We start from the raw sequence: 57061 nt of genomic DNA, 5'->3' as shown, positions 1-57061 counted from the left end.
CTCGTGGCTGTCAGAGATGTGGCGGTAGTGCTTCTGGAAAATCGGCACAAAGTCCTGCAGAAAGCGCTGCCGTGCCTGCGCCAGCTCCTCGCCCAGTGGCACCAGCTGCTCGTTCAGGATCTGCAGGTAGTCGCGGTCGTAGTAGTTGCGCTCGGCAAACTGCTTTAAAAGCGAGTTGCGCTGCTTGAGGATGTAGTTATACTGAATGAGCTGCTCCAGGTACACGTGGTCGAACTGCGACATGAGGCTGTCGAAGTACTTGCGGCGCTCCTCGCTGCCCTCCCGGATCAGGTCGGTGTCGTAAGGCGAGATAAGCACCACCGGGAAGCGCCCGATGTGGTCGCTGATCTTCTCATAAACGGCCTTGTTGCGCGTTACAGTCTTCTTCTGCCCCTGTTTCAGGCTCACCTGCACCGTTTGCTTCTCCCCTGCAATATCGAAGCGGCCCTTCACCATAAAGAAGTCCTCGCCCTGCTTTATACTTTGCACATCGGTGCCAGGGAAGGCGCTCTTGGTCATGGAGAGGTAGTGGATGGCGTCGAGCAGGTTGGTCTTGCCGCTGCCGTTGTCGCCGATAAAGCAGTTAATATGCTCCGAAAAACTGAGGGCAGCGTCGTCGTAGTTTTTGAAAAACAGCAAACTGAGGTTTTCGAGGAGCATTAAATTTCCAATTGATATCTTTTATCCTTAATTTCGCGTGACAAACCGTTTAAGGCTTATATTTGCCCCAGTTTTAGGCTTTTAAGCAAAGTATAAACGGACATCTTTAACGTACTATAGACTATTACTCATGGCTGATACGAAAGAAAAGGCAAAAGCGAAGTCGGCAAAAGCAAAGGTACAGGCTGAGCCAAAGTTTTCAAAGGAAACATACATGTGGTGGTTTGAGAAGATGAAGCTCATGCGCCGCTTTGAGGAAAAATCCGGCCAGCTGTATGGCCAGCAGAAAATCAAAGGCTTCTGCCACCTCTACATCGGTCAGGAGGCTTGTGCGGCCGGTGCCGCCAGTGCCCTGCGTAAAGATGACAAGTGGATTACCGCCTACCGCGACCACGCACACCCATTGGCATTGGGCACCAGCCCTAACGCGATCATGGCCGAGATGTTTGCCAAGATTACCGGTTGCTCCAAGGGCAAGGGCGGTTCGATGCACATCTTCGACAAGGAGGTGAACTTCATGGGCGGCCACGGCATTGTGGGCGCACAGGTGCCGCTTGGCGCGGGTATTGCCTTCGCCGAGAAGTATAACAATACGGGCAACGTGTGCATCACGTACATGGGCGATGGTGCGGTGCGCCAAGGTGCCTTCCACGAGGCCCTGAACATGGCCATGACCTGGAAGCTGCCAGTAATCTTCGTTATCGAGAACAACGGTTACGCCATGGGTACTTCCGTGCAGCGTACGTCTAACGTAACGGAGCTTTATACTTTGGGCGAGAGCTACGACATGCCTTCTGAGCCAGTAGACGCGATGTCTGTGGAGGCTGTGCACGAGGCGGTGGCCAGAGCTGCTGAGCGCGCCCGCGCCGGCGAGGGACCAACCCTGCTCGAGTTCAGAACTTACCGCTACAAAGGCCACTCCATGTCTGACCCTGCCAAGTATAGAACCAAGGAGGAGCTGGAGGACTACAAAGGCCGCGACTCGATAGAGTCTGTGAAGGCTACCATCCTGAAAAACGGCTGGGCGACAGAAGAGGAACTGGAAGCCATCGACGACAAGGTGAAGCAGCAGGTGGCAGAGTCTGTGAAGTTTGCCGAGGAGTCTCCTTATCCGGAGCCGGAAGAACTGTACACCGACATCTACATCGAGCCGAACTATCCATTCATCATGGACTAAGGCACATTATAGACCAAAGCAGGAATTAAAAAGTATAAATTTGGTGTTTAGAAACTGAAAGTATTGATTCTAATTACTTTTAATTCATACTTTTGAAGTTATAATACATTAACACACGGATGGCAAAAGAAACAGTTAAGAACCACAGCGAATTTGAGGAGCTGGTTGAGAACCCTGATGCACTGGCGCAACGCCTATATGGCTCAGAGGACTTTGTGAAGAAAAACAAATCGAAGCTGCTGGGGGTATTCATCGCTATCGCTGCTGTTATTGTAGGCGGTTTCCTGTACTTTAACTACCGTAGCACCCAGAATGTGGAGGCGCAAAACTCCATGTTCCAGGCCGTTTACTACTTCGAGGCTGACTCGTTGAGCAAGGCGCTGAACGGAGACGGCCAGAACCCGGGTCTGCTGGAGATAGCAGACGAGTATAGCAGCACAGACGCCGGTAACCTGGCAAATTTCTATGCTGGTGTGGCGCTGTTAAAGCAAGGTCAGTTTGCAGAGGCGGAGGCGCGCCTTAAGAAGTTTGAGTCTGATGATTACCTGCTGCAGGCCCGTGCCTATAACTTAACCGGCGACGCGCTGCTGGAGCAAGGCAAGCACGGCGAAGCGGCTGACATGTACAAGAAAGCTGCCAGCCACAACGCTAACGAGTTCTTCTCGCCGCAGTATCTGCTAAAAGCAGGCTTTGCGTATGAGGCTGGCAACAACTACAGCGCTGCTGTGGGGGTGTATGATCAAATCATCAAAGACTATGTGGCTTCTGCGGAAGTTACGGATGCTAAAAAGTTTAAGGCACGTGCCGAGGAACTGGCAGGCGGTAAGCAAGCAGAGTAGTAAACTTATACTTGAATAACACAAGAAGCGCTTCTGTTTAGGCAGAAGCGCTTTTTTATTGGTATTTTGGCAGCTGCAAAGTATAAAGTGCTCCGGCAGCAGGTATAAAAGTATAAAATCGCGGATGCGCCGGGGATGACCTTTAAACTGCGAATCACGAATAACTAACATCGAGCAACGAATAACCAGAACGAAGTATGGCCACAGCATTAAAGAACCTGAGCGATTACAACCAGAATAAATTTACCGACATCTCCCAGAAGACCTTTGGCATTGTAGTGGCAGAGTGGCACGACGATATAACGAGCGTGTTATGCCAGGGCGCCGTGGATACCCTGCTGAAGCATGGTGCTAAAAAAGAGAATATCTACATCAACACGGTGCCAGGCAGCTTCGAGCTAACCTTGGGGGCACAGTTTCTGGCCTTGCAAGAGGAGATAGACGCCGTGATTTGTATCGGTGTGGTTATAAAGGGAGATACCAAGCACGACGATTACATCAATAATGCCGTAGCAAACGGGCTCACCAACGTCGCCCTGAAGTTCAACAAGCCGGTTTCGTTTGGGCTTGTCACCACCAATACCCTGGAGCAGGCCCTGGAAAGAGCCGGAGGCAAGCACGGCAACAAAGGAGTAGAAGCCGCAGCAGCTGCCATTGGCATGCTGAGCTTTTAAGCACGAGCTTAAACTTTTACCATTGCCAGGCGCAAGCACCTCTGCCCCTCAGAGCTGCGCTCGCTACCTTCGAACTCGCGTTCTTGGTAGTCTAAGGAGGGGAGTCTGTGATTACTAAAGCTGAAGTATAAGTTTTATAGTCTCAGTTATCGCGCGGACAGGTCACGACCTGTCCCTACAAGTATAATCTCCCCTCCGGAGAGAGGAATTTATACTTCATACTTCTCCTGTCATCTCGAGCTGCGCGAGAGATCTTTCCGGAATTCTAATCAGATCTCTCCCAAAGGTCGAGATGACAGCAGGGCAGCGGCTAAAGGCATAAGCGGACGCTTGCGCCAAAGAAAGTATAAATTGGCAAGTATAAAAGTATACCCAAAGTATAAAGGGGGCAACGCAAGTATAGATCAAAGTATAAATGGCTCTGCAGCCCAGCCGAGGCACAGACTCTACACCATAATTAAGACTCAAGTATAAATACTTGCGCCATGCGAGAAGGAAATACAGCTGTCGCTGCTAAACCCAAGAGAAAACAAAAGTCCCGCTTTAGAAACTAAAGCGGGACTTTTGCATAAACATAGTCTAGAAACTATAGCCGACTGTAAGCCCCGGCCTGAAGCGGACACCACTGCCCACCAGGTTCAGGAAACCAAGGTCAAAGTCATCCTTCGTTCCGGACTTCACCTTCAGGCTACCGCCATTCACACCTAAGCCCATAAACAAATCAACTGCAATGCCGCTGTTAAAAATCCACTGGTTACCGATAGCCACGCCGGCTCCTAGGGGTTTATAAGAAGCCTCGTAAGTTTTGCCTTCTTCCTCATCGTCTACTGTAAGCTTGTAGTCCAGGATGCGCCCGTAACCGGCTACATAGGCACCCCTCGGGGCCTCTTTGGTTTCGGAGAGGTAGTAGCGCACCTCCGGGGTAAAGCCATGTCCGCTAAACTTCACATCCTTGTAAGAAGCCCCGGTGGTGAACGCGCCCAGCTGGGCACTCATGTGCGGGGCAAAGGCCACTTCCACAAAACCAGAGGCCGTCAGCACGAAGGGGCTGAGCACGTTAGCCTTCAGCACAACCGTGCGGGAGGGCTCTGCCTGTGTGCGGCGCACCTGTGCAGAGGCAGAAGACAAAGCTGACACAAAAAGAATGGCAGCGAGCAGGAAAGTAAATCTCTTCATAAAGCAGTCATTTTAGCAGCCTAAAGGCCGTAGCAGCGCCTCCGCAACTATCGTTCCAGAGGTGAGCGGCTGAAATTAAAGTGATTATCAATAATAAAAAAAGGTTAAATAGTTGACGTCAATAGTAAAGTATTGAGAATACTCTTATTTTTGCAGCAATTTTAGCACACCCTAGGTCTCAAAAATGGATCTTGGCTAAGATTTTGTAAGAGTTTAGCAAGTTAAACTATAACTGTGCGTCTGGTGTTATGGACGCATACGCCAAATTTAGTTTATAATTACTAACAGGGGTTAGTAGTCTAAGGGGTAAAACTATTTCACAGTTAACGCAATGAATACAAACGAAGAAAGACAGCGCTATTCAAGAGAAGAGCTTGCTGAGTTTGAAGAGATCATCCTGGAGAAGCTAGCCAACGCTCGTAAAGAGGTAGCCTTTATTAAGGAGACCCTGAGCCGTCGCAATGACTCTGGCACTGATAACACAGCCTCTCCGTCTAAGATGCTCGAGGATGGTGCGGATACAGCGGAGAAGGAAAGCCTGAACCAGTTGGCTTCCCGCCAGATGAAGTTTATCCAGCAGCTGGAGAACGCGCTGATAAGGATTAAGAACGGCACGTACGGCGTTTGCATCGTAACGGGCAAGCTGATCCCTAAGGAAAGGCTGCGCGCGGTACCGCACACCCAGCACTCTATCGAGGCCAAGCTTCAGCGTAACGATTAGTAGCTAATTTCCTTTGGATATACTGCAACACCATATTCAGGCACTTGTTTTCTGTGCCCAGTCGCCCATCAGCATTGAGGAGATTCAGCGCTGCCTGCAGGAGGCGCTGGGGATGGAAGAGGTGCTGGTAAGCGATGTGCTGGAAGCCGTGGAAGCCATAAACGAGCGGCTGAAGGAGCAGGGCTTTGCCTTCCAGATCTACGCGATTGGGGGCGGCTACCAGTTCCTGACCAAGCCCGAGTACCAGGATACGGTCAGCACTTATCTGAAACACAAATCGAAGAAGAAATTGTCAGCGTCTGCTTTGGAGACGCTGGCTATCATTGCCTATAAACAACCCATCACCAGAAGCCAGATGGAGCAGATACGCGGCGTAGGCTGCGACTATGCCGTCCAAAGGCTGCTGGAGAAAGAACTGATCGAGATAAAGGGCAAAGCCGACACCATCGGACGCCCTGTGCTTTACGGCACCTCGCAGAAGTTCATGGACTATTTCGGAATCAACCACATCAAAGACCTTCCGCAGCTAAAAGATTTCGCCACCGAAGAAAACACCATTGGCGAATCAGCCGATTAGTCCTGAAAGTACAAGCATTTGTATTGAACTATAGCTTACCCAATTCCATTATTACTGCACAACCAAAGGTACAGTAGCGATACTGCATCACTAAATAAATAGCAATGGCAAAATTTAACGAAAGACCTGGCCGCGACAACGCCGGCGAAGGCAGAAGAGGAACTGACAGAAACCGTTCTGACAGACCAAATAACGACCGCGAAGGCAAGAAAATCTTTAACAGAAGAGATAAATACGAAAGATCTGGCGACGAAGGGGAAGGACGCGGAGAGCGCCGCTCGTTCGGAGACAGACAAGACAGAAGAGATAACGACCGCAAGCCGTTCAATACTGACCGCCGCGAGGGGGGTGAAAGACGCTCTTACGGCGATAGGAGAGAAGGCGGGGAGCGACGTTCCTTTAACGCTGACAGAAGAGAAGGGGGCGAGCGCCGCAGCTACAACGACAGGCGCGAGGGAGGCGAGAGACGCAGCTTCGGCAGCGACCGGCCAAACCGCGAAGGCGGCGAGCGCAGACCCTACGGCGACAGAAGAGAGGGAGGAGATCGCGGAGAACGCCGCTCGTTCAACTCTGACAGGCCGGAAAGACGCGACAACGACAGAAAAAGCTTTAACTCGGACAGACGTGATGACCGCCGTGGCGGAGAGCGCCGCGAAGGAGGCGAGAGACGTTCTTACGGTGATAAAAGAGAAGGCGGGGAACGCCGTTCCTTCAATTCTGACAGAAGAGAGGGTGGCGAACGCCGTTCTTTCAACAGTGACCGCCCAAGACGCGAGGATGGCGAACGCCGTAGCTTTAACTCCGACCGCCGCGATGAGCGCAGAGGTGGGGAAGAGCGTGGCGAGCGTCGCTTTAACCGCGATGGCAAGCCTTCCTTTGGCGAGAAGCGCAGCTTCCGCGAAGACAAGGGCGAGCGCGAGGTACGCAGCTTTAGCTCTTCCAGAGGCCGCTCTAATGACCGTTCCAACAGAAACGAGGAGCCGCAGCAGGCGCCAGACTATAACCTGAGCCGCTACAAGAACAACCCGCGCATCAAGAAAAGCAACCGCGAGGAAGAGGAGAATGACGGAACTATCCGCCTGAACCGCTACATCGCCAATGCAGGGGTGTGTTCCCGCCGCGAAGCGGATGTGCTTATCGAGTCGGGAGAAATCCGGGTGAACGGTGAGGTGATTACGGAAATGGGCTATAAAGTACAGCCTACCGATAATGTGCACTATGGCAAGCAGCTCCTGAGCCGTGAGAAGATGGTATACGTGCTGCTGAATAAGCCAAAGGATTTCCTGACGACTACGGACGATCCGGAAGGCCGCAAGACGGTGATGAGCCTGGTGGGCAATGCCTCCAAGGAGCGCATCTTCCCGGTAGGCCGCCTTGACCGCAACACCACCGGCCTCCTGCTGTTCACCAACGATGGAGAGCTGGCGCAGAAGCTGACGCACCCATCCAATAACATCAAAAAAATCTACCAGGTAGAGCTGGACAAGCCCATCACCAAAGCCGACTTTGTGAAAGTAGCCGAAGGCGTGGAGCTGGAGGATGGCAAAGCTGAAGTGGACGACGTGGCGCTGCTGGGAGAGTCTAACAAGTTCCTAGGGTTGGAGATACACATCGGCCGTAACCGCATTGTGCGCCGTATTTTCGAGCACCTGGGCTACGACGTAGTGTCGCTGGACCGCGTGCAGTATGCCGGCCTGACCAAAAAAGACCTGCCGCGCGGCGACTGGCGCTACCTTACCGAGAAAGAAGTGATCCAGCTAAAGTATTTCATGTAAGCTGCATGCGCGACCTGGCCATTGATATAGGGAACACCGGCACCAAGTATGGCATCTTCGAGGAGGGCGCCCTGGTGGAGCAGGGCTATTTTGAAGGACAGGACCAACTGCCGCCCGCGCTGCAATCCCAGACATTTGAAAGTGCCATTGTTGCCTCGGTGGGTGCAGGCGCAGAAAGTATAAAAGCAAGGCTGTCTGTTGCGGGTAAGCTATTGGAGCTAACCCCACAGGCAGCCTTGCCTGTTATTAACCGCTACAAAACCCCGCAAACGCTGGGCGCCGATAGGATTGCCGCCGCCGTGGGGGCCAATTACCTGTTCCCGGGGCGCAACTGCCTGGTGTTTGACGCGGGCACCTGCATTACGCATGATTTTGTGGACGCGCAGGGGCAATACCAGGGCGGGGGGATAGCGCCCGGGCTCCGGATGAAATTCAGGGCCCTGCATACTTTTACAGAGCGGCTGCCGTTAGTACAGCAAATCGACGAAAATTTTCCGCTGACGGGGCAAAGTACCCAGGAGTCCATTCTGAGCGGTGTTTTGGCCGGCAGCGTGGCCGAGCTCAATGGTTTTATCCAAGCCTATACCGAAAGAGCTGCCGATTTAGTGGTTATACTTTGCGGGGGCGATGCAGGATTTTTTGAAAAAAAGTTAAAAGGACGCATCTTTGTAATTCCTGAACTGGTCTTGATCGGGCTTCACAGAATATTGACATATAATGCATAAGACACTCCGAGTACTGATAGGCTTCGCGGCACTATGCCTGACGCAGGTGGCCCAGGCGCAGCTTATCGGCAATACGCCCTACTCACGCTACGGCATGGGCGAGGTCAATGAGATTTACGGCAGCATTCGCGGGGCTGGTATGGCCGGGGCAGGCATTAGTGCGGGAAACAGCTTTCAGCCGAACACGGCTAACCCGGCTTTGCTATACTATAACAGCATCACCAACTTCGATTTCAGTGGGGCAGGGCAGTTTAAAACCGTAAAGAGCCAGTACGCTTCGCAGCGCGACGGTAACGCCAACCTGTATAATCTTTCGCTGGCCATCCCTATCTCCAGGCGCTGGACTACGGCTGTCGGGCTGCGTCCTTTCACTACAATCAACTACGAGATTAACTCTTCCTCTGAGGTGGAGGGCAACCCGCAGGCCAGCATTTTGCGCAAGTACTCCGGCGAGGGCGGCCTTTCGGAGGCATACTTTGCTCACGGCATCCGGCTGTTCGGCGGGCTGACCATCGGCGGTAGCGCCTCTTACCTGTTCGGCAACACCATCACCGAAACTGGAACCAACGTGCAGGACCCGGAGCAGGCAAGCGCCAGCATCGTGAACATCACGCGCGTGGATCGCACTACCTACAGCGACTTCATCTTCCGGGCGGGCATCAACTACAGGCAAAAGCTCAAAGACAAGCTGAACATGAGCGTGGGCGGCGTCTATACTTTTGCCGCGGACCTGGAGGCTGAGCGCGATGTGTCGCTAGAGCGCCGCGGGCCGGATGGCAGCCTTCTGCCCGACCAGTCGGGGGCGGGCCTGATTACGTACGAGGACACGCTTAGCAGCTCCATCCACCTGCCAGCCAACTGGCGCGCCGGCATCAGCATCGACAACGGCAGCAACCTGACGGTGGCGGCAGACTTCAGCACCTACGAGTGGTCAAAGTATAAATCCTTTGAGGGCGGCAACGACAACCTGAAGGACAGCTACAGAATGGCCCTGGGAGCAGAGTATACGCCTAACGCCAACGCCATCGACAGCTACTTTAAGCGCATCACCTACCGCGGAGGCCTCTACTACAACGACACGCAGTACCGCCTGAACGGAGAGGATATCAAGGACATGGGCGTAACGGCTGGCTTCACATTCCCGCTGGGCCGTGGCACTATTTACGACCTGTATCTGTTAAACCTATCGTTGGGGTACGGCCAGCGCGGCACCACCGACAGCGGCCTGATAAAAGAGGATTACCTGCAGTTCGGCCTCGGCTTTACGGTAAACAGCCGCTGGTTCCTGAAACGCCGCATCGAGTAGTAGTCAAGCATAGCTATAAAGTATAAAGGCCGTTCTTGGAGCGGCTTTTTTTATGGCAGGCGGTTACCCCATCAGATAAAGTATAAAAATTACTACCTTCACAGAAACCGAAGTATAAAACATCAATGCGAAAAGCATTTTTAGTGGTGCTGGCTGTTGTGCTCACCGTGGCAGGCTTTGGCTGCAAGCGGGAAACCAAAAACCCCGACGAGGAAGAGCGCTACACCGGCCCGACCATCGAGAACCATGACGTGACCACGCTCTACAGCGACTCGGCCAAGCTGCTCATCAAGCTGCAGGCGCCTGTGCAGCAGGAGTTCGAGAACGGCGACGGCGTTTTCCCGGACGGCTTCTATGTGGAGTTCTACGACGAGGACGGCACCCTGGAGTCGACGCTGCGGGGCAACTACGGCAAGCAGGACCCGCGCAAGAGCCTGTACTACGCCCGGGGAAACGTGGTGGTGGACAACCTGAAGAAACAGGAGAAGCTGGAGACAGAGGAACTGTACTGGGACCGCAACAAGGCACAGATCTATACCGACAAGTTCGTGAAAATCACCACCCCGGAAGAGATACTGACCGGCAAAGGCCTTACGGCAAAGCAGGACATGTCGCGCTACTCCATTAAGCAGGTGACGGGTAAATTTAATTTTAGTGAACAATGAACCGAAGGCTCCTTTACGTGATTTTGCTATCGCTGTCTTTTGTGACGATGGTGATAGGCGCGCACCGCAGCATAGTGGAAGACGACTTTGCAGGCAACTACTGGATCTTCATGATCGGCCTGGTGCTGTTTATCCTCTACAACTATGCAAAAAAGAAGGACAGCGGCGCCTAAGTATGTTTGAGCTCCATAACCCATGATAGACCCCAATCAGATCATACTGCTATGCGTGGCGTTGCTGTTCTCGGCCTTTTTCTCCGGTATGGAGATGGCGTTTATGGCGGCCAACAGGATACAGATAGAGCTGAGCGATAAAAACGGCGTCTTCTCAGGCCGCATCCTGTGGCACCTGCTGCAGCGCCCCACCCGCCTGATGGGCACCACTCTGATCGGCAACACCCTGGCCCTGGTGCTCTATGGCTTCAGCATCGCCAGCGTGCTGCACCAGCTGCTCTACGCCTACCTGCCCGACCCGCTGCAAAACAGCTTGCTCATACTTATACTTCAGATACTTATCGCCTCGGTGGTGGTGCTGCTCACTGCGGAGTTTTTACCCCGCAGCCTGGCGGCCATCAACCCGAACAAGCTGCTGCAGGTGCTGGCCATACCCTTTGTGGTGCTGTACTACCTGCTGTCGCCGGTGGTGGTGCTGATTGTGGGGCTGAGCAAGTGGGTGGCCGAGAAAGTATTTAAAATTGAGTTTTCGGAGGAGAAGCCGGTGTTTGGCTTTACCGACCTCAACGCCTTTATCAAAAACCGCCTCTACCACCCCGAGCAGGAACATGCCCCGGACATAGACCAGGAGATTTTCCATAACGCCCTGGAGTTTAAGACCGTGAAGGTGCGCGAGTGCATGGTGCCCCGCACCGAGATTGAGGCCGTGGAGGTAAACGACCCGCTGCAGGCACTGCGCGAAGCCTTTATTGAGACCGGCCACTCCAAGATTCTGGTGTATGAAGACAGCATCGACAACATCATCGGGTACTGCCACCAACTGGACATGTTCCGCCAGCCGCAAAGTATACGGGAGGTGCTGGCGCCGGTAAGTATGGTGCCCGAGAGCATGCTGGCCAGCGAGCTGTTTGTGAAGTTTGTGGCCGAGCACCGCAGCGTGGCCGTGGTGGTGGATGAGTTTGGCGGCACCTCGGGCATCGTCACCGTGGAGGACGTGATAGAGGAAATCTTCGGCGAGATTGAAGATGAGTTCGACAGGAACGAAGGGCTGCTGGAACAGGTTATACCGGATAAGGGCATGTACATCCTGAGCGCGCGCCATGAGATAGACTACCTGAACGAGAAGTATGAGCTGGACCTGCCGGAGGGAGATTACGAGACGCTTGGCGGGCTGTTTTTCTCGGCTTTCGGGGAGATACCCATGCCGGGCGATAAAGTTACAGTGCAGTCTTTCACCATCACCGTGCTGACGATGGACGAGAACCGCATCGATGCCGTGAAGCTGGTAAAAAACACAGATTTTCAGGCAGATGCCAGAAGTTAAACAGCAGGATAAAAATTTTGAATTTTAGGCTGATTAACCTTATTTTGCACAATCCTTTTATAAGTAACATAAAGAATGGCATTAATTAACAAGATTAGAGAGAAGTCTGGTTGGGCTGTAGGCGCCATTGCCATCGGGCTTGGTGTGTTCGTGGTAGGCGGCGACCTGCTGGGGCCAAACTCGAGGCTGCTGGGCGGCAACGCAAACATAGTAGGTGAGATAGCCGGTGAGGAGATTGACTACCAGGAGTTTGACAACATACTACAGCAGGTAAAGGCTGACTACGAAGGCCGCGTGGGCCGTACTGCCACAGAAGGCGAAATGGCCATGCTGCGCGAGCAAGCCTGGAATCAGCTGATCTTTAAGATTGTGCTGGAAAAGGAATATGACCGACTGGGCCTGGAGGTGACAGACGAGGAACTGGCCGACATGGTACAGGGCAACAACATACACCCTGCCGTAATGCAGGCTTTCGCTAACCCGCAGACAGGCGAGTTTGACCGTAACCAGGTGCTCCAGTACCTGCAGAACCTGGACCAGACCGGTACACGCTCCATGTGGGTTAACTTTGAGCAGAGCATTGCCGAAGACCGCCTGCAGAGCAAGTACGCCAACCTGTTCAGCAAAACAGCCTACGTAACTGGCGCGGAGGCAAAGAGCTTCTACCAGGCGCAAAACTCCGCCGCCACCCTGAAAGTGTTGTTTGTGCCCTACGGCTCTATCTCTGACTCTGCCGTTTCGGTTACAGATGCCCAACTAAAGGATTACTACCAGCGCAACAAAGAGCTTTACAAGGTAGAAGAAGGCCGCACCATTGAGTTTGTAACGATACCTGTTGCCGTTTCGGCAGAGGATAGCACGTACTACAACCAGGAGATTGCTGAAATCTCCAAGCAGTTTGCGAGCACCACCAACGACTCTGCCTTCGTTAACGCTAACTCTGACATGCCTTTCAGCGGAGCTTACGTGAACCCAGGCGAGTTGCCAGAGGAGCTGCTGAAGCAACTGCCGCTGGAGAAGGGCAAAGTATACGGCCCTTATACTACCAGCAGCAATGTAACGCTCTACAAAGTAAGCGACATCAAAACAGCAGATAAGAACGCAGTAAGAGCCAGCCACATCCTGATTCGTCCGGAAAGCGATACCCCGGAGGACAAGGCTGCTGCCAAGGTGAAAGCGCAGGATGTGCTGACGCAGCTTAAAAACGGTGCTGACTTTGCACAGATGGCCGCACAGCACGGCTCAGACGGTACTGCCTCCCGCGGTGGCGACCTGGGCTGGTTCCCGGAAGGGCAAATGGTGCCGGCGTTCGAGAAAGCCGTATTTGGCTTTAGCGGTACAGGCCTACTGCCAAACCTGGTGGAGACAGAGTATGGCTACCACATTGTGAAGGTGACAGAGCCTAAGACAAAGCAATCCTATAAGATAGCTGCCATTACGCGCAGCCTTGAGCCAAGCGAGACAACCCGCGACGCAGCCTATGCCGTTGCTGACGAGCTGGCCGGCACAAGCGGTAACACAGAGGAGTTCAGGAAGAACGTAGAAGCAAACAAGTCGCTGGTAAAAGAAGAGGCCGCCCACATTGGCAAGAACCAGGTACTGGTAAATAACCTCACCAGTGCACGTGAGCTTGTTCGTTGGGCTTATGCCAAAGATACCGACATCGGTGACGTATCCCCTGTATATGAAATCAACGACCAGTTCGTAGTGGCTACCTTAACAGGCAAGCGCGACAAAGGGTATGCCTCTGTTGAGGATGTGCGCGAGGAGCTGACCGCAGCCGTTCGTGACGAGCTGAAGGCAAAGCAGATACTGGACAAGCTGAAAGGCCAGCAAGGCTCTGTTGATCAGATGGCCGCTGCCTATGGTCCGGATGCCATCGTGCGAACTGCCGACAACGTAACGCTTGCTTCTAACTCTATCCCGGGCATTGGCGTGGAGCCAGTAGCAGTAGGCAAGGCCTTCGGCCTGAAGCCAGGTAGCCGCACGACCCCGTTTGAGGGCGAGGCCGGCGTGCTGGTGGTAGAGCTGACAAGCCTGAACCCAGCTCCGGAGATCGATGATTTCTCTAACGTGAAGCAGCAAATTCTGACAACCCGCGCAGGCCGTGCCGAGACGCGTGCGTTTGAGGCTCTGAGAGAAAAAGCCGACATAAAAGACAACCGCGTACGCTTCTTCTAAGCCAACCGGTTATACTTTATACAGAGAGCCACTCCCCCACAAAGGAGTGGCTCTTTTTTATACTTTAAAGTGTGGCTATACTTTAGGCAGGCCAAAACCAAACCGATTGTGTATCTTCATAGTTAAGAGAAAAGAGACGTATAGGTAGGGGCAGGCTTTTCGTTTTAAGATAACTATGCACAAGAACATCCTTTATACTTTGCTGATAGCACTGGCGGTGCTGCTGGCGGTTCCGGTGGCGGTAGCCCAGCAGCAACAGGACCTGGAGCTGGCGCGGCAGTACTTCAGCCAGGGCGACTACGCCAAGGCGGAGGAGTTGTATGGCAAGCTGATCGACAACGATCGGCTGTTCCATGCCGTGTACCCCGACTACCTGAAGACCTTGCTGGCCCAGCGCAACTATAAGGAGGCTGAGAAACTGGTGAAGCGAACCGCGAAGCGTTTCCCCGATAACCCGGGTTATGAGGTGGACCTGGGGCGGGTGTACCAGGCGGCAGGAGACAAGTCCGCGGCAGAAAAGCAGTTCGACAAGCTGCTGGCAAGTATGAAACCCGAGGCAGCGGTGGTGGTGGCCAATGCCTTTATGCAGCACGAGATGTTCGATCATGCCGAAAAAGCCTACCTACGCGGGCGCCAGATCAGCAACGATAAGGCGGCTTTTACCCGTCCGCTCATCGCGCTGTACGCCTACCGCCAGCAAACAGAAAAGCTGATGCCCGAGGTGCTGAACCTGCTGGAGGAGAATGAGAGCGAGCTGGGGTATGTGCAGAGCCGCCTTCAGGGCAGCCTGCAGGAGGAAAAGAACTTCGACGTGCTGGAGAAAGAGCTCATCATGCGGGTGCAGCAGAACCCGGACAAGCTTGCCTATAGCGAAATGCTGATCTGGCTCTACATCCAGCGGAAGGATTTTTATAGCGCGCTGATGCAGGCCCGCGCCGTGGACAAACGCACGCGAAGCGGCGGTACCCGCGTTATGGAGCTGGGGACCATCAGCTTAAGGAACCAGGATTACGAGGGGGCGATTGAGGCATTCCAGTACATGGTAGAGGAGTACCCGGACGGACCGTACTACCTGATGGCGCGCCAGCGGCTGATAAACGCCCGCGAGGAGCAGGTGGAGAATACCTTTCCGGTAGACAAGGAAAAGATACTGGCGCTGATTACAGACTATGATGCGCTGCTGAGCGAGGTGGGCCGCCGCCCCGAGACAGTGGAAGTGCTGCAGCACATGGCCGGCCTCTATGCCTTCCACCTGGATGAGAAGGAGAAAGCGATCGCGCTGCTGCAGGAAGCCATCGGCATGCCCCGTGCCAACCCGGCCCTGGTGGCAGACAGCAAGCTGACGCTGGGGGATATTTACCTGCTGAAGGGAGAGCCCTGGGAAAGCACGCTGCTATACTCGCAGGTGGAGAAGTCGCACAAGGAGACACCGGTAGGCCATGAGGCCAAGCTTCGGAATGCCCGCCTGAGCTACTACAGGGGCGATTTTGAGCTGGCGCAGGCGCACCTCGACATCCTGAAAATGGCCACCAGCCGCGAGATTGCCAACGACGCCATGGACCTGAGCCTGCTCATCACCGACAACACCGGCCTGGACACCTCTACCGTGGCGATGAAAGAGTACGCCGCCATCGACCTGCTCATCTTCCAGAACAAGCTGCAGGAGGCCTTAACCGCCCTGGATGGCATGCTGCAGAAGTACCCCGGCCATAGCCTGACTGATGAAATATACTTTCAGAAAGCGACTATATTTGAGCGGATGGGCCAGTTCAGCCAGGCGGTGGAGAGCCTGCAGAAGATCGTAAGCAACCCGCAGTACGATATCCTGAGCGACGACGCCCTGTACCGCATGGCCTATATCTACGAAGAGAACCTGAACGACAAGGAGAAGGCGCAGCAGCTGTACAACGAGCTGCTGGTGAAGCACCAGGGCAGCGTGTACGCGGCAGAGGCACGCAAGCGCTTCCGCAACCTGCGCGGCGATAAGCTGAACTGATCTCTGTTAAGAGAAGAAAATAAAGAGGATAAGTATAAAAACCAGGAAGAACCCATACATGATCAGGTCCAAAGAGTAGTTTTTATACTTTTCGTAAGTTTCTCTGAATCGTTTCACCACTATTCCTGTTAAGGTTGCAAAAGTAGCAAAATAAAGCGTGAAGGGAAATCAGACCAAGCAGGTGCAGGTTAAATTAACTACCTTTGCGACAGAACAAGTATAGTGCAGCAAGAGTTTATGGAGAAAAGGTGGGTTATTAGCCCGGAGGCACCGGCAGAGGTAGTGCAGCGGCTTGCAGAGGAGCTAAAAATAAGTGCCACATTGGCTTCTGTACTTTGCCAGCGCGGCATCTGCACCTTCGACGAGGCCCGGCACTTTTTCCGCCCCTCCCTGCAGGACCTCCACGACCCCTTCCTGATGAAGGACATGGACCGCGCCGTGAACCGCCTGAACGAGGCCCTGCACCGCAACGAGCGCATCCTGGTTTATGGCGATTACGACGTGGACGGTACCACCTCCGTGGCCCTTATGTACGGCTTCCTGCGCAACTATACTTCCAGCATCGATTTTTACATTCCCGACAGGTATAAGGAAGGCTACGGCGTATCAAGCCAGGGCATTGACTGGGCGGCCGAGCATGGCTTCACACTCATCATCAGCCTCGACTGCGGCATAAAGTCCGCCGACAAGGTGGCCTACGCCTCTACCAAAGGCATCGACTTCATCATCTGCGACCACCACCTGCCCGACGAGGACATCCCTCAGGCAGTGGCGGTACTGGACCCCAAGCAGGTGGATTGCCCTTATCCCTACAAAGAACTCTCCGGCTGCGGGGTAGGCTTTAAGCTGCTGCAGGCCTTCTGTATGCAGAACGACATCGACCAGCGGGAGGCTTACCGGCTGCTGGATCTGTTGGTGGTAAGTATAGCCGCCGATATAGTCCCTATTACTGGGGAAAACCGCATCCTGGCATACTTCGGACTCAAGTACCTGAACGGTCCGCAACCCATGCGCCCCGGCTTGGCCGCCCTGAAAGAGCTGGCCGACATCCGCGGGGAAATGGACATTACCAGCATTGTGTTTGGGTTTGCGCCGCGCATTAACGCCGCCGGCCGTATGGGCGATGCCAAGAACTCGGTGCGGATGCTGCTGGCCCAGACGAAAGAAGAGGCCTTTAAAATGGCTGACATCATCAACGAGTCGAACAAGGAGCGCCGCGACAAGGACAGCAACATTACCAAAGAGGCGCTGCAGATGATAGAGCAGGATGATTTTCTGCGTAACGCGAGCTCCACTGTGCTATACAAAGATTCCTGGCATAAAGGCGTGATCGGGATTGTGGCCTCGCGCTGCATCGAGCATTACTACCGCCCCACCATTATACTTACCCAGTCCAACGGCAAGGCCTCTGGTTCGGCCAGGTCGGTGCATGGCTTTAACGTGCACGACGCTATTGAGAGCTGCTCTGACCTGCTGGACCAGTTTGGCGGCCATATGTATGCGGCAGGTCTTACGCTGCCAGTAGAGAACATCCCGGCCTTCAGGAAGCGCTTTGAGGAGGTAGTGGCCAACACCATTACCGAAGAGCAGAAAATACCGCAAATAGAGATTGACGCGCCGCTCAAGCTAAACCAGATTACCCGCAACTTCTACAACATTGTGCGGCAGATGGAGCCCTTTGGCCCCGGCAACATGCGTCCGGTGTTCGTGTCGGAGTGCGTGTATGATACCGGCAGCGTGCGTGTAGTCGGCGACTCGCACCTGAAGCTGCGCCTAACCCAGGACGGTTACTTTAACATCGATGCCATCGGCTTCGGGCTGAGTGATTACTACGAGAGAATCAGCAAGGGCATCCCATTTGATGTTTGTTATACGATTGAGGAAAACGAGTTCCGGGGCGTCATCACGCTGCAGCTCCGCATCAAAGACATCCGCATAAAATAAGAAAAGGCTCCCGGTAAAGGAGCCTTTTATGCTTTGGCTATACTTTTATAGCTCCTGCTGGCGCAAGCATCCGCTTGTGCCTTTCCTGAACTGCTGTTTTTCTCTTCGCTGGTGCGGTTTGCAACCCGTGCCTTCCTATATTCTCGGATTTGCAATCCGGGTGGCTTGAAAAGCCATACTTATACTTTGGCTATACTTTTATACTTGCCAACCTATACTTTATACTTCCCTAGCCGCTGCTTCCCACAACTGGACACAAGCTATACTTCCAAACCACAGTTCCTCCTCTAGTTCCCACCAACCTAATGTTTCACCTCTGACTTTGTTGCCCTCCCAGGCCGGGAGGCCTCGTTTTCCCGCTCGGCGCTGGGAGCTTTTCCTTTGCTCCTGACGTCGCAATGCCTCACTCACGTTCGGCACCGGAAAAACTCGCATAGGCGCCTCACAGAAAAACTGGAAACTGAAACGATAGCTCCTGCCCTTACTATGCAACAAGTATAGACTGTCCCCTGGAGGACAAGCGAGAACGAGAGTTCGAAGCTTGCGAGCTGCGCGCAATAGGGGTGTAATCGTCTGCAGATAATTCCCCTCTCGGGAGGGGCTGGGGTGGGTTTATACGTTGTAGGGACAGGTCGCGACCTGTCCGCGCGAGAGCTATGGAGTCTATACTTCAGCCAAAGCAGTTACAGACTCCCCGCCTAGCCAAGGAGGGGCCAGGGGTGGTTGGACCCGGTAATGCCAGCATAACTGGCTGAGAGAGCCAGGCAAAGGTGAATTAATCGCGGCTCTTACTTTATACTTCTTACATATGCAGTAGCGAGAGGCACCCGATGCCACACACATCCGCTCTAAATCAGCTATAGCTACCTACAAATTAACTCCTGCGATAAACGAACAACGATCAACGAAAAACAAAACCTACGGCAGCGGCTGCAGATGCTTTAGCTGCGAGAGCGGGCTTTCCTGGTCATAGCGGTTATGGACGATAAACTCGGGCACGCACAGCTGGCGCAGTTGCTCGAAGTCGCCGGCAAAAAAATTAATATCCACGGCAGCATCTATACCTGCCACGGAGCCGCGGTCGGTAAATTGCCAGAACATCCAGTTGTCGGTGTGGTACGTTTCGGGTTTTACATCGCTGTAGCGCGCAATCCAGAATTTATACTCCGGGAAGTGGCCCTTCAGGTAGCGGCGGTAGTAGTTCTGGCCGGTGTAAATGATGGGACGTACGCCATAGTAGGCTGTTACGGCCTCCAGCCATGTCCTCACATCCTTGCGCAGTTGCTCCGGAGAAACGTTTTTATCCATTACCTCCAGGTCCAGCACGGGCGGCAGGTCGCCGGGCTCCAGGTTCACGGTGCTTGTAAAAACCTGTATTTGCTCCTCAACCGGCGCGGTGGGCCTGTAGAAGTGATAGGCACCGCGCTTAATGCCATGGCGCTTGGTTTCTTCCCAGTTGCGGGAAAAGAAGGGGTCCTGCCAGTAGCTGCCTTCAGTTGCTTTTATAAAAGAAAAGGCCATGTCCGACTGGCTCACCAGCGTCCAGTCAATCTCTTTCTGCCATCTCGATACGTCTATGCCCCTTACCACGGTGGTGCTGTTACTCTCTGAAGAAGCGGCTTTGGGCTCGTTGGCAGAGGTACCACCAGAAGCTGTGGCTACAGCTGCAGTGCCACAGACCAGCAAAGCCGAGAGGATAAGCCTCCGGCAGGCGGGGAACAATAAACGTAAGGTCATAAGTAAGTAAGGTTGAAGATTGTAAGCGTGTATCAAATTAAATATTAAATTCAGATGAGGCAATAGTTGGTTAATAGGATTATATAGATTGTTGGATTTGTTTTAATAGTATTCTTTTAATATATAATAGGTAATGTAAAGCGGTCGCTACCTGGCATTCTCATTGCAGGAAGACGGCATTATGCGTAATTTAGCCACGATGATATTGAGAGCTGAACACCTGATAAAGAAATATAAATCCCGCACCGTTGTAAATGACGTAAGTGTGGAGGTAAACCAGGGCGAAATTGTGGGGTTGCTGGGGCCTAACGGTGCCGGAAAAACCACATCTTTCTACATGATTGTGGGCCTGGTGAAGCCAAACTCCGGCCGGATTTACCTGGACAAGGAAGACATAACGGATTTGCCCATGTATAAGCGGGCCAAGCGCGGGGTAGGCTACCTGGCGCAGGAAGCCTCCGTGTTCCGGCAACTGACGGTGGAGGAGAACATCCTGTCGGTGCTGGAGATGACGAACCTACCTAAAAAGGCGCAGTATGATAAGGTGGAGGAGCTGCTGGAGGAGTTTTCGCTGACGCACGTGCGCAAGAACAAGGGCATTGTGCTGAGCGGCGGCGAGCGCCGCCGCACCGAGATTGCCCGGGCCCTGGCCGTAGACCCTAAGTTTGTGCTGCTCGATGAGCCTTTTGCCGGCGTAGACCCCATTGCCGTGGAGGAAATCCAGAGCATTGTGGCCAAGCTGAAGAACAAAAACATCGGCATTCTCATCACCGACCACAACGTAAATGAGACTCTGTCCATTACCGATCGCGCTTACTTGTTGTTTGAGGGCAAGATCCTGAAAGCCGGCACCGCCGAAGAACTGGCAGCCGACGAGCAGGTGCGCCGCGTATACCTGGGCAAGCATTTCGAGCTGAAGCGGAAAATCTAATTAAACTGTTAAGATGTTCGATGGTTAAATTAGTAAAGCAGGCAAATGAGAGAGCAGAAATATCTGAAATTAAATGATATGAAAGCTCACATGGTCAGTTTCGCCTGAAGTAACGAAGTCCGAGATTTGGCGGTGATGCGGAGCCAACTAGCACAAAACAAAGTCAATAGCTTGGGCAGGTATACCAACAACAATTTAACCATTTAACAATTAAGCCTTTATCCTTTGGAAATACTAAATTCAATACTGACGTGGGTGATGAAGAAGCGGATCCATGATATTGATCTGTTTCGGAAATACCCGCATGAGGTGCAGCTGGAGCTGTTTCAGGACCTGATCAGCACGGCAAAGAGTACAGAGTGGGGCAAAAAGTATGGCTACGGCGATAGCATGAGTGTGCAGGAGTTTCAGGAGCGGGTGCCCATCAGCACCTACGAAGACCTGTACCCTTACATTGAGCGCATGATGAAGGGCGAGCAGAACGTGCTGTGGCCCTCCAAGATCGAGTGGTTCGCCAAATCTTCGGGTACGACCAACGCCCGCAGCAAGTATATTCCCGTTAGCCCGGAGTCGTTGGAGGACTGCCACTACAAAGGCGGCAAGGACATGCTCTCCATCTACGTCAACCTCTACCCCGATACCAAACTCTTTACCGGCAAGGGCCTCTCTATTGGCGGCAGCCACCGCCCCAGCGAGTTCAACGCCAAGGTAAACTGCGGCGACGTGTCGGCGGTGATCATGCAGAACCTGCCCATCTGGGCCGAAGCCATGCGCACGCCTCCGCTAAAAGTGGCCCTGATGGACAAGTGGGAGGAGAAGATAGAGAAGATGGTGGAGGTAACGGTGAAAGAGAACGTGACCAGCCTGAGCGGCGTGCCCACCTGGACCTATGTGCTGCTCAAGCGCATCCTGGAGGTAACCGGCAAGAGCAACATCCTGGAAGTATGGCCCAACCTGGAGCTGTTCACCCACGGGGCAGTGGCCTTTGGCCCGTACCGCCAGCTGTTCCGGGAGCTGATCCCATCCAGCCAAATGAATTACCTGGAAGTATACAATGCCTCCGAGGGTTTCTTCGGAATACAGGACCAGGCCGGCACGGAAGACGAAATGCTGCTGATGCTGGACTATGGCGTGTACTACGAGTTCATCCCGATGGACCAGCTGGAGGAGGAGCACCCGAAAACGCTGACGCTGGACCAGGTGGAGCTGGGGAAGAACTATGCTCTTGTAATCTCGACCAACGCCGGCCTGTGGCGCTATAAAATCGGCGATACGGTTCGTTTTACCAGCTTAAGCCCATACCGCATCAAAATTTCGGGTCGCACCAAGCACTTTATCAATGCCTTTGGCGAGGAGGTGATTGTGGAGAACGCAGAGGTAGCCATCACCGCTGCCTGCGATGCCACCGGGGCCGTAATCTCTAACTTCACGGCTGCGCCGATTTACCTGGAGAGCGATAAGCGCGGCGGGCATGAGTGGCTGATTGAGTTTGAGAAGGAGCCCAACGACCTGAAACGGTTTACCCAGGTGCTGGACCAGAAGCTGCGCGAGGTAAACTCTGACTACGACGCCAAACGCCAGAACGACATCGCCCTGCAGGAGCCGCTGGTGCATGCCGCGCCTGTAGGCACTTTCCTCAACTGGCTAAGCCACAAAGGCAAACTGGGTGGCCAAAACAAAGTACCCCGCCTCAGCAATACCCGCGAGTACCTGGAGGAAATAATGGAAGTGAACGGACTTTGAGAAGTTAGAAAGTTAGAGAGTTTGGGAGTTAGAGAGTTGGGAAGTTAGAAGGTAGTCTAATCGCTTTCCTTGCTGTCATCTCGAGCTGCGCGAGAGATCTCTTTAGAATTCCATATACCTCTTTCTGTCGGAATGACAGAGACAGCAGCAAGTATAATTCCCCTCCTCGGAGGGGCTGGGGGTGGGTTTATACTTTGAGTGAACAGCAACTATGAAACTTATACTTCAGCCAAAGTAATCACAGACTCCCCTCCTTGGCTAAGGAGGGGCAGGGGTGGTTGGACCCGGTTTCTACAAAGTATAAAAGTATAAAACGCATCAGCCCCGGCAAGTATAAACCTGCCGGGGCTGATGCGTTAAAGTATAACTCTATACTTTCCTACTCCAGGAAACTACTCATAAAGCCACCTTCCTTGTTGGCGTTCTCGCCGCGGGGCATCAGGGCTTCAATCAGTTTCTTCACCGGCATCGACTGTAGCCATACTCTGCCCGTGCCGCGCAGGGTAGCCAGGAACAAGCCCTCTCCGCCAAAGATCATCGACTTAAGGCCACCAGCACGCTGCACGCTGAAATCGATACCTTCCTCAAAAGCCACCACGCAGCCGGTGTCCACGCGCAGGGTTTCGTTGTTCAGCTGCTTCTCTACAATGGTGCCGCCGGCGTGCACGAAGGCCAAGCCATCGCCCTGCATCTTCTGAAGTATAAATCCCTCGCCGCCAAAGAAGCCGGAGCCAAGCTTCTGGTTAAAGTGGATGCTGAGCTTAGTGCCCAGGGCAGCTGCCAGGAAGGCGTCTTTCTGCGTGATGAGCGTGTTGTTACGCGTGGAGCTGAGGTCTATGGGCAGGATGGTGCCAGGGTAGGGGGCTGAGAAAGCCACGCGGCTCTTGCCGTAGCCACGGTGCGTAAAGTGCGTCATAAACAGCGACTCGCCCGTAATCAGGCGGCTACCGGCGGATACCAGCTTGCCGAAGAAGCCTTGGCTGGGGTTAGAGCCGTCGCCCATCTTCGTCTCAAAGTCAATGCCCTGCTCCATGTATACCATGGCGCCGGCCTCGGCTATCACCGTCTCGTTCGGGTCCAGCTCAATCTCCAGCACCTGGATATCGTTGCCGAAAATCTTGTAGTCAATTTCGTGTGAGTTTCTCATAGTTATAGTTTGAGGTTTGATTGGTAGAAAGTTAGTTGAATTTTCAGAAAAAGAACGAATAAAGCCGGTGCGTCACGTATAGGCACCGGCTTTATTTATGCAGTTTAATCGTCTCTACTGCGGAAGTTGTTTAATCTTCTTCGTCTTCCTCTTCACCTTTTTTTCTTCGTCGGGCTTTGGGCAGGTTCTTATCGTCCTCCTCATCAGACACGGCGTTTGTGTTGCGCACAAAGTCCTCGTCGGTTTCCTCTACCTCCTCACTTTCCTCTACATGAAAGGCCTCTTCCTCCTCGCGCTTCGCCTTTTCGGCGGCATCGCGCTTCATCAGCTTCTTATCATCCACGTTTTGGTTCAGGAACTCGTTTATCCTGTCGATGCTGTAGTTAGAGATGATCTCGCCGTGCTCATTCACCTTGATCTCGAACCCCTCCAAATCCTTGTGCACCCGCGACTTCTTCTTCTCGCTTTTACTTTCTTTCTTATTCTTAGCCATGGTGTTTCTCCTGTTTTATACTTAGGTATATAAGCTAAGGAGGAGGAATTTGTTGCAGCCCGGGTGCAAAGGGCATTAAAAAAGGCCAGCCACAGGGCCAGCCTTTTATACTTGTAAGTATGGTTTTATACGTTATGCGGATACATAGCTACTCAGTTTGGCGATAGCCGTTTCGATGCGCTGAACAGTTTCCTCGCGGCCGATTACCTCAATGATCTGCATCAGGTCCGGACCAGCCTCGGCGCCGGTTACAGCCAGGCGCAGGGCCTGCATTACCTGCCCGATCTTCATGCCGTGGCGTTCCAGAATACTTACCAGCAGGTCCTTCACCGTGTCGGCGTTAAAGTCCTGCAGCGAAGGTAGCTCGTTCTTGAAGTCCTCGAAAACGGCAACCGACTGGCTGTTCCATTTCTTAGAGGCCACTTTCTCGCTATACTCTTCCGGGGCTACAAAGAAATACTTGGCCTCCTGCCAGAAATCCTGCGGGAACGACACACGCTCCTTCATCAGGCCGGCAATCTTCTCGGCTTTCTCAGGCGTGGTAGTAAGGTTGTGCTCCTCCAGGGCTTTGATCAGGTAACCGGCCAGCTCGCTGTCGGGCTTGGCGCGCAGGTACTGCTCGTTGAACCAGCGGGCCTTCTGTATATCGAAGCGGGTGCCGGACTTGCCGATGCGCTCCACAGAAAACTCGTTTGCCAGCTCCTCCATCGAGAAGATCTCCTGGCTGGTGCCCGGGTTCCAGCCCAAAAAGGCCAGGAAGTTGATAAAGGCCTCCGGCAGATAGCCTGATTCACGGTAACCGGACGAGATTTCGCTGGTAAACGGATCCTGCCAGCGCAACGGGAACACCGGGAAGCCCAGCTTGTCGCCGTCGCGCTTGCTCAGTTTGCCGTTTCCGTCGGGCTTGAGCAGCAGCGGCAAGTGGGCAAACTCCGGCATGGTGTCTTCCCAGCCCAGGTAGCGGTACAGCAGCACGTGCAGCGGTGCCGACGGCAACCACTCCTCGCCACGGATCACATGGGTGATCTCCATCAGGTGGTCGTCTACGATATTGGCCAGGTGGTAGGTCGGCATGCCGTCCGACTTCATCAATACTTTATCGTCGATGGAAGAAGAGTGCACCATTACCCAACCGCGGATCATGTCCTTCAGGCGGATTTCCTCCTTGCGCGGCACCTTCAGGCGAATCACATAAGGCTCCCCGCTCTCCAGCTTCTGCTTTACCTCATCCTCTGGCAGGGTGAGGGAGTTCTTCATCGTCATGCGGGTGATGGCGTTGTACTGCGGCGTGGCCACTTTGGCGGCCTTCAGGCGCTCACGCATCGCCTCCAGTTCTTCGGCTGTGTCGAAGGCGTAGTAGGCATGGCCTGCTTCTATCAGCTGCAGGGCATACTGCATGTACATCGGCTTGCGCTCCGACTGGCGGTAAGGGGCATGCGGGCCACCTTTCCAGGGGCTCTCGTCCAGCTCGATGCCGCACCACTCCAGCGACTCGCGGATGTAATCTTCGGCACCCGGCACAAAGCGGTTCTGGTCTGTATCCTCGATGCGCAGGATCATCTTGCCACCCGTTTTGCGGGCTAGCAGGTAATTGTAAAGGGCGGTGCGCACACCACCGATATGGAGAGGCCCTGTCGGACTTGGGGCAAAGCGTACTCTAACTTCTCTTTCCATGTATGGTTGTCTTATTCAGCACTGTAAAATTCGCTGCAAAGGTACGAATAAAGTATGGTTTCGTAACGGTAAAATGCCGCAGGAGTTGTAAAAGGCGGTCTCTGCTCTATTACGAATAATAAGTTGCAATATACTCACTACTAATGCCTTGCGTATCTGCTTAAACAATACACTGCAAGATGGTAAAGAAGCGCGCATGGTTGATTTGGGGGCTGCTAAAGGAAACAGGCCTGGAGTTTATCGACAACAACTCCTTCCAGAAGGGAGCGGCCCTGGCGTACTACACCATTTTTGCGCTGCCGCCCATGCTCATCATCATCATCAGTGCCGCCGGGTACTTTTTTGGGGAGAAAGCCGTGTCGGGCGAGGTATACTTCCGCATCAAGGAGCTGATAGGGGCGGAGGGAGCCTCTGCTGTGCAGAAAATGGTGGAGAGCGTGAATGAGTTCGGCGCCTTTAACCTGGCGGCGGTTATTGGCGTTATCACCCTCTTTATAGCCGCTACGGGTGTTTTCATCTCCCTGCAGGATTCCCTCAACGAGATATGGCACGTAAAGCCGGTGCCCAAGCGCGGCTACGTGAAACTGGTGCTGGACCGTCTGCTTTCCTTCGGGATGATTCTGACACTGGCCGTTGTGTTGCTGCTCTCCTTAATGGCCAATGCCATCCTGGTGGCCATTGGCGATTTCCTGACGGCGCGCTTCTCAGGCTGGATCGTGTATGTGCTGCATGGGGTCAATTTTGTGTCGGCTTTTCTGCTGATGTCGTTTCTGTTTGCCTGCATTTACAAGTTTTTACCGGATGCCAGGATAAAGTGGCGCGATGTAGGGGTGGGGGCGCTGGTTACGTCGCTGCTGTTTGTCGTATTCCGCGGTTTAATCGGGTTCTACCTGGGCACCAGCGATGTAGCTTCGGTGTACGGGGCAGCCGGCTCGGTGGTGGTTATCCTTACCTGGGTGTTCTTTACCTCGCAAATTATTTTTTTCGGGGCCGTGTTCACGTTCGTGTACTCGCGCAAGTATGGCCACAACATTTATCCGGCAACCTACGCTGTGCGCGTGATTCGGCAGGAGGTGGAGGTGGGCAACTCCGCGGTAAACGCAGAGCCCGGCAAGCACGAGCGCGAAGTATACGGCGAGCCGGAAGAAAGCCAGGAGCCGACAGAGGAAGGAGAGATGGATAAAGGGGCGAATATTTAGAGTTAGAGAGTTGGGGAGTTTAGGAGTTAGAGAGTTTTGTAGTTGGAAGGTTAGAAAGTGCGGGTTATACCTTCGTAGCCGCTGCCTCTCGCTGGCGCGGGTTTGCAACCCGTGCCTACTATGGTGTTGAGTCTGTGACTCAACTGGCTTGAAAAGCCGTACTTTATACTTTGGCAATACTTTCTAGCCAGGAACTTCCCGCAGCTTGACACAAGCTATCCTTCCAAACTACCGTTCATTCTCTAGTTCCCACAAACGGCTCGTTTCATTTCTGGCTTTGGTGCCCTCCCAGGCCGGGAGGCCTCGTTTTCCTGCTCGGCGCTGTGTTCCCTCCTTGCCTCGCTCGCGCTCGGCATGCCCTTACCGGGCACCGGATCTCACAAGGCGCTCAACCCAAAGGCTGGGAAGCATTCGATAGCCCCTGCTGTCATCTCGACCACCGGGAGAGATCTGGGTAGAGTTCCCGATAGATCTCTCACACAGCTCGAGATGACAAGAGTGTAGTAAGTATAAATTCCCCTCCTCTGGACTAGCCAAATCGGTAGTTTTGAGCTAGCGAGCGCAGCTCTAAGGGGTGGGTTTATACTTTGTAGGGACAGGTCGCGACCTGTCCACGCGAGAACTGCAGCGATGAAACTTATACTTTAGCTAAGGTAATGACAGACTCCCCGCCTTGGACAAGGAGGGGCCAGGGGTGGTTGGACCCGGTTACTGCAAGTATAAAATAGCAAAAGCCAGAGAAGCTATACTTGCCTCCTCTGGCTTTTGCCAAAAAATCTTTCGTCAATAAGCCTACTTCGTGGCGATGCAGGAGATTTCCACGTTTACGTCTTTAGGCAGGCGGCTGACCTCCACGGTTTCGCGGGCGGGCGGGTTGCTGGTGAAGTAGCTGCCGTAGGTCTCGTTGATGCGCCCGAAGTTGTTCAGGTCTTTCACGAAGATGGAGCACTTTACTACGTTGCTGAAGTCCATACCAGCCTCGGCAAGTATAAACTGCAGGTTTTTCATCACCATGTGTGTTTCCTCTTCGATGCTGCTGTTAACCAGTTCGCCGGTTTCCTGGTTCAACGGAATCTGGCCTGAAACATATAAGGTGCCGTTGGCCAGCGTAGCTTGGCTGTAAGGGCCGATTGGGGCGGGAGCCTTGGGCGAGTTGATAATAGTATGTGCCATAGACGTTTGCTTTTAGTTTGTATCTTTACCATCAAAAGTACTGAAAATATGCACATCGTTGTTTTGTCCGGGCCGGAAATGGCCGCCGAGTTCAAGCAAAAGTTTCAGGAGGAGCGGGAAGGTGTAAGCTACACTTTCCTGCAAAGCCATAGCCTGCTGGATGAACAACTGAAGCCCGCCGATGTGGTGTTTGACTTTCTGCTGCCCGAGCAGCCCGAGCGCCTGAGCCTATACGCGCCAGGGCAGGTGGTGTTCTGCAACGCTGCCATCGTGCAACTGGCTGCATTGGCAAAAGAAGCCGTCCTGGAGCAACCCTGTACTCTGATTGGCTTCAATGGCCTTCCTACACTTTTTAACCGCCCGGTGCTGGAGGTGAGTGTGCTGCATGGCAGCTACATCGAAAAACTAGATGAGGTTTGTCAGGCATTAGGTACGGACTACCTGCTGGTGGAAGACCGTGTAGGCATGGTGACGCCCCGTATCATCTGTATGATCATTAACGAGGCTTGTTATACGTTGCAGGAGAAAACGGCCGGCATCCACGATATAGACCGGGGTATGAAGCTCGGCACCAATTACCCCAAAGGGCCTTTTGAGTGGGCAAACCAGATCGGTGTGAAAAACGTGTACGAGGTGCTGCAAGCGGTGTATGAAGACACCAGAGAAGAGCGCTACAAAATCTGTCCGCTTCTGAAGACAAAGTACCTACGGGGCGAGCACTTTTAAAGTATAGCTCTGGATATTTAGATTTTGGCGTACCGGGTCCAACCACCCCTAACCCCTCCTTAGCTAAGGCGGGGAGCCTGTAACTGCTGATGCTGAAGTATAAGTTTCATTGCCTCAGTTCTCGCGTGGACAGGTCGCGACCTGGCCCTACAACGTATAAACCCACCCCTAGCCCCCTCTGAGGAGGGGAATTTATACTTGCTACACTCTTGTCATCTCGAGCTGCGCGAGAGATCTATCAGGGGGTTTCTAACCAGATCTCTCCCGAAGGTCGAGATGACAGCAGGAGCTGTGGCTATCGAATCTGTTCCCAGTTTTTCTGGGAGGCGCCTTGTGAGATCCGGTGCCCGTTAAGGGCATGCCGAGCGCGAGCGAGGCAAGGAGGGAACACAGCGCCGAGCGGGAAAACGAGGCCTCCCGGCCTGGGAGGGCAGAAAGTTGGCTATGGAAAGATAGGTTTGTGGGAACTAGAGGAACAGCTGTGTTTTGAAAGTATAGCTTGGTTCAAGTGGAAGGAAGCAGCGGCTAGGAAGTATAAGTTGGCAAGTATAGTTCAAGTATAAAAGTATAACCAAAGTATAAAACACAATACCTCTCTCCCCATACTTTAAGACCCCTACACTTCTGTAGTTAAGCAGCTTTTCCCTATCTTAAGCCACTACTTATACTTTAGCTTTTAGCTCATGAAAACAACTTTACTGGCACTCCTCCTAAGTATGGCAGGCGCTGGGGCCATGGCCCAGGCTAACGAGGCGGCCAACTACCAGGTCACCATCAACGGCAAAACCCAGGACATAGCCCTGGGCAAAGAGTATAAAATCAAGGTTAACGGCAAAGAGGTAACAGTAGCCGTGCAGCAGAAGGACGTGCTGACCTACCAGGATGAATGGATTTCCTGGCAGTACCCGAAGGGGTTGCACCCCGCCATCGCCTCGCCCGACCCGGACCTGGAGCAGATTACGCTGGTGACGGCCAGTGGCAACGGCGTGTTGGTGCAGAAGTATAAAACCATCAACCCCACCAATCTGATAGACCTGATGCTAAAAGAGGTGACGAACGAGGAGGCGAGCTTCGGCTATAGCATGACGGAGCGACCCTTCGAACGAACGCTGAAGTCGGGGCAGCAGGCAAGGGGCAAGTCGGTGGAGCTGAAGTATGGCAGCGATGTGCAGCATTACACGGTAGCGGCGCTGGGTGGCGAAAGCGAGGGAATCATGTTCATCACCATGCTCAACACCGAGAATGGCAACGAAGACAACAAGGTGATACAGCTGTTCCTGGAGTCGCTGACCTACCACCGGAACTAGAAGGATCGTAATAAAAAAGGGAGCCATGACAGCTCCCTCTTCTGTTTTTATACTTGGTGGCGCTTACTCCACGGTAACAGACTTAGCCAGGTTACGCGGCTGGTCTACGTTGCAGCCACGCATCACGGCGATGTGGTAAGACAGCAGCTGCAGCGGAATCACGGACAGCAGCGGCGTCAGGTGCTCGCTTGTCTCTGGAATCTCGATGACGTGGTCGGCCATAGCCGGTATGGTCGTGTCGCCCTCGGTTACGATAGCGATCACCTTGCCCTTACGGGCCTTCACCTCCTGCACATTCGACACGATCTTCTCATACGAGCTGTCCTTGGTAGCAATCACTATCACCGGCATCTGCTCATCAATCAGCGCAATCGGCCCGTGCTTCATCTCCGCAGCCGGGTAGCCTTCCGCGTGGATGTAAGAGATCTCTTTCAGCTTCAGGGCGCCTTCCAGCGCCACCGGGAAGTTGTAGCCGCGGCCCAGGTAAATGCAGTTGGTAGCGTCTTTATACTTCTCCGAAATCTCCACAATCTGGTCATTCAGCTTCAGCGCCTCTTCTACTTTTGTGGGGATGGTCTCCAGTTCCACCATCAACTCGTGCAGCTTAGTGGTTTCCAGGGTGCCGCGCTTGCTGCCAATGATCATGGCAATCAGCGTCAGTACTGTTACCTGGGCAGTGAAGGCCTTGGTGCTGGCCACGCCAATCTCCGGGCCGGCGTGGGTATAGGCGCCTGCATCGGTGGCACGGGCAATAGAGGAGCCCACCACGTTACAGATACCAAATATGGTAGCACCCTTGGACTTAGCCAGCTCAATGGCCGCCAGCGTGTCAGCCGTCTCGCCCGACTGCGAAATGGCAATCACAATGTCTTTCTCGGTGATGATCGGATTGCGGTAGCGGAACTCAGAGGCGTATTCCACCTCCACCGGTATGCGCGCCAGGTCCTCGATCAGGTACTCGGCCACTAGGCCAGCGTGCCACGAGGTACCGCAGGCCACGATGATGATGCGGTCTGCATTTACGAACTTGTTCTCAAACTCGCGGATACCCGACATCATCAGGTGGTTGCTCTCAGCAATCATGCGGCCGCGCATGCTATCGAGGATAGAGCGGGGCTGCTCGAAAATCTCCTTCAGCATGAAGTGCTCGTAGCCCCCTTTCTCAATCGACTCCAGTTCCATCTCCAGGCGCTGCACGTAAGGCGTCTGCTTCACGTCCTCCTTGGTGCGGATGTCCAGCTCCCCGTTGTTGATGATGGCCAACTCGTAGTCGTTCAGGTACACCACCTCGTTGGTATACTCGATGATAGGCGTGGCGTCGGAGGCCAGGAAATACTCGCCCTCACCGATGCCCACCACCAGCGGGCTGCCTTTGCGGGCTGCGATGAGTTGGTTCGGGCTGTCTTTGGACAGCACCACAATAGCATAGGCGCCTACCACCTCGTGCATGGCCAGCCGCACGGCCTCGGGCAGCGTGCAGTTGTTGTTGGTGCGGATGTCCTCAATCAGGTTAATGAACACCTCCGAGTCTGTTTCCGACTGGAAGGTATGGCCTTTCTCCAGCAGCAGCGTCTTCAGCGAAGCGTAGTTCTCGATAATGCCGTTGTGGATGATGGCAATGTTGCGGGAAGTAGAGTAGTGGGGGTGGGCATTCACATCGTTCGGCTCGCCGTGGGTGGCCCAGCGGGTGTGGCCCATCCCAATGTTGCCGTGCGTGTCGAAGTCGGCCAGGTAGGCCTCCAGGTCCGCCACCTTCCCTTTTTTCTTATAAACGTTCAGGTCGCCGTTCATCAGGGCGATGCCCGCGCTGTCGTACCCGCGGTACTCAAGCCTTTTCAGGCCTTTGATAATAATTGGGCTCGCTTCGCGGTGCCCAACGTAAGCTACAATTCCACACATAGGATTTTTTAATTTTTCTCTCAAATAAACACATAGGAACTGCAAATGTACCCATTTCCGGCATATCTGTATAACTTCTGCTTTTTTGCTTTGTGCTTTTATGTACTGCAGAAATGTAAATTATTAATTTACAGAGGGATGTGGTAATACAAAAAGGCTGCTGCTTTATTACAAAAATGTAATATAAGCGGCAGCCTTTTGTAGTTTGTGGTAATATTCCCTTTCCCGGATGCCCTTACACCTGTTCAGGTTTTACGTAAAGTACAATAAAGGAGTAAGGAGCGGGTAATGAATTATTTGCTTAACTCGTTGTATAAATTATAGCAATTATCCAGCAGGGTATCGTCGGCGCAAACCGTGTCGATATTTTTCTTCTTAACGAAGTCGGCAAACAGGGCATTCAGGTTATCACTGAAGTCCTCGTTGGTTTTGTTGATGGCATCGGCATACTCCATGCCGCAGCGCACAAACGCATCCGTGTCTGCAGACTCCAGGAAAGAGAGCATGCTGTCGTCAATGTCCAGCATTTTAACCTTCTCGGCCAGGTCGTCACTGAATTTTTGCGTATAACTGTTGTTGTACACCGTAAACACCGACTTAGAATCCTTGAAGATAGGGTCTTTCTTGTAGGTGGTTTTCAGGTACATCGGGATCAGGCCTGTCATCCAGTCGTTGCAATGCACGATGTCCGGGGCCCAGCCCAGCTTTTTCACGGTTTCCAGCACGCCCTTGCAGAAAAAGATGGCGCGCTCGTCATTATCCTGGTGGAATTTGTTGTTCTTGTCAACGAAAACTGACTTCCTGTGGAAATAGTCTTCGTTATCAATAAAATAAACCTGTAGCTTCGCGTTCGGAATGGAGGCCACTTTAATAACCAGCGGCTTTTCATCGTCACCCACGGCGATGTTGATGCCCGACAGACGCACCACTTCGTGCAGACGGTTCTTGCGCTCATTAATGAGGCCGAACCGCGGAACAAAGATCCGGATCTCCATCCCTCTTTCCTGCATACCCTGCGGTAGCGTCTGTAAGAACTCTGCTACTTTCGTGGTTTGTAAGAAGGGATTGATCTCGGTGGCGGCGTAAAGGATTCGCAATTTAGACATGGGTATGTATTTAAGATTTTAATAAGCAACAGTATAGGGTCGTGCAAAATTAGTATTTTTTATTCTGATTTTCAATTTAAAACGCTGTGACTTACTTTTGCCGGCTTTACGAGAGCATCACACACATACTACCGACAATGGAAGTTATAGAGCGGGTTGATACCATCCGGGAGCGTATGCAAACCCTGCGCTGCAGCGGCAAACGCATAGGGTTTGTGCCAACCATGGGCGCCCTGCACGAGGGGCACCTGCAACTGTTGCGCGCATCTGTGCAGGAAAACGACATTACTGTTTGCAGCATCTTCGTTAACCCCACGCAGTTCAACAACCCCGACGATTATAAATTATACCCTCGCACCATAGAGCAGGACACGGAGCTACTGAAAACAGTTGGCTGCGATATTCTGTTTGCCCCTAAAGCTGAGGATGTGTATATACAACAATCACTCCTGCAGTTTAGTTTCGGGCCCCTGGAGGCCGTCATGGAGGGCGAGCACCGCCCGGGCCACTTCAATGGCGTGGCTACCGTGGTAAGCAAGCTCTTCCATTATGTGCAGCCGCACCGCGCCTATTTCGGGCAGAAGGACCTGCAGCAGGTGGCCATTGTAAAGCAGCTGGTGACGGGGCTGAGCTTCGATGTGGAGGTGGTGCGCTACCCCATCGTCCGGGAAGAAGACGGCCTGGCCATGTCGTCGCGCAACAAGCGCCTGGATGCGAAGCAGCGGCAGGCAGCCCCCTCGCTTTACGGTGCCCTGCAATTGGCAAAGCAGCAACTGGGCAACAAGCCTGTTTATAGCATTAAGGCCGCCGTGGAGGCCTATCTCTCAAGTATGGATGAGGTGCAGCTGGAGTATTTCGAGATAACCGACCCGGACACGCTGAGGCCGTTAACGGAGGTGCAGCCCGGGCAGGAGGTAGCCTTGTGTATTGCGGCCTTTGTGGGCCCTGTGCGCCTGATAGATAACATGCTCGTGAATCTAAACGAAGTATAGATTGTTTAGGAGGGGCAGATAGGGTTAGTGTTGGTAGTTATTATGCACCCAATTATCTAACTTTTCTGCAGTCAATTATCTAACTTTGCGCTCCAATACAAATTACACCATGTATATTGAGGTTTTAAAATCCAAAATCCACCGTTGTAAGGTTACGCAGGCCGAGCTGCACTATGTGGGCAGCATCACTGTTGATGAAGACCTGATGGACGCCGCTAACATCGTGGAGAATGAGAAAGTACAGATCGTCAACATCAACAACGGGGAGCGCTTTGAAACCTACGTGATCAAAGGCGAGCGTGGCACCGGCACCATCTGCCTGAATGGTCCGGCGGCCCGAAAGGTGCAGGTGGGCGATGTGGTGATCATTATTTCTTACTGCAGCATCAGGTTCGAGGATGCCAAGACCCATACACCCACGCTGGTTTTCCCGGACCAGCACAACCGCCTGGTATAACCCCACCACATGAATAAACTGCTCTCGTTTCTGAAGTATGTGCTGCTGCTGGGCGTTTCCGCATTTCTAATGTGGTATGCGCTTAAGGAGCTCGACTTTCAGAAAATGTGGGCAGAGCTGCAGCGCGCAGACTATGGCTGGGTGCTGGTTTCCCTGGTGATGGGGGCGCTGGCCTACGTAAGCCGGGCCCTGCGCTGGCAGATGCAAATAAAGCCAACCGGCTACACTCCCCCGCTCCGCCATACCTATAACGCCATGATGGTGGGCTACATTGCCAACCTGGTACTGCCCCGCATGGGGGAGGTGGTGCGCTGCACCATGCTGCGCCGCTCCGACAACCTGCCTATCAATACCGGCTTCGGCACCGTGATAGCGGAGCGCATCATTGACATGCTGATGCTGATACTGGTGGTGGCGCTGACCTTCCTGGTGGAGTTCGGCCGCATCCGCGATTTCTTCCTCAGCCTTCTTACCGATAAGTATAATAGCCTGGAGCAAAGTATGAGCTCGTTCTACTGGGCGTTCTGGGTGCTGCTTGTCCTGGGTGTGGCTATACTTTTTGTGATGCTGCGCTACCTGAGCCTGCTGCGCAAGAACGTATACTTCCACAAGGCGGTGCACTTTGCCAAGGGGCTGCTCCGAGGTATTTTCAGCATTACCAAACTCGAAAACCAGTATACTTTTTGGGGCCATACCATCTTTGTATGGCTGATGTACTACGGCATGAGCCTTACTGTTTTCTATGCCCTGCCTGCCACTGCCCACCTGGGCTGGGGGGCCGCGCTCTCGGTGCTGCTGGCGGGCACGCTGGGCATGGCGGCGCCGGTGCAGGGCGGCATCGGGGTATACCACCTGATGGTGCAAGCCACGCTGCTGCTGTACGGGGTGCCCAAGGAGGCCGGCATGGCCTATGCGCTGCTGGCGCATACTTCGCAAACACTTTTGGTAGTTGTAATGGGAGTGATTAGTTTTATGGCAAGCATGCTGCGCCGCACAAAGCCGGTAACACAGCAAAGCCATACTTCAGCCTGATTACATGAGCTCGCAAGACAAGATTTATACGTTGCCGCAACTGCTGAAGCAGGTGCAGGCCTGGCGCGAACAGGGCCAGAAAATCGTTTTCACCAACGGCTGCTTCGATTTGCTGCACCTCGGGCACGTAGATTATTTGGAAAAAGCCAAACAACTTGGCGATAAGCTTGTTTTGGGGCTGAACACCGATGCCTCCATCAGTCGTATAAAAGGCCCCAGCCGGCCGTTGCAGGACGAAATGTCACGTGCGCGCGTTATGGCATCGCTTTTGTTTATAGATGCGGTAGTGCACTTCGACGAGGACACGCCCCTTAAGCTGATTGAGGCGGTGCAGCCGGACATCCTGGTAAAGGGCGATGACTACGCCGTAGAGCAGATTGTGGGGCACGAGGTGGTGCAGGCCCGGGGCGGCTCCGTGATGACGGTGCCACTGGTGAAAGGCTATTCGACCACAAGCATCGTAAAGAAAATAGAAAACCAATTAAACAAACATAACTAACGAATCATGATCTGGATAATAATGATTGCCATGATGCTCGCAAGCTGGCTTGTGAGTTGGCGATTAAAGAGTAAGTTTCAACAATATTCCCAAACTCCGCTTAGCTCCGGCCTAACCGGCCGTGAGGTGGCGGAAATGATGCTGCGCGACAACGGCATCACCGATGTACGCGTGATATCCGTGGCCGGCAAACTCACCGACCACTATAACCCGGCCGACAAAACCGTGAACCTGAGTGAGTATGTGTACGAGGCGCGTAGTGCCGCCGCTGCTGCCGTAGCCGCGCACGAATGCGGTCACGCGGTGCAGCACGCCACGGCCTACAACTTCCTTAAGTTCCGCTCTGCCATGGTGCCTGCGCTAAGTATAGCCTCCCGCTACATGCAGTGGGTCCTGCTGATCGGTATCCTGATGCTGCAGAGCACGCCGATACCATTGGCCATTGGAGTGGCTCTGTTTGCCCTTACTACCCTGTTCAGCTTTGTAACGCTGCCCGTGGAGTTTGACGCCAGCCGACGCGCCCTGGCCTGGATAGACCGCAGGGGCATTGTTACCACGCAGGAGCACGGTATGGCGAAAGATGCGCTCAAATGGGCTGCCATGACCTATGTGGTTGCCGCGCTTGGCTCACTGGCCACCCTGCTGTACTACGCTTCGCTGCTGATGGGACGCCGCGACTAGGAAACGTTTAATCTGCCTGATTATACAAGCGCCGCTGATGCTTAATTGCATCAGCGGCGTTTTCTTTACAAAGGATTTTGCACCTATTTCTGATTTTTTACTCTAAAACCATACTTGCGCCGCAACAATTATTAGAATAGCAGGTTGAATTAATGCAACTGAATTTCCTAGTTTTGTACCGGAATTAAAAACAATCAAATATCATCCTTTAGATAACTGATATGAATTTTGAACTAACAGAGGAACACTTGGCAGTTCAAGCTGCCGCCCGCGAATTTGCACAAACTGAGCTGCTGCCCGGGGTAATCGAGCGCGATGAGCACCAGAAGTTCCCGACGGAGCAAATCAAGAAGATGGGCGAGCTCGGCTTCCTGGGTATGATGGTTGACCCCAAGTATGGCGGCGGCGGCATGGATACTATTTCATACGTGCTGGCCATGGAGGAAATCTCCAAGGTAGACGCCTCTGCATCAGTGGTGATGTCTGTAAACAACTCGCTTGTGTGCTGGGGCATCGAGAAATACGGTACGGAGGAGCAGAAGCAGAAGTACCTGCCAAGGCTGGCCACCGGTGAGATTATCGGCGCTTTCTGCCTTTCGGAGCCAGAGGCCGGTTCTGATGCCACCTCGCAGCGCACCACTGCCGAAGACAAGGGCGACTACTACCTGCTGAATGGTACTAAAAACTGGATCACTAATGGCAGCACAGCTTCCGTTTACCTTGTAATTGCACAAACTTACCCTGAAAAAGGGCACCGCGGCATTAACGCCCTGATAGTGGAGCGCGGAATGGAAGGATTTGTAGTTGGACCAAAGGAAAATAAATTAGGAATTCGTGGCTCAGATACCCACTCTTTAATGTTTTCTGACGTAAAAGTACCAAAAGAGAATAGGATAGGAGAAGATGGGTTCGGGTTTAAATTTGCGATGCAAACACTGGCTGGAGGACGCATTGGTATTGCTTCCCAGGCACTGGGCATCGCCTCCGGGGCTTTGGAGCTAGCCCTCAAGTATTCCAAAGAGCGCAAAGCTTTCGGCGTAGAGATAGCCAAACACCAGGCAATACAGTTCAAATTGGCTGATATGGCAACGAACATTGAAGCTGCGCGCTTGTTATGCCTCCAGGCAGCTTACGACAAAGATTCTCACCGCGACTATGGTATGTCTGGTGCAATGGCTAAGCTGTTTGCCTCTAAAGTAGCAATGGAAACGACCGTAGAAGCAGTACAAATTCACGGTGGTTACGGTTTCGTGAAAGAGTACCATGTAGAGCGTTTAATGCGTGACGCCAAGATCACACAAATTTATGAAGGTACCTCTGAGATTCAGAAAATAGTAATTTCGAGAGAACTACTGAAGTAATAAAGCGCTTAAAAGTCTGTTTCCATGTGATTTGAGCTATAGATAGTCTTTATTGAATTAAAATAAATTTTAAGATTAGATTTGAATTTTATAAAGATTACTCTTAGCTTTAGGCCAAAATTAAAGGGTTTATAGTATAAAAGTTAGTTGGTAACACACATGGAAGATTACAATAAGATTATTGAATCGCTTGGGGTGCGGTTCATTAAGGCTAAGAATCTGGTGTTGCAGCAGCCGTTTACGGTGCGCAACTACTACGATGTAGGTAACAATTTGATTCTGCTGCACAAGGGCAGTATCTTTTTTGGTGAAGAGGAGCAGGTGGTAGAAGAAGGGGAACTTCTATTCATTCCTGGCGGCCGCAGCACCAAGGTTACCTATGGCCCGTCTGGTGAAGGAAAGTCCATCACAAATGACGACCTGATCACGAACAGAGAGAAGTTCTTCAGAAGCAACAACGACCTGGACCTGATCGGTGACGCGGAGGAAAGCCACAGCTATGTGAGCTTTGAAGCCAAGGTGTTCGACTCAGTGAACTTCTTTGCATCGCTGGATCTGCCTGCATTCCTTATCTCCAACAACACCAAGCTCGCCAACCTGGTGATCAAAGTGGTGGAGGAGAACATGCAGGAGCTGCCGGGCAAAGAGCGCCTGATCAACCTGTACACCGAGCAGATTGTGGTGGAGATTGTCCGCCATATCCTGAGAAACAGAATGTTCGTGGAGCAGCTGGCAACAAACAGCACCTACTTCAAAGATCCGCGCCTCATCGACCTGTTCAACTACATCAAGGAGAACCTGGGCGGCGACCTGTCGAACAAGGTGCTTTCTAACGTAGCCAACGTGTCGGAGGACTATGTAGGTCAGTACTTCAAGATGCTGACTGGCATTAACCCGCAGGACTACATCGAGTACCAGCGTATGGAGCGTGCTGTGTTCCTGCTGCGCACAACCAAGAAGAGCATCCGCGAAATCGGAAAAGAAGTTGGTTATAAAGACACGGCTTACTTCTGCCGCCGCTTTAAGATGATGTTTGGTATACCTGCCGGTAAGATGCGCCGCCGCGAATCAGCGATGAACATCTAAGGCAACGTTATACGAAGCAACAAGAGAAGAGACCTCGGCCAAAAAGCCGGGGTTTTTTTCTATGTGGTTGCCAATCACAATTACGTCGGCGCCGGCCTCCAGTGCTGCCGCTGCCTTTTCAACCGTGTCAATACCGCCCCCCACAATCATGGGTAGGTCCACTGCCTCGCGCACAGCCCTGATCATCTCTGCAGAGACCGGACGCATGGCCCCGCTGCCACCATCCAGGTACATGTACTGCAGGCCCAGCAGCTCGCCCGCCATGGCGGTGCAGGCGGCAATGGCCGGCTTGTCGTAAGGGATGGGCATAGTGCCGCTCATGTAGGAGGCCGTGGTCTGGCGGCCCGTGTCGATGAGCATGTAGCCGGTAGGGTATACTTTCAGGGCGCTTGCCTTTAGTATAGGAGCAGCCAGAACATGCTGCCCGATAAGGAATTCCGGGTTACGACCCGAGATGAGCGAGAGCAGGAGAATGCCGTCGGCCTGCGGGTCGATGTGCTGGTGGCTGCTCGGGAAAAGTATAACCGGCACGTTGCTGTGCTGCTTCAGGAGGCGGATGATGCCGGCCTGGTTCTGGGAGGTGATGAGGCTGCCACCGACGAAGAAGAAATCCACGGGGTGCGCCTCGCTCAGGGTAAGAAGGCTCAGGCAGGAAACCTCTGTCAGGTTGTCCGGGTCGAGCAGCAAGGCGAAGTGCTTCCTGCCTGGGGTAAAAGATATTCTGGATTGGTCGTTTTTAAATGGCATCCTTCTCTGGAACGGTATACGCTGGTGTCTCTGTTACAGGAGCCGTCACGGTAGGTTCAACTACGGCAGGCTTAGCTGCAATATCGTTATTTTTATTTTCAGAGACACTATTTAAGTATTCCTCCAGCTTTTTGGTGGCATACATCACCAGCAGCGCCATGGCCTGCTGTTGCAAAGCTTTGCTCATCCTGGAGTTCAGGAGCGAATCAGGCTTTTTTTTTACGGGCTGCGCTTCAGGGTAAGTATAGTTCTGCTGCTCCGAGGGCAACGTATAGTCGCTGCTCGGGGCATGCGTGTGCGCCTCGTAATCAATCATGGGGGTAGACGTATGGATAGGGTAGGTAGGGTAGGCGGCGGCTACAAAAGTACCGTGCGGCTCGCCTTTGCCTTTTTTGCCGGCTTTAACCTTCGGGAGTTTCTTCCCCTTCTTTTTACTGCTGCCAAAGAGCATGCGCTTTAATAGCAAGCCGGCCAGCAGCACGCCACCGGCTATGGCCACCTTTTTGCCAATCTCCTGGCCCTGCGCCTTTATCTGGTCAACGTCGCCTGCCAGCGCCCTTCTGTACTCCTCCTTCTGCCGCTCCAGGAACTCACGCTCGTTATCAAACAATGGGTTGTTCAGTTCGCTCATAGTTGTTTTTCTCGTTTGTCTGATTTGTAGATGGTGTTGTCGAAAGCCTTATCGGCCATGCCTTGAAATACCTTTTTATCCAGTCCCACCACAAGTATAACTAAAAGTATGATATAGAAGAGGGCAACGATGCCAAAGCCCCAGAAAGAGCTGTCGAGGAGGTGGTTGAGCAGCAGGCCCAGGAAAAGGCTCAGGAAGATAAGCACCAGGAACGCTATGACCCCAAGCAGGACAGCATGTATGGTGCTTACGAAGGAAGCCTTCAGCTTTTCCTGTATCTCAAGCCGTATAATGTCTATGCGGGTATCGATGTACCCCATCAGGTTTTCCAGGAGGTTGGGGTTTCGTTCGCGGGTTCCGTTATCTTGTAGCGCCATGTTTCCTATCTGCTTTTCAAATACTTGTTTTTTGTATACGAGGGTGGATTAAAAAATTTACGTAAAGTATAACTCGTTAAAACTGTAGTACGGATATTGAGGTTAAGTGTATAGGTTTAGTTAAATTTAAGGCTGATCCAAGATAAAATTCTGATACCTGCTTGAGCCATAACCACTACCAAGTATTAGGAGTAGGCCAGACGGCCTCGGCGCAGGAGATAAAGACGGCATATAAGCGGCTCGCAATTAAATACCACCCCGACAAAAACCCCGGCAACCTGTTTTCCGAGGAGATGTTTAAGCAGGTGAACGCCGCCTACCAAGTGCTGTCAGACCCTCGCAAGCGTGCGCTCTACGACCTTCGGCTGCAATACCAGCGCGAGCAGCAGCACCGTGCCGTTATGCAGCACCAGCCCCGCCGCTACGAGCCGCGCCACTACACCACCCGCGAGCCCGCCGGGGTGCACGAGCGGCATTACAAGAAACGCCAACCCAAGAGCAGTGGCTTCTCGCGCAAAGACTGGTACATTACGGTAGCCTTTGTCAGCGGACTTATACTTTTCAGCCTGCTGCTCAAAACCGTCATGGACCACATCGCCGGGGAAGACAAGTATAAAACAGCGCTTACTTACATAGCAGACGGAAAGTATACGAGCGCGCACCGCCTTCTCACAGATGCCATCCACTTTATACCTGACAAGGCCGCCGCTTACGAAGCCCGCGCCATGATAGAGCTGGACGTGTATGAGAACTACAACTCAGCGCTGCAGGACCTGAACAAGACCATAGCGTTGCAGGATCAGCCCTCGGCGCAAGTATACTACATGCGCGGCCGCAGCCTGCAGCAGCTGGAGCAATACCGGCAGGCGGAGGAGGACCTGACAAAGGCGCTGGAGTTGAACGACAGGCTCTGGCATGCCCACCTGAAGCGGGGCGAGATACGCCTTTTCTACCTGCACAAGTACGACGACGCCATTGCCGATCTAAATACTTTTCTGCGGAATAGCAGTACCGGCCCGGAGCAGGTGGAAGCGCTGACCTTCAGGGGCTTTGCCTACTACAAGCAGGGGCAGTGGGAACAGTCGGCGCAGGACTACCAGGCCGGCCTTGTGGTGGACAAGGCAAATGGCCGCCTGCACTACCTGCTGGGGCGCACCCAAATGGAGCAGCAGCTGCCGGACTCGGCCTGCGTGCGTTTTTCCAAGGCCTATGAGCTGGGCTATAGTGCCGCCCTGCTGGAGCTGCGAGCCAGATGTCAGCCTTAATACAGTTCTCCAACCCTTTGTTACTATCCCACTCCTGGACTTCAATTTATATGGCTGCTATACTGTCGTTGCCGCCCAGCAAGTAGGCGGAGTCGCCTTTCATGGTAAGACTCAGATTAGTGTTGATGCTAAAGTATATGCAGGGCCAGGAAGTCCTCGTTTTAGTGATAAATAGGGCCACTTAGCCGAATGATGAAGGGTAACTGAACGGGTGCCGCCTGCGTTATGGAATTGGCAGAAGGTCTGCCTGCCGCTTTCAGATAGAGGGCGGAGATTATTATCAGAAGAACGCCTCTGACGCTGTTGAAGGCCTTTTGCGAGGGGGTCAAAAATAAAAAACCCTCACCGGTTAAAGCGAGGGTTTCGTGGTGATGAGTGGAATCGAACCACCGACACAAGGATTTTCAGTCCTTTGCTCTACCAACTGAGCTACATCACCAGCTCTTGTTGTGCCCCTTTGTTCCGAAAGGGTATGCAAAAGTAGTAACCAATTTTGAAGTAGCAAACATTCGGCGGAAAAATATTTTAAAAAAAGTATGCCAGCATACACCTTTCTCAATATTCCGCTATCTTTATCTACCAAATAGTATGTATAACGAATAATTTGCCGTGATAGGAATAGAGAACATCATCTTTTTAATTGTGGCTGCCGTAGGCATCGGGCTTTTTGTGTGGCAAATCCGCAAGATCCGCAAAAACGTCCTGATGGGCCGCGACACCGATCTGGCTGACAACCCTTCGGAGCGCATCAATAAAACCTTGCTGGTGGCCTTTGGGCAGCAGAAGATGTTTAAGCGCATGCTGCCAGCCGTGTTGCACCTGTTCGTGTACGTGGGCTTTATCGTGATCAACATTGAAGTGCTGGAGATTCTAATCGACGGCATCTTCGGCACACACCGCGTGCTGGGCTTTGTGGGTCCGCTCTACAGTGGCCTGATGGCGATAAACGAAATTCTAGCCGCGCTGGTGATCATTGCCTGTGTCATGTTCCTGTGGCGCCGCAACGTAACCAAAGTGCCCCGCCTGGCAACAGGAGTGGAGATGCGCGCCTGGCCAAAGATGGACGCCAACGTGATCCTGATCACGGAGATCGTGCTGATGCTGGCCCTGTTCGTATTCAACATCGCCGACCTGAAGCGCGTGCAGCTGGCCGGTGAGGAAGTAGTGGGAGCATACCCAATCAGCCAGTTTTTTGTGGATGCTTTCGGTAACGACCCGGACCAGTTGTATGTGATTGCCAAGGTAGGCTGGTGGTTCCACATCCTGGGCATACTGGCCTTCATGAACTACCTGCCAAGCTCCAAGCACTTCCACATCATCATGGCCTTCCCGAACGTGTACTACTCCAAGCTGCTGCCAAAGGGCAAGTTCACGACAAACCCGGCCATCACGCATGAGATCAAAGCCATGCTGGACCCCAGCTACCAGCCGCCAGCCCCGGAGGTGGACGCGGAAGGCAACCCCGTGGTGCAGCGCTTCGGCGCCAAAGACGTGGAAGACCTGACCTGGAAGCAGCTGATGGATGCTTATACCTGTACCGAGTGCGGCCGCTGTACTTCTGTGTGCCCGGCCAACCTCACAGGCAAGCTGCTCTCGCCGCGCAAGATCATCATGGATACCCGCGATAGGATGGAGGAGAAGGGCGAGCATCCGGCCATTTTCGCCCCTAACCACTACAAGGAGATGGGCGTGGAGCGTGTGCAGACCACCGAGCAGAAGGAGCTGCTGCGTGGCTACATTACCCCGGAGGAGCTTTGGGCCTGCACCACCTGTAACGCCTGCGTGGAGTCCTGCCCGGTAAACATCGACCAGCTCTCCACCATCATGGATCTGCGCCGTTTCCTGGTGCTGGAGGAATCGGCTGCGCCGGCCTCCCTGAATGCCATGTTCACCAATATCGAGAACAACGGCGCCCCATGGGCTTTCCCGGCCTCCGACCGCTTTAACTGGGCCGAGGACCTGTATGTACCGAATAAAAACTAGACAAAAGAATTTTCAGACAAAGGATAAAAGACTTCGTGATACAGGACCTGAGAAAGTGTCCTTTGTCTTTTGTCAACCAGTCCTTTGTCCTAAGTATAAAATCAGATGGAAGAGAATAAAAGATTAGTAAAAGTGCCGACCATGGCCGAGATGGCTGCCAACGGCGAGGAGCCGGAAGTGTTGTTCTGGGTAGGTTGTGCCGGCGCTTTCGACGACCGCTATAAAAGAGTAACCCGTGCCTTTGTGCAGATCCTGGAGCATGTGGGCGTAAAGTATGCCGTGTTGGGTACCGAGGAGAGCTGCACCGGTGATCCCGCCAAGCGTGCCGGCAACGAGTTCCTGTTCCAGATGCAGGCGCTGACCAACATCGAGGTGCTGAACGCCTACAACGTGAAGAAGATCGTGACGGCCTGCCCGCACTGCTTTAACACGATCAAAAACGAGTACCCGGACCTGGGCGGCAACTACGAGGTGATTCACCACTCCACGTTCCTGCAGCAGCTCATCAACGAGGGCAAGGTGAAGGTACAGGGAGGCGAGGCTTTCAAAGGCAAGCGCATCACCTTCCACGACTCCTGCTACCTGGGACGTGCCAACGACATTTACGAGGCGCCACGCGAGGTGCTGGCTGCCCTGGACGCCGACCTGGTGGAGATGAAGCGCAGCCGCGCCAACGGTTTGTGCTGCGGCGCCGGCGGTGCGCAGATGTTCAAAGAGCCGGAGCCGGGCAAAAAAGACATCAACATTGAGCGTACCGAGGAGGCCCTGGCCACCTTGGGAGCGGGTAACGGTGTGATTGCAACGGCCTGCCCGTTCTGCATGGTGATGATGAACGACGGGGTGAAGAACAAGGAGCAGGAGGAAAGCGTAAAAGTGTTCGATATCGCCGAGCTCATTGCCCAGGCCGAAGGGCTCTCTAAATAATTGGCGATATTGTTAAATTGACTCATTGTTGTATCTGAAGAAACGAGAAGTATACTTTCCGTTTGAGCAAGTATAAGGTACAACATGCTCGCCCGGCTAACATTTAAATCGTAGGCAGGTTAACAATTTAGCAATCAACAATACAACCATTAACTATGTATATTCCGTTTGACCAATTGCCCCCGCAGGCACGTATCTGGATTTACCAGGCCAGCAGACCTTTGACGGAGGCAGAACAGGTTGAAATAAAGCCGCTTCTGGAGCGTTTTGCTACTGAGTGGAGCAGCCACGGCAAAGGCCTTCAGGCCTCGGCGGCGCTGCTGCATGGGCGTTTTCTGGTGCTGGCCAACAACGAGGACGCCACCGCCGCCAGCGGTTGCTCTATCGATGCCTCGGTAAGGTTTGTGCGGGAGCTGGAGCAGCGCTACGGCCTCTCGTTTATGGACCGCACGCAGCTGGCCTTCCTGGATGGGGAGAAAGTGGAGTTGGTACCTATGCCGGAGCTGAAAAGCAAAGTGGCCGCCGGCGAAATTAAAGAAGATTCGTTATACTTTGATACGCTTATAACCAATTACGGGGAGCTGCAGCAGGCATGGCCACGACCGGCCGGCAACAGCTGGCTTTCCCGCTATTTCTGATCCGGCTAAACTTAATCCTACTTGTTCATGCACAACATGCCTCGACAAAAGCCACTGGCAAGACAACTGCAACAAACCGGTTTCATCGCGCTGCTCGTGCTGCTGCTCAGCGGCTGCGGCGCCAGCCAGTACCTGAGCAAAGGCGACAAGCGTTTCGGGCAGGAGGAGTATGAGCGGGCCATTCAATTCTACATGCAGGCCTTGGGCAAGGCAAACAACGCCGGGGAGGTGAACTATAAAATTGCGGAGGCCTACCGTCGCTCCAACCGCCTGGCCGCCGCCGAGCCCTACTACAAAGCCGCCATAGACGCCAACTACCGCAAGGAGGACGCTTATTTTTACTATCCGCTGGCCCTGAAGGCAAACGGCAAGTATGAGGAGGCGCTGCGCCGCATGGGTGAGTACGTAAAAGTGGCCAACAACCCGCAGCTGCGCTCCATGGCCCTGCGCGAGCTGGAGAACATGCAGCAGCTGAACGAGATTCTGGGGCAGGGCGAGCGCTTTAAAGTAGAGAGCCTGGAGGCGCTCAATACCGATGCCTCCGAGTTCGGCCCTTACGTGCAGGGCAACGAGCTGATTTTTGCCTCCACACGCGGCCCGGGCAAAGAGTATCTGGGCAACGGCGAAGGCTTCCTGGACATCTACACCACCACCCTGACCGACTCTGCCGCCGAGATGGGCGGGGCCGTGCACAAGTATGAAAGTATAAACAGCGAGGACCTGCACGAGGCGTTCGCCACCTTCACCAACGATGGCGCGGTAATGGTGTTTGCCCGTGGCAACGAAGGCACCAAGAAAGGCCGTGAGAACGTGGATTTGTTCGTGACGTACCGCCGCGCCAATGGCTGGACCGAGCCCAAGGCGCTAAGTATAAACGACCCGGAGGCATGGGACTCTTCCCCCGCTTTCACGCCTGATGGCAAAACCTTATACTTCTCCTCCAGCCGCAAGGGCGGTTTAGGGGGTACGGATATCTACAAATCTACCTTAGACGATAACGGACGCTTCTCCAAACCCGAAAACCTGGGGCCAGAGATAAACACGTCCGGCAACGAGAGTTTTGTGTCGGTGGGGCCGGACGGGACGGTATACATTGCCTCTGACGGATTGCCTGGTTTGGGCAACCTCGACCTGTTCCGCATCGAGAATGGCAAACCTGTTAACCTGGGCAAGCCGGTAAACTCGCCGGGCGATGATTTCGGGATGTACTTCGTGAACGAGCAGTTTGGCTTCTTCTCCTCTAACCGCGAGGGCGGCAAAGGCGGCGACGACCTATACCGTTTCGTGCGCAGCGATCGCAAGCTGGTAAAGTTCTTTGTGGACGGCACACTATACCAATTGCGCGAGGGAGCCCGCCAGCGCACGGTGGTGCCGAACAACACCGTTATACTTCAGGACGAGGCCGGCAAGCAAATCGCCATGGCCAGCACCGATGCCGAGGGCAAGTTCTCTTTCCCGCTCGACTCAGCCTCTACCTACTCTGTGGTGGCCGAGAAGCCGAATTTCTTTACCGCCCGCCAGCGCGTGACCACCGAGGGCAAGATGCCGGCCCAAAGCGAGCTGAAAGACCCCATGAACGAGGTGCGCCTGACGACGACGCTGGTGCTGAACGAGATTGTGAAAGAGAAGCCGATTGTGCTGGAAAACATCTTCTACGACTTTGACAAGGCCAACATTCGTCCGGACGCGGCCGTGGAGCTGGATAAGCTGGTGCAGATACTCATCGACAACCCGGCCATCTCCATCGAGCTGAGCTCCCACACCGACTCCCGTGGCTCCGACATCTACAACGTGGACCTGTCGCAGCGCCGTGCCGAGTCTGCCGTGGAGTACATCATCTCGAAAGGCATTGACCGCTCGCGCATCACGGCCAAGGGTTACGGCGAGAGCCGTCCGGTGGTGAAAAACGCCAAAACTGAGGAACAACACCAGCGCAACCGCCGCACCGAATTTAAAGTGGTACGTATACAGGAGTAATCAGTGTAGCGCTACTATAGATGGAGCCGCATGGGTTTTATACTTGTGCGGCTCTTTCCGTAGTATACTTTAGCAAGTTTATACTTTGCCGAAGTATAAAAAAGCAGGACTTCAGTGGCTGCGGCCGGTTCCTTTAAAGTATAATAAATGCCCTATACTCTCGGGAATGCCATTCCCTTTGTTAAATTTGTAGGCAAATCATCCAGCAACCATGGAAAACAGATATTTGCGTCGCGGCGTATCCGCCTCTAAGGAGGATGTGCACAACGCCATTAAGAACATTGACAAAGGGCTTTTCCCGAAAGCTTTCTGTAAGATCATCCCTGATATACTTACCGGCGACGAGGAGTACTGCGCCATCATGCACGCCGACGGGGCCGGCACCAAGTCTTCGCTGGCCTACATGTACTGGAAAGAAACTGGCGACCTGAGCGTGTGGAAAGGCATTGCCCAGGATGCCGTGGTAATGAACACCGACGATTTGCTGTGCGTGGGCGCCACCGATAGAATATTGCTCTCCTCCACCATTGGCCGCAACAAGAACCTGGTACCCGGCGAGGTGATTGCCGCCATCATCAACGGTACCGAGGAGGTGCTGCAGATGCTGCGCGATAACGGTGTGGGCATTTACAGCACTGGCGGCGAGACAGCCGATGTGGGCGACCTGGTGCGCACCATCATCGTGGACAGCACCGTAACGGCCCGCATGCGCCGCGACGAGGTGATCTCGAACCACACCATTCAGCCCGGCGACGTGATTGTGGGCTTTGCCTCTTACGGGCAGGCTACTTACGAAACAGAGTATAACGGCGGCATGGGCAGCAACGGCCTCACCTCGGCCCGCCACGATGTGTTCCACAAATACCTGGCGGCCTCTTACCCCGAAAGTTACGACCCCGAGCTGCCAGCCGACCTGGTATACTCCGGCAACATGCGCCTTACCGACATCGACCCTGAAACAGGCATGGAGGTGGGCAAACTGGTGCTCTCGCCTACGCGTACCTATGCTCCCATTGTGATGGAGATTCTGAAGGAGCACCGCAAAAATATCCACGGCATGGTGCACTGCTCGGGCGGCGCCCAGACCAAGGTACTGCACTTCACCGAGAAGGTGCACATCATCAAGGACAACCTGCTGCCGGTGCCGCCGCTGTTCCGCATCATTCAGGAGCAGAGCCACACCGACTGGATGGAAATGTACAAGGTCTTCAACATGGGCCACCGCCTGGAGATTTACCTGCCGGAGGAGTATGCGCAGGACCTGATTGCCATCTCGAAAAGCTTTAACGTGGAGGCCCAGATCATTGGCCGCGTGGAGAAGAGCAAACGAAACGAGCTCACCATCCGCAGCCCCTACGGCGAGTTCTACTACGAAGGCTAAATTATACTTTACCTATACTTTGCAAGCGCCACAGGTACAGCACCTGCGGCGCTTTCTTTTTTCCGGGGCTGATGTGACAAAGGGGTGAAAAATATTCACGGGAAAGTTTGTTCTAGACGCAGTAATAGCACTTTGCAAAGTATGAGCCAAGGGTTGTACCCCTAAAGCCGATGTAACAAAAGTGCCTAAAAATGCCTTGTTTTTATATTATAATATTCATATGTTCATGAATATTTAACCTTTAAACAAAATGCATATGAGAAAACGAACATTTACCCTCGAGACAGGCAGCATGCTGACCCGGCTGTTGCTTTTTGTACTTCTATCCACAACCGTGTTTTTATGGAGCTGCGAGAAAGCTGAGGAAGCGGTGCAGCCAGATGCTAAAGCGCTCGCTGCGAAGCAGGTGCTGAAGATAAAATCTGCTACCGAAAAAGAAGACAAAGATATCACGTACAAGACCGATAAAACGGGCCAGTACGTGAGCAAAGACGTGCAGGTAACAGGCTTTGAAGACGGAAGTGAACGGCCTACGCGTCCGAAAAAGTCTATTGAGGCCGCCTCTACAATGTCTTCAGATCCGCTTTGCCCTTATTCTACAGACTGCACCGGCGGAGGTGGTGGTACAGGGATTCCACCGTCACCGCCTACTTTTGTAAGCTCCGAAAGTATAGGAGAGGGTAGCTACTATTACAATTCCCGTAACCTTATACAGGATTTAAAAATAATAAAGGGTAGTTCCTCTTCCATAGGGACAAGTGACTTACCAGGGTATTATAAAATACCAGTGGATCTCAATAAGGGAGCTGGTGGTAAGTACATTTATCTTTGCTTCACAAGAAACCCTGAAAGAGTTGTAGGTTCGTCAAGTAACCCTGGTGCCTGGGTAAATGACGAGAGAATAGGCTGGAAAGTACCAGTTAGAGGCATTGTAGTGAAGCCTCAATCTATAGGACCAGCTAATAGTTGGCCAAATCTCTGGACACCTCCTATAGAAATGAAAGATCCTTTAGGATTTCACTGTCCAGATTTAAATGATGGAGCAGGCGGTAAGTACATTTATGCTTATCAACAAAAAGATTCATGGGATACTAGTCTCCCGCTGGTTAAAGAAGTAGGGGTGCTTTATGGAAGTAGTAGCTCGATTCAGCCACCTCCAGGATGGGTAAGAATTCCTCAGGACTTAAACGAAGGCGCTGGTGGGGATTACATTTACTTCTGCGTTAAATTCTACTAAGAAATACTATTAAGCATCTAAATTTAGCATCAGCTTTTATTCTCATTTAGATAAAGGCTGATGCTTTTTGTATATGAAAATCTAAATAGACATTTATGAAGTGTATTTTTGTTTTATTAGCTTTTATTGCACCCTTCTGTACTATAGCACAATCAGCAGAAACCGCCCCTATAGCAGAAAAGAAGCTATATGTTGGGGCATCTCTGAATACAGTTTCATATATGATGGGGTATAAACATGGCAGGGTAAGCGGCAGTATAGAGCCTATTATCACCCTACATGCCGGTTACCAATTAACACGCAGGCTGAGTGTGCAGATAGGCGCAGGATATGATAAAGATAAGGAGAACTTCGCCCAGGAGGGATATGAATATGAAGGAGATACTGAGTTGACACGCTGGAACCAGTATAATACAGCTAAGGGGCTAGCAACACCGGTTAGCTTTTACTTCACCCCGTTTAACCCAAACCGCAAGCTTCAGCTTTATGCTACAGCCTCTGTAGTGCCTGTGTTTGGCTCTGTCAAGTTTAAGCATGTTAAAAGTAAGGGGGGCGCAACTGATATTTTGTTTGAAGATGATGCTTCAGGTATGAATCTGTTCTTCACTGCCGGGCTCATGTTCAAGTATAAAATAAATGATCGGCTAGAAGGCTACTTAGAAGGTAATCTAATATACAAAGATCTGTTGCAGCGAAACAACTACGCGGACTCTAACCCAAAGTCCATTGGGGCGGGGCTAAACTACAAGCTCCAATAACCAAACTGGCACAGAAATTGGGATAGCGCAAGTATAAGTAAAAACCTATACTTGCCATGAAAAAGCTTCTACTACCAATCTTGTTTGTGCTGCTGGCGCTGCCGGTATGGGCACAGGCCTCCATCCTTGTATTTACCGCCGAGCGCGGCGAGTCTTTTCAGGTGAAAGTAAATGGGCGCACCCTCAACCACACCGCAACCAACTATGTGCGCATGAACGCCGTGCGCCCGGGGGAGCATTATGTGGAGCTGCGCGTGCGTACCCGCCATGGCATGTATAAAATGGGCCAGAAAGTGTTTGTGCCGCGTGGGGTAGAGGCTACCTACGGTGTGCGTACCCTGGGTCGGAGCGGGAAGGCGCACCTCAAGCTCCTGAGCGAGGTGCCGCTGAGGCCGGTGGTCGTGGTGCCCGCGCCGCCGCTGCCCCGTTACCCGGACCACCACCGCCACGACGAGTACTGCGGTCACGACCGCTACGATGATCGGTACGACGATAGGTATAAAGACGACCGCTACCGAGATGACTACCGTGATGGCAACTGCCGCAACCTGCTCTCCGGCCGCGAGCTGGACCGCCTGGTAGACGCCATCCGCCACCGTAGCTCCGAGAGCACCAAGTTAAGTATAGCCCGCGACGGGCTGCGCGGCAACAGCATCATGGCCGACGACCTGAAGCGCCTGCTGCAGCAGTTCGACCATGAGAGCACCCGCATAGAGTTCGCCAAGTATGCCTACGACTACCTCTGCGATCGCGACCGCTTCTACTACATCTACGACGCCTTCCGCCACGACAGCAGCGTGCGCGAGCTGGAGGAGTACGCCAGAAGGAGAAGGTAGTTTAGGAGTTAGAGAGTTGAGGAGTTTGGGAGTTAAAGAGTTTAAAGTTTAGTGTGAGATAAGTTGGCGCGGCGCAGGTTATACCTGCGCCGCTCTTTTTTATCTTTTTCCTAAAAGGGAGTCATGTAGTCCCTAGTCCAACCACCCCTACCCCTCCTTAGCCAAGGAGGGGAGCCCTGTTTTTGCTTTAGCTGAAGTATAAATTGCATAGCCTCAGTTCTCGTGCGGACAGGTCGCAACCTGTCCCTACAAAGTTTAAACCCACCCCAGCCCCTCCCGAGAAGGGAATTTCGCAGGCCATTAACATCCCCCTACCCCCTTCGAAGGGGGAATTTGGCTGAAGCTCCGTCTGCTGTAGCTATCGACTCTATCCCAGCCTTTGGGTTGAGCGCCTCGAGAGGTTCCGGTGCCTGCGAGGCAGCCCGAGGCACGAGGGCAGGAAGCGAAAGCAGCGCGATGCCCTTATCGAAAGCCCCTACCCCCAAGGCGAGGCCTCCCGGCCTAGGAGGGAGCCAAGTTGGAGGTGCAACGAGACGTTTGTGGGAACTAGAGGATGAACGGCGGCTAGCAAGGATAGCTTGTTTCAAGTGGAAGGAAGCAGCAGCCATGAAAAAGTATAAACCGGCAAGTATAAAAGAATAGCCAAAGTATAAGTGTGGCTCTGCGAGCCAGTTGGGTTACAAATCCAACATCATAGTTAGGCACGAGTTGAAAACTCGCGCCAGCGACGGGGATGGAAGTATAGCCCAAGTATAAAATCCTGTAAATCCTTTCATCCTGTAAATCCTGATTCAGACAAGAATAAAGTATAGCTTAAGCAAGTATAAAAACCATCAGCACCAATAACGCTACAGCCCCCGAAAATAAAAGAGGCGGGTGCTGCCGAAAAAACACCCGCCCTTTAGTTATACTTTATTCTAAAACTACCTCAGCCTATCCACTGACCTTACCAGATCCTCATCGCGCTTGATGAAGCGGTTAGCCAGGGAGTTGAGCACCAGCGCCAGCAGTGGCATGAAGAAGCCCGCCTCAAACGTGCCCTTTTCGCCAGGCAGTACCAGGTCGCCGCCCACGAAGTAGGCATAGTAGAGCATGGTAATCAGCGTGGCCATCAGAATCAGCGTGTTCAGCAAGCCCAGCTTCATCTGGTTCAGGCGGCTTTTGTACTGGAAAATCTCATACACGGCAATAACAATAGCGGCAATCGCCAGCATACCAATGGCAATGGTGCCTCGCTGCGGCACACTGCCTACCTCACCCGGCTCGCCTTGCTCCGTCAGGAAGTATGACTTCATGTTCCAGGCGGTCAGCACTACTTCCTCGCCCGTGGTAGGGTCAGTTTTAGACCACAGCGGCAGGAAAAGTACACAGATCATGGCGATAGCCAGCAGGGCCAGAAATACGGTTTGAATTCTTTGTATCATGTGATGGTTAAATTATCTTGCAAAGAGATGCAAAATTAGACAAAGACCTGTAAAACTAAAATTAAGATGCGCACTGCCTACATAGTTGATATACTCCGGACCCCTGTCGGCAAGTTCGGCGGCACCCTCAGATCGGTGCGCCCCGACGACATGGCAGCGCTGGTGATGAAGGAAATCGTGGCCCGCAATCCGAATTTGGACCCCGCGCTGATAGAGGATGTGGTGATGGGGGCAGCTAACCAGGCCGGTGAGGACAATCGCAACGTGGCCCGTATGGCGCTGCTGCTGGCGGGGTTGCCGCAGGAAATTGGTGGCGTTACCGTGAACCGCCTCTGCGCCTCCGGCTTGCAGGCCATCATTGATGCCAGTCGCGCCATTGCCAGCGGCGACGGCGAGGTATACCTGGCGGGTGGCGTGGAAAGCATGACGCGTGCCCCGTTCGTAATGGCCAAGGCCGAGACAGCCTTCTCCCGCACCCCGGAAATTTACGACACCACCATTGGGTGGCGCTTTACCAATCCGGCCTTGTCTAAGCTGCACTACCCTTTTGCCATGGGCGAGACAGCCGAGAATGTGGCTGAGCGCTACGGCATTTCACGTGAAACCCAGGACGAGATTGCCCATAGCTCGCAGGTAAAGTATAAAGCGGCTGCTGAGGCTGGTAAATTCAAGGATGAGATTGTGCCGGTGCACATCCCGCAGCGCAAAGGCGAGGAGATTGTTTTCGACACCGATGAGCATCCGCGCCTGTCTTCCGTAGAGAAATTAGCCACTTTAGCGCCCGCTTTTAAGAAAGGCGGCTCTGTAACGGCCGGTAACTCCTCAGGCATTAACGATGGAGCAGCCGTGTCGCTTATCGTGAGCGAGGAGGTGCTCAAGCGTTATGACCTGAAGCCGATGGCACGCGTGGTATCGGCCGCCGTGGCGGGCGTTGACCCGGCGCACATGGGCATTGGTCCGGTACCGGCCACGCAAAAGGCCCTCAAACGCGCCGGCCTAAGTATAAACGACATCGACTTGGTAGAGCTGAACGAGGCTTTCGCTTCACAGGCCATTGCTTGCATGAACGAGCTCGGCCTGGACCCGGCGAAGGTAAACGTGAACGGCGGCTCCATTGCCATTGGTCATCCACTCGGGGCCAGCGGTACCCGCATCTCCGCCACCCTGCTGCACGAAATGAAGCGCCGCGACAACGCACGGTATGGCCTGGTTACGATGTGCGTAGGCGTAGGGCAGGGCGTTGCCGTTATCTACGAGAAAGTATAAACCTTCCACTTGCCCCCTCCTAATAGCAGGAGGGGGTGTTTTTTGATTGTTATTAATAACGTTTGAAGTATAATTTCTGTGGAAAGGCCATGTTTTGTTCTCTTCATCGGGTTACTATACTTAAAAACCTCCTAAATAAAGAATCTTCGTATTCCCCCTCCTGTTATTAGGAGGGGGTAGGGGGAGGTAAAAATCATACCTTTGCTTTATGCGGTATTTTTTAGAGATAGCTTACGACGGAACACGGTTTCATGGGTGGCAGGTGCAGCCTAACGCCCTCTCGGTGCAGGAGATATTGGAAGACAGCTTAACGAAGGTGCTGCGCGAGCCTATCAATACCACCGGCAGCGGCCGCACCGATACGGGGGTGCACGCCAGCCAGCAGTTTGTGCACTTTAGCACGCAGCAGCCTCTGGACCCGCAGCAGGTCGTTTATCGCCTTAACCGCATCCTCCCGGACGATATTTCTGCTCTTAATTTACACTTGGTTCAGCCTGATGCGCACGCCCGCTACGATGCCTTTGCGCGCACCTATCATTACCACATCACCCTCCGTAAAAACCCCTTCAAGCGGCTGCATGCCTGGTACCACAGTCGCCCGCTGGATGTGGAAAAAATGAACGAGGCCGCCGCCATACTGCTTAAGTACGAGGATTTTACTACCTTCAGCAAAGTGAAGGGCGATACCAAGCATTACCGTTGCAACATGTACGAGGCGGTGTGGCAGCAGGCAGGGGAGGAGCTGCGGTTCACCATTCGGGCCAACCGCTTTCTGCGCGGCATGGTGCGCCTGGTGGTCGGTACACTGGTAGATGTGGGCCGCGGCAAGCTAACGGTAGAGGAGTTTGAGCAGATTGTAGCCAGCCAGGACAGGAGCCGCTCCAGCGGGGCCGCGCCGTCGGAAGGCTTGTTCCTGGCCAAAGTAGAATATCCATCCGAACTATTTATACCTTAAAACTAATCAATCCTTAACCCATAACTAACCTACTATGCAACTGGAAGAGGACCATCTGGGCCCGCACCTGAACGGAAAGCACGTGCGGCCGGAGAGCTTAATGATGAGCTACGGGTACAACCCCGAGTGGTCGGAAATGGCCGTGAAAGCCCCGATTTACCAAACATCTACCTTTGTTTTTAAGAGTGCCGAGGAGGGCAAAGCCTTTTTCGAGCTGGCCTATGGCCTGCGCGAGAAGAACGCCGAAGAGCAGCTGGGCCTGATTTACAGCCGCCTCAATAACCCCGACCTGGAGATACTCGAGAACCGCCTCCGCTTCTGGGACGGTGCCGAGGAAGCCGCTGTGTTCGCCAGCGGGATGGCCGCCATCAGCACCACGCTGCTGGCCCTACTCAAGCCCGGCGACGTAATCCTGCACAGCGAGCCCATTTACGGCGGCTCCGATTACTACATCAAAAACATCCTGCCCAAATTCGGCATCCAAAGTATAGGCTTTCAGGCCTGTGCCACCGGAGAGGAAATCGCGCAAAAGCTGGAGGAGTCTGGTGTAGCCGATAAACTGGCAATGGTGTACATCGAGACGCCTGCCAACCCCACCAATCACCTGGTGGACATTGAGGAGTGCGTGGCGCTGGCCCGGAAACACTCGACGGCCGATAAAAAAGTAGTCGTAGCCGTGGACAATACCTTCCTGGGGCCGGTTTTCTCGCATCCGCTCAAGCATGGTGCCGACCTGGTGCTCTACTCTGCCACCAAGTACATCGGCGGCCATTCCGATTTGATTGCCGGTGCCTGCGCCGGTTCTGCCGCGCTGATGAAGCAGGTGAAAGGCATGCGCACCTTCGCCGGCTCTATGGCCAGTCCCTGGACCGGGTGGATGCTGATGCGCAGCCTGGAGACCCTGAAAATCCGCATGGAGGCGCAGACCCGTGGCGCAGAGGTGGTAGCCGATTACCTGAAGCAGCACCCGAAAGTGGAGAAAATCTACTACCTCGGCGACCTGCAGGACAACCCGCGCCAGCAGGCCATCTACCAGAAGCAATGCACCGCCGCCGGCTCCATGATTTCCTTCGACATCAGGGGCGGTGAGAAAGAGGCGTTCAGGTTCCTCAACAGCCTGAAGCTGATCAAGCTGGCGGTGAGCCTGGGCGGCACCGAGTCGCTGGCCGAGCACCCCGCCTCCATGACCCACTCCGACATCTCCCAAGCCGACCGTGCTAAAATGGGCATCGGCGAGGGCATGGTCCGCATCTCGGTAGGCGTGGAGCACCCGGAGGATATCATCTCCGACATGGAGCAGGCATTTGCTAAAGTAGAAGTAGCTGTAGAGACCGAAGTATAAAGTAAAGAATCGGAAGTACAGGAGGGCCGGGGCTACGTATAGTTTCGGCTCTTTTCTTTTAACAGTACCGGGTCCAACCACCCCTGGCCCCTCCTTGGCTAAGGAGGGGAGCCTGAAATTACTGCAGCTAAAGTATAAGCTTCGTTGTTAAAGTATAAACACCC

At 53.3% G+C, this 57061-nt stretch carries 52 protein-coding genes and 1 tRNA gene (1 of these 53 only partly in view); 39 read left to right on the top strand and 14 right to left on the bottom strand.

Features of this window, described 5'->3' with window-relative positions:
- Nucleotides 1-660, bottom strand: the 5' portion of a protein-coding gene (gene recF, locus C8N40_RS01045; protein WP_108209960.1) for a DNA replication/repair protein RecF. It extends 450 nt beyond the left edge of the window; the window shows 660 of its 1110 coding nt (coding positions 1-660); it begins with the start codon at nucleotides 658-660; its stop codon lies off the left edge, out of view.
- A gap of 130 nt (nucleotides 661-790) precedes the next feature.
- Between recF and pdhA the strand changes: the two genes are divergently transcribed.
- The 3 genes from pdhA (at nucleotide 791) to ribH (ending at nucleotide 3350) form a co-directional block, all read left to right on the top strand.
- On the top strand, nucleotides 791-1837 hold the full coding sequence (pdhA, locus tag C8N40_RS01040) for a pyruvate dehydrogenase (acetyl-transferring) E1 component subunit alpha (protein WP_108209959.1): 1047 nt from the start codon (nucleotides 791-793) through the stop codon (nucleotides 1835-1837).
- Nucleotides 1838-1956: 119 nt separating this feature from the next.
- On the top strand, nucleotides 1957-2676 hold the full coding sequence (locus C8N40_RS01035; RefSeq protein WP_108209958.1) for a tetratricopeptide repeat protein: 720 nt from the start codon (nucleotides 1957-1959) through the stop codon (nucleotides 2674-2676).
- Nucleotides 2677-2873: 197 nt separating this feature from the next.
- Nucleotides 2874-3350: a 6,7-dimethyl-8-ribityllumazine synthase gene (gene ribH, locus C8N40_RS01030; RefSeq protein WP_092100777.1), complete on the top strand. Its 477-nt coding sequence runs from the start codon at nucleotides 2874-2876 to the stop codon at nucleotides 3348-3350.
- 579 nt (nucleotides 3351-3929) lie between these two features.
- On the opposite strand, the gene C8N40_RS01025 is transcribed toward ribH, so the two are convergent.
- Nucleotides 3930-4526, bottom strand: a complete 597-nt coding sequence (locus tag C8N40_RS01025) for a DUF3575 domain-containing protein (protein ID WP_108209957.1) — start codon at nucleotides 4524-4526, stop codon at nucleotides 3930-3932.
- A 331-nt stretch (nucleotides 4527-4857) separates the two neighbouring features.
- Between C8N40_RS01025 and C8N40_RS01020 the strand changes: the two genes are divergently transcribed.
- From C8N40_RS01020 to C8N40_RS23245, 12 genes are all read left to right on the top strand, one after another.
- The gene (locus tag C8N40_RS01020) at nucleotides 4858-5247 is read left to right on the top strand and encodes a TraR/DksA family transcriptional regulator (RefSeq protein ID WP_092100775.1); all 390 of its coding nucleotides are present in this window, start codon (nucleotides 4858-4860) and stop codon (nucleotides 5245-5247) included.
- A gap of 13 nt (nucleotides 5248-5260) precedes the next feature.
- Nucleotides 5261-5824, top strand: a complete 564-nt coding sequence (gene scpB / locus C8N40_RS01015) for an SMC-Scp complex subunit ScpB (RefSeq protein ID WP_108209956.1) — start codon at nucleotides 5261-5263, stop codon at nucleotides 5822-5824.
- A 104-nt stretch (nucleotides 5825-5928) separates the two neighbouring features.
- Nucleotides 5929-7599 carry a pseudouridine synthase gene (locus C8N40_RS01010; protein ID WP_108209955.1) on the top strand — a complete coding sequence of 557 codons (1671 nt, stop codon included), beginning with the start codon at nucleotides 5929-5931 and terminating at the stop codon, nucleotides 7597-7599.
- Nucleotides 7600-7604: 5 nt separating this feature from the next.
- Nucleotides 7605-8324 (top strand): type III pantothenate kinase, encoded by a 720-nt coding sequence (locus tag C8N40_RS01005; RefSeq protein ID WP_108209954.1) that lies wholly within the window; start codon nucleotides 7605-7607, stop codon nucleotides 8322-8324.
- Nucleotides 8317-9630 (top strand): BamG family beta-barrel-assembly machinery protein, encoded by a 1314-nt coding sequence (gene bamG / locus C8N40_RS01000; RefSeq protein WP_108209953.1) that lies wholly within the window; start codon nucleotides 8317-8319, stop codon nucleotides 9628-9630. The genes C8N40_RS01005 and bamG overlap by 8 nt, the downstream gene beginning before the upstream one ends.
- A gap of 125 nt (nucleotides 9631-9755) precedes the next feature.
- Entirely contained in the window at nucleotides 9756-10295 is a 540-nt protein-coding gene (gene lptC, locus C8N40_RS00995) for an LPS export ABC transporter periplasmic protein LptC (protein WP_108209952.1), read from the top strand.
- A complete protein-coding gene (locus C8N40_RS22530; protein WP_170113989.1) occupies nucleotides 10292-10468 on the top strand; it encodes a hypothetical protein in 177 nt (58 codons plus the stop codon). Before lptC ends, C8N40_RS22530 begins: the two co-directional genes overlap by 4 nt.
- A 22-nt stretch (nucleotides 10469-10490) precedes the next feature.
- Nucleotides 10491-11792, top strand: a complete 1302-nt coding sequence (locus C8N40_RS00990; RefSeq protein ID WP_108209951.1) for a hemolysin family protein — start codon at nucleotides 10491-10493, stop codon at nucleotides 11790-11792.
- Between the two features lie 75 nt (nucleotides 11793-11867).
- Nucleotides 11868-13973, top strand: coding sequence for a peptidylprolyl isomerase (locus tag C8N40_RS00985; protein WP_108209950.1), 2106 nt, complete (start codon nucleotides 11868-11870; stop codon nucleotides 13971-13973).
- A 175-nt stretch (nucleotides 13974-14148) separates the two neighbouring features.
- Nucleotides 14149-15969: a tetratricopeptide repeat protein gene (locus C8N40_RS00980; RefSeq protein ID WP_108209949.1), complete on the top strand. Its 1821-nt coding sequence runs from the start codon at nucleotides 14149-14151 to the stop codon at nucleotides 15967-15969.
- A gap of 237 nt (nucleotides 15970-16206) precedes the next feature.
- Complete coding sequence (recJ, locus tag C8N40_RS00975) at nucleotides 16207-17913, top strand: single-stranded-DNA-specific exonuclease RecJ (RefSeq protein ID WP_108209948.1); 1707 nt, start codon at nucleotides 16207-16209, stop codon at nucleotides 17911-17913.
- 165 nt (nucleotides 17914-18078) lie between these two features.
- The gene (locus C8N40_RS23245; protein WP_281259486.1) at nucleotides 18079-18204 is read left to right on the top strand and encodes a hypothetical protein; all 126 of its coding nucleotides are present in this window, start codon (nucleotides 18079-18081) and stop codon (nucleotides 18202-18204) included.
- A 627-nt stretch (nucleotides 18205-18831) separates the two neighbouring features.
- Here C8N40_RS23245 and C8N40_RS00965 read toward each other — a convergent pair.
- A complete protein-coding gene (locus C8N40_RS00965; RefSeq protein WP_108209946.1) occupies nucleotides 18832-19650 on the bottom strand; it encodes a glycoside hydrolase family 25 protein in 819 nt (272 codons plus the stop codon).
- 199 nt (nucleotides 19651-19849) lie between these two features.
- Here C8N40_RS00965 and lptB point away from each other — a divergent pair, with 199 nt between their 5' ends.
- Together lptB and C8N40_RS00955 are read left to right on the top strand one after the other, a co-directional pair.
- Complete coding sequence (gene lptB / locus C8N40_RS00960) at nucleotides 19850-20581, top strand: LPS export ABC transporter ATP-binding protein (RefSeq protein ID WP_108209945.1); 732 nt, start codon at nucleotides 19850-19852, stop codon at nucleotides 20579-20581.
- 225 nt (nucleotides 20582-20806) lie between these two features.
- Nucleotides 20807-22324 (top strand): GH3 auxin-responsive promoter family protein, encoded by a 1518-nt coding sequence (locus C8N40_RS00955; RefSeq protein WP_483878506.1) that lies wholly within the window; start codon nucleotides 20807-20809, stop codon nucleotides 22322-22324.
- 379 nt (nucleotides 22325-22703) lie between these two features.
- Here C8N40_RS00955 and C8N40_RS00950 read toward each other — a convergent pair whose 3' ends face one another.
- The 3 genes from C8N40_RS00950 to gltX form a co-directional block, all read right to left on the bottom strand.
- On the bottom strand, nucleotides 22704-23471 hold the full coding sequence (locus C8N40_RS00950; protein WP_108209943.1) for a TIGR00266 family protein: 768 nt from the start codon (nucleotides 23469-23471) through the stop codon (nucleotides 22704-22706).
- Between the two features lie 130 nt (nucleotides 23472-23601).
- Nucleotides 23602-23964, bottom strand: a complete 363-nt coding sequence (locus C8N40_RS00945) for a hypothetical protein (protein WP_108209942.1) — start codon at nucleotides 23962-23964, stop codon at nucleotides 23602-23604.
- Between the two features lie 132 nt (nucleotides 23965-24096).
- Entirely contained in the window at nucleotides 24097-25638 is a 1542-nt protein-coding gene (gene gltX / locus C8N40_RS00940) for a glutamate--tRNA ligase (RefSeq protein ID WP_108209941.1), read from the bottom strand.
- A 179-nt stretch (nucleotides 25639-25817) separates the two neighbouring features.
- On the opposite strand from gltX, the gene C8N40_RS00935 reads away from it, so the two are divergent.
- Nucleotides 25818-26837 (top strand): YihY/virulence factor BrkB family protein, encoded by a 1020-nt coding sequence (locus tag C8N40_RS00935; RefSeq protein WP_108209940.1) that lies wholly within the window; start codon nucleotides 25818-25820, stop codon nucleotides 26835-26837.
- Between the two features lie 792 nt (nucleotides 26838-27629).
- On the opposite strand, the gene C8N40_RS00930 is transcribed toward C8N40_RS00935, so the two are convergent.
- Nucleotides 27630-28010: a RidA family protein gene (locus C8N40_RS00930; RefSeq protein ID WP_108209939.1), complete on the bottom strand. Its 381-nt coding sequence runs from the start codon at nucleotides 28008-28010 to the stop codon at nucleotides 27630-27632.
- Nucleotides 28011-28058: 48 nt separating this feature from the next.
- On the opposite strand from C8N40_RS00930, the gene C8N40_RS00925 reads away from it, so the two are divergent.
- Both C8N40_RS00925 and C8N40_RS00915 read left to right on the top strand, forming a co-directional pair.
- Nucleotides 28059-28736, top strand: coding sequence for a 3-hydroxyacyl-CoA dehydrogenase family protein (locus tag C8N40_RS00925; RefSeq protein WP_108209938.1), 678 nt, complete (start codon nucleotides 28059-28061; stop codon nucleotides 28734-28736).
- A gap of 683 nt (nucleotides 28737-29419) precedes the next feature.
- The gene (locus tag C8N40_RS00915; protein ID WP_146173488.1) at nucleotides 29420-30043 is read left to right on the top strand and encodes a hypothetical protein; all 624 of its coding nucleotides are present in this window, start codon (nucleotides 29420-29422) and stop codon (nucleotides 30041-30043) included.
- 63 nt (nucleotides 30044-30106) lie between these two features.
- On the opposite strand, the gene glmS is transcribed toward C8N40_RS00915, so the two are convergent.
- Together glmS and C8N40_RS00905 are read right to left on the bottom strand one after the other, a co-directional pair.
- Nucleotides 30107-31942 carry a glutamine--fructose-6-phosphate transaminase (isomerizing) gene (gene glmS / locus C8N40_RS00910; protein ID WP_108209935.1) on the bottom strand — a complete coding sequence of 612 codons (1836 nt, stop codon included), beginning with the start codon at nucleotides 31940-31942 and terminating at the stop codon, nucleotides 30107-30109.
- A gap of 293 nt (nucleotides 31943-32235) precedes the next feature.
- Nucleotides 32236-33048, bottom strand: a complete 813-nt coding sequence (locus C8N40_RS00905) for a glycogen/starch synthase (protein ID WP_108209934.1) — start codon at nucleotides 33046-33048, stop codon at nucleotides 32236-32238.
- A 137-nt stretch (nucleotides 33049-33185) separates the two neighbouring features.
- Between C8N40_RS00905 and panC the strand changes: the two genes are divergently transcribed.
- The 7 genes from panC (at nucleotide 33186) to C8N40_RS00870 (ending at nucleotide 39156) form a co-directional block, all read left to right on the top strand.
- Nucleotides 33186-34040 (top strand): pantoate--beta-alanine ligase, encoded by an 855-nt coding sequence (panC, locus tag C8N40_RS00900; RefSeq protein WP_108209933.1) that lies wholly within the window; start codon nucleotides 33186-33188, stop codon nucleotides 34038-34040.
- A gap of 109 nt (nucleotides 34041-34149) precedes the next feature.
- Nucleotides 34150-34497 carry an aspartate 1-decarboxylase gene (panD, locus tag C8N40_RS00895; RefSeq protein ID WP_108209932.1) on the top strand — a complete coding sequence of 116 codons (348 nt, stop codon included), beginning with the start codon at nucleotides 34150-34152 and terminating at the stop codon, nucleotides 34495-34497.
- 9 nt (nucleotides 34498-34506) lie between these two features.
- Nucleotides 34507-35529: a lysylphosphatidylglycerol synthase transmembrane domain-containing protein gene (locus tag C8N40_RS00890; RefSeq protein ID WP_108209931.1), complete on the top strand. Its 1023-nt coding sequence runs from the start codon at nucleotides 34507-34509 to the stop codon at nucleotides 35527-35529.
- Between the two features lie 4 nt (nucleotides 35530-35533).
- Complete coding sequence (gene rfaE2 / locus C8N40_RS00885) at nucleotides 35534-36028, top strand: D-glycero-beta-D-manno-heptose 1-phosphate adenylyltransferase (protein WP_108209930.1); 495 nt, start codon at nucleotides 35534-35536, stop codon at nucleotides 36026-36028.
- Nucleotides 36029-36034: 6 nt separating this feature from the next.
- Nucleotides 36035-36709, top strand: a complete 675-nt coding sequence (locus tag C8N40_RS00880) for a zinc metallopeptidase (protein WP_245904933.1) — start codon at nucleotides 36035-36037, stop codon at nucleotides 36707-36709.
- Nucleotides 36710-36930: 221 nt separating this feature from the next.
- Nucleotides 36931-38070, top strand: coding sequence for an acyl-CoA dehydrogenase (locus C8N40_RS00875; RefSeq protein WP_108209928.1), 1140 nt, complete (start codon nucleotides 36931-36933; stop codon nucleotides 38068-38070).
- A 159-nt stretch (nucleotides 38071-38229) separates the two neighbouring features.
- Nucleotides 38230-39156: an AraC family transcriptional regulator gene (locus tag C8N40_RS00870; RefSeq protein WP_092100715.1), complete on the top strand. Its 927-nt coding sequence runs from the start codon at nucleotides 38230-38232 to the stop codon at nucleotides 39154-39156.
- Here C8N40_RS00870 and C8N40_RS00865 read toward each other — a convergent pair.
- The 3 genes from C8N40_RS00865 to C8N40_RS00855 are packed head-to-tail and all read right to left on the bottom strand — an operon-like array spanning nucleotide 39139 to nucleotide 40911.
- Entirely contained in the window at nucleotides 39139-39903 is a 765-nt protein-coding gene (locus C8N40_RS00865) for a phosphoglycerol geranylgeranyltransferase (protein WP_108209927.1), read from the bottom strand. The two genes, C8N40_RS00870 and C8N40_RS00865, sit on opposite strands and share 18 nt — an antisense overlap.
- Complete coding sequence (locus tag C8N40_RS00860) at nucleotides 39893-40534, bottom strand: hypothetical protein (protein ID WP_108209926.1); 642 nt, start codon at nucleotides 40532-40534, stop codon at nucleotides 39893-39895. The genes C8N40_RS00865 and C8N40_RS00860 overlap by 11 nt, the downstream gene beginning before the upstream one ends.
- Nucleotides 40531-40911 (bottom strand): phage holin family protein, encoded by a 381-nt coding sequence (locus C8N40_RS00855; RefSeq protein WP_108209925.1) that lies wholly within the window; start codon nucleotides 40909-40911, stop codon nucleotides 40531-40533. The genes C8N40_RS00860 and C8N40_RS00855 overlap by 4 nt, the downstream gene beginning before the upstream one ends.
- A gap of 161 nt (nucleotides 40912-41072) precedes the next feature.
- Here C8N40_RS00855 and C8N40_RS00850 point away from each other — a divergent pair, with 161 nt between their 5' ends.
- Nucleotides 41073-42176: a tetratricopeptide repeat protein gene (locus C8N40_RS00850; RefSeq protein WP_108209924.1), complete on the top strand. Its 1104-nt coding sequence runs from the start codon at nucleotides 41073-41075 to the stop codon at nucleotides 42174-42176.
- 366 nt (nucleotides 42177-42542) lie between these two features.
- On the opposite strand, the gene C8N40_RS00845 is transcribed toward C8N40_RS00850, so the two are convergent.
- Nucleotides 42543-42615 (bottom strand) — tRNA-Phe (locus C8N40_RS00845).
- 170 nt (nucleotides 42616-42785) lie between these two features.
- On the opposite strand from C8N40_RS00845, the gene C8N40_RS00840 reads away from it, so the two are divergent.
- The 8 genes from C8N40_RS00840 to C8N40_RS00805 all read left to right on the top strand — a co-directional run bounded on the left by C8N40_RS00840 (nucleotide 42786) and on the right by C8N40_RS00805 (nucleotide 51910).
- Nucleotides 42786-44159, top strand: a complete 1374-nt coding sequence (locus tag C8N40_RS00840) for a (Fe-S)-binding protein (RefSeq protein ID WP_108209923.1) — start codon at nucleotides 42786-42788, stop codon at nucleotides 44157-44159.
- Between the two features lie 105 nt (nucleotides 44160-44264).
- Complete coding sequence (locus C8N40_RS00835; RefSeq protein WP_245904932.1) at nucleotides 44265-45083, top strand: (Fe-S)-binding protein; 819 nt, start codon at nucleotides 44265-44267, stop codon at nucleotides 45081-45083.
- Nucleotides 45084-45238: 155 nt separating this feature from the next.
- A complete protein-coding gene (locus C8N40_RS00830; RefSeq protein ID WP_108209922.1) occupies nucleotides 45239-45721 on the top strand; it encodes a hypothetical protein in 483 nt (160 codons plus the stop codon).
- Between the two features lie 27 nt (nucleotides 45722-45748).
- Nucleotides 45749-47698: a CHU_0125 family OmpA-like outer membrane integrity protein gene (locus tag C8N40_RS00825; protein WP_108209921.1), complete on the top strand. Its 1950-nt coding sequence runs from the start codon at nucleotides 45749-45751 to the stop codon at nucleotides 47696-47698.
- 211 nt (nucleotides 47699-47909) lie between these two features.
- A complete protein-coding gene (locus C8N40_RS00820; protein WP_108209920.1) occupies nucleotides 47910-49079 on the top strand; it encodes an AIR synthase related protein in 1170 nt (389 codons plus the stop codon).
- Nucleotides 49080-49335: 256 nt separating this feature from the next.
- Nucleotides 49336-50316, top strand: coding sequence for a hypothetical protein (locus C8N40_RS00815; RefSeq protein WP_108209919.1), 981 nt, complete (start codon nucleotides 49336-49338; stop codon nucleotides 50314-50316).
- Between the two features lie 95 nt (nucleotides 50317-50411).
- Nucleotides 50412-51074 (top strand): outer membrane beta-barrel protein, encoded by a 663-nt coding sequence (locus tag C8N40_RS00810; RefSeq protein ID WP_108209918.1) that lies wholly within the window; start codon nucleotides 50412-50414, stop codon nucleotides 51072-51074.
- A 56-nt stretch (nucleotides 51075-51130) separates the two neighbouring features.
- Nucleotides 51131-51910: a proline and serine-rich protein 1 family protein gene (locus tag C8N40_RS00805; protein WP_108209917.1), complete on the top strand. Its 780-nt coding sequence runs from the start codon at nucleotides 51131-51133 to the stop codon at nucleotides 51908-51910.
- A gap of 923 nt (nucleotides 51911-52833) precedes the next feature.
- Here the strand turns inward: C8N40_RS00805 and C8N40_RS00795 are convergent.
- Nucleotides 52834-53334, bottom strand: coding sequence for a DUF4293 domain-containing protein (locus C8N40_RS00795; RefSeq protein ID WP_108209915.1), 501 nt, complete (start codon nucleotides 53332-53334; stop codon nucleotides 52834-52836).
- A gap of 66 nt (nucleotides 53335-53400) precedes the next feature.
- On the opposite strand from C8N40_RS00795, the gene C8N40_RS00790 reads away from it, so the two are divergent.
- The 3 genes from C8N40_RS00790 (at nucleotide 53401) to C8N40_RS00780 (ending at nucleotide 56897) form a co-directional block, all read left to right on the top strand.
- Nucleotides 53401-54600 carry a thiolase family protein gene (locus C8N40_RS00790; protein ID WP_108209914.1) on the top strand — a complete coding sequence of 400 codons (1200 nt, stop codon included), beginning with the start codon at nucleotides 53401-53403 and terminating at the stop codon, nucleotides 54598-54600.
- Nucleotides 54601-54808: 208 nt separating this feature from the next.
- Nucleotides 54809-55555 (top strand): tRNA pseudouridine(38-40) synthase TruA, encoded by a 747-nt coding sequence (gene truA, locus C8N40_RS00785; RefSeq protein WP_108209913.1) that lies wholly within the window; start codon nucleotides 54809-54811, stop codon nucleotides 55553-55555.
- A gap of 34 nt (nucleotides 55556-55589) precedes the next feature.
- Nucleotides 55590-56897, top strand: coding sequence for a cystathionine gamma-synthase family protein (locus C8N40_RS00780; protein WP_108209912.1), 1308 nt, complete (start codon nucleotides 55590-55592; stop codon nucleotides 56895-56897).
- The last annotated feature ends 164 nt before the right edge of the window (nucleotides 56898-57061 follow it).

The organism is Pontibacter mucosus, assembly GCF_003054055.1.
Taxonomy (GTDB): domain Bacteria; phylum Bacteroidota; class Bacteroidia; order Cytophagales; family Hymenobacteraceae; genus Pontibacter; species Pontibacter mucosus.
This window is presented reverse-complemented; position numbering and strand designations above follow the sequence as displayed.

Bases quoted from the DNA above. Each gene is read 5' to 3' on its own strand.
- pdhA (WP_108209959.1), top strand. From the start codon at position 791: ATGGCTGATACGAAAGAAAAGGCAAAAGCGAAGTCGGCAAAAGCAAAG.
- C8N40_RS01035 (WP_108209958.1), top strand. From the start codon at position 1,957: ATGGCAAAAGAAACAGTTAAGAACCACAGCGAATTTGAGGAGCTGGTT.
- ribH (WP_092100777.1), top strand. From the start codon at position 2,874: ATGGCCACAGCATTAAAGAACCTGAGCGATTACAACCAGAATAAATTT.
- C8N40_RS01025 (WP_108209957.1), bottom strand. From the start codon at position 4,526: ATGAAGAGATTTACTTTCCTGCTCGCTGCCATTCTTTTTGTGTCAGCT.
- C8N40_RS01020 (WP_092100775.1), top strand. From the start codon at position 4,858: ATGAATACAAACGAAGAAAGACAGCGCTATTCAAGAGAAGAGCTTGCT.
- C8N40_RS01010 (WP_108209955.1), top strand. From the start codon at position 5,929: ATGGCAAAATTTAACGAAAGACCTGGCCGCGACAACGCCGGCGAAGGC.
- C8N40_RS01005 (WP_108209954.1), top strand. From the start codon at position 7,605: ATGCGCGACCTGGCCATTGATATAGGGAACACCGGCACCAAGTATGGC.
- bamG (WP_108209953.1), top strand. From the start codon at position 8,317: ATGCATAAGACACTCCGAGTACTGATAGGCTTCGCGGCACTATGCCTG.
- lptC (WP_108209952.1), top strand. From the start codon at position 9,756: ATGCGAAAAGCATTTTTAGTGGTGCTGGCTGTTGTGCTCACCGTGGCA.
- C8N40_RS22530 (WP_170113989.1), top strand. From the start codon at position 10,292: ATGAACCGAAGGCTCCTTTACGTGATTTTGCTATCGCTGTCTTTTGTG.
- C8N40_RS00990 (WP_108209951.1), top strand. From the start codon at position 10,491: ATGATAGACCCCAATCAGATCATACTGCTATGCGTGGCGTTGCTGTTC.
- C8N40_RS00985 (WP_108209950.1), top strand. From the start codon at position 11,868: ATGGCATTAATTAACAAGATTAGAGAGAAGTCTGGTTGGGCTGTAGGC.
- C8N40_RS00980 (WP_108209949.1), top strand. From the start codon at position 14,149: ATGCACAAGAACATCCTTTATACTTTGCTGATAGCACTGGCGGTGCTG.
- recJ (WP_108209948.1), top strand. From the start codon at position 16,207: ATGGAGAAAAGGTGGGTTATTAGCCCGGAGGCACCGGCAGAGGTAGTG.
- C8N40_RS00965 (WP_108209946.1), bottom strand. From the start codon at position 19,650: ATGACCTTACGTTTATTGTTCCCCGCCTGCCGGAGGCTTATCCTCTCG.
- lptB (WP_108209945.1), top strand. From the start codon at position 19,850: ATGATATTGAGAGCTGAACACCTGATAAAGAAATATAAATCCCGCACC.
- C8N40_RS00950 (WP_108209943.1), bottom strand. From the start codon at position 23,471: ATGAGAAACTCACACGAAATTGACTACAAGATTTTCGGCAACGATATC.
- C8N40_RS00945 (WP_108209942.1), bottom strand. From the start codon at position 23,964: ATGGCTAAGAATAAGAAAGAAAGTAAAAGCGAGAAGAAGAAGTCGCGG.
- gltX (WP_108209941.1), bottom strand. From the start codon at position 25,638: ATGGAAAGAGAAGTTAGAGTACGCTTTGCCCCAAGTCCGACAGGGCCT.
- C8N40_RS00935 (WP_108209940.1), top strand. From the start codon at position 25,818: ATGGTAAAGAAGCGCGCATGGTTGATTTGGGGGCTGCTAAAGGAAACA.
- C8N40_RS00930 (WP_108209939.1), bottom strand. From the start codon at position 28,010: ATGGCACATACTATTATCAACTCGCCCAAGGCTCCCGCCCCAATCGGC.
- C8N40_RS00925 (WP_108209938.1), top strand. From the start codon at position 28,059: ATGCACATCGTTGTTTTGTCCGGGCCGGAAATGGCCGCCGAGTTCAAG.
- C8N40_RS00915 (WP_146173488.1), top strand. From the start codon at position 29,420: ATGAAAACAACTTTACTGGCACTCCTCCTAAGTATGGCAGGCGCTGGG.
- glmS (WP_108209935.1), bottom strand. From the start codon at position 31,942: ATGTGTGGAATTGTAGCTTACGTTGGGCACCGCGAAGCGAGCCCAATT.
- C8N40_RS00905 (WP_108209934.1), bottom strand. From the start codon at position 33,048: ATGTCTAAATTGCGAATCCTTTACGCCGCCACCGAGATCAATCCCTTC.
- panC (WP_108209933.1), top strand. From the start codon at position 33,186: ATGGAAGTTATAGAGCGGGTTGATACCATCCGGGAGCGTATGCAAACC.
- panD (WP_108209932.1), top strand. From the start codon at position 34,150: ATGTATATTGAGGTTTTAAAATCCAAAATCCACCGTTGTAAGGTTACG.
- C8N40_RS00890 (WP_108209931.1), top strand. From the start codon at position 34,507: ATGAATAAACTGCTCTCGTTTCTGAAGTATGTGCTGCTGCTGGGCGTT.
- rfaE2 (WP_108209930.1), top strand. From the start codon at position 35,534: ATGAGCTCGCAAGACAAGATTTATACGTTGCCGCAACTGCTGAAGCAG.
- C8N40_RS00880 (WP_245904933.1), top strand. From the start codon at position 36,035: ATGATCTGGATAATAATGATTGCCATGATGCTCGCAAGCTGGCTTGTG.
- C8N40_RS00875 (WP_108209928.1), top strand. From the start codon at position 36,931: ATGAATTTTGAACTAACAGAGGAACACTTGGCAGTTCAAGCTGCCGCC.
- C8N40_RS00870 (WP_092100715.1), top strand. From the start codon at position 38,230: ATGGAAGATTACAATAAGATTATTGAATCGCTTGGGGTGCGGTTCATT.
- C8N40_RS00865 (WP_108209927.1), bottom strand. From the start codon at position 39,903: ATGCCATTTAAAAACGACCAATCCAGAATATCTTTTACCCCAGGCAGG.
- C8N40_RS00860 (WP_108209926.1), bottom strand. From the start codon at position 40,534: ATGAGCGAACTGAACAACCCATTGTTTGATAACGAGCGTGAGTTCCTG.
- C8N40_RS00855 (WP_108209925.1), bottom strand. From the start codon at position 40,911: ATGGCGCTACAAGATAACGGAACCCGCGAACGAAACCCCAACCTCCTG.
- C8N40_RS00835 (WP_245904932.1), top strand. From the start codon at position 44,265: ATGGAAGAGAATAAAAGATTAGTAAAAGTGCCGACCATGGCCGAGATG.
- C8N40_RS00830 (WP_108209922.1), top strand. From the start codon at position 45,239: ATGTATATTCCGTTTGACCAATTGCCCCCGCAGGCACGTATCTGGATT.
- C8N40_RS00825 (WP_108209921.1), top strand. From the start codon at position 45,749: ATGCACAACATGCCTCGACAAAAGCCACTGGCAAGACAACTGCAACAA.
- C8N40_RS00820 (WP_108209920.1), top strand. From the start codon at position 47,910: ATGGAAAACAGATATTTGCGTCGCGGCGTATCCGCCTCTAAGGAGGAT.
- C8N40_RS00815 (WP_108209919.1), top strand. From the start codon at position 49,336: ATGAGAAAACGAACATTTACCCTCGAGACAGGCAGCATGCTGACCCGG.
- C8N40_RS00810 (WP_108209918.1), top strand. From the start codon at position 50,412: ATGAAGTGTATTTTTGTTTTATTAGCTTTTATTGCACCCTTCTGTACT.
- C8N40_RS00805 (WP_108209917.1), top strand. From the start codon at position 51,131: ATGAAAAAGCTTCTACTACCAATCTTGTTTGTGCTGCTGGCGCTGCCG.
- C8N40_RS00795 (WP_108209915.1), bottom strand. From the start codon at position 53,334: ATGATACAAAGAATTCAAACCGTATTTCTGGCCCTGCTGGCTATCGCC.
- C8N40_RS00790 (WP_108209914.1), top strand. From the start codon at position 53,401: ATGCGCACTGCCTACATAGTTGATATACTCCGGACCCCTGTCGGCAAG.
- truA (WP_108209913.1), top strand. From the start codon at position 54,809: ATGCGGTATTTTTTAGAGATAGCTTACGACGGAACACGGTTTCATGGG.
- C8N40_RS00780 (WP_108209912.1), top strand. From the start codon at position 55,590: ATGCAACTGGAAGAGGACCATCTGGGCCCGCACCTGAACGGAAAGCAC.